Source organism: Aliiglaciecola sp. 2_MG-2023 (assembly GCF_030548145.1).
Lineage (GTDB): Bacteria > Pseudomonadota > Gammaproteobacteria > Enterobacterales > Alteromonadaceae > Aliiglaciecola > Aliiglaciecola lipolytica_A.
In genome coordinates this window covers 1-57,671 of the sequence record NZ_JAUORY010000021.1, presented here as the reverse complement: position 1 = coordinate 57,671, position 57,671 = coordinate 1, and the positions used below count along the sequence as shown (strand labels likewise).

Below are 57,671 nucleotides of genomic sequence, written 5' to 3'. Positions count from 1 at the left end.
AGTTTAATCGCTAAAGATTATGACCTTACCTATTCGCTGCTAGCTAAAGCAATGGAAATCAACAGTGAAGATCCAGAAACGTTAAACACGCTTGCGGTTTTATACAAAAACCTGGGTGACTTAGCGAGGGCTGAGAAAATTTATCATTACGCTTTAAATAACACCTCGGGCTCAGTCAATATTTTAAGCAACTATGCAATGCTACTAACAGAGCAAAACCGACAAGATGAACTATCACGTTTGCAGGAAAAGCTATCGTCCATTGAGGATGATAATCCCTATCGTTGGTACGATATCGCTAATCGACATTTTGATAGAGATGAGCTTATCTATGCTTTGCGATATTTTAAAAGGTCGGTTAAAGCCGCTCCATACTTGCATGAAGGTTATTTCGGTTTAGCAAAAACCTACTATCAAATGGGCAAAATAGAATCAGCCAAGCAGAATATGGATACAGCGGTGGAATTAACCTTTACCCCTCAAGATAAAGTCTTGTATCAGGCAAAATTGAAGGTATTAGCCATAGAAAAAAACTAGTTTCTAAAACCCGTTAATTTAACTGTTTTTTTAACAACTGGCCGTTACGTTCAATTACATCAATCAGCGGAATGAAACCCGCCGGTGTAGATAGGTTTGCAAAACCGTTTGCCATCTCCACCAAAACGTCTCCAAATTTAGATTGTCTGCTAGGCTCTGGCGCGTAATCCACAGATAAATTATCGACATTTACCCATGCGGTTGGTCCACCAGATGCAGCAAAAGCGATATCTAATTCTGAGTGTTTAACCCGTGTTGCTAACTGATATAAATGAATATTCTGGATGACTGTAGAAATGAGTACTCTTTCGTTTTCCACATTAGCCAGCAAGTCCATTAGTTTATCTTGTGCGTGAAAAACATAGATCATGATTGCCTCGATATCGGTTTGTTATCCCATTACAATCACATTTTTATCATTATCGACACCATTGGCAATGATAATTTCAAAACTAGACTTGCATTTTTGACAACCCATGGTTTGCGGTTTGTTCATGATTTTGGTTTGATGATTATCGAGGCTATTTGCGGATAAGCAAATAGGGCACAAACATTCCAATAAAGCTTCTGTTTTAAGCATGACATTTCCTTTTGTCTTGTTGGTTTTAAATTTGAATCAGAACAGAGAACCAACTGCGTGCATATTTTGACGGTATTAATTTTTGATGCAAGTGTTTTTGTTGGAATTATGTTCAACTCGGGGCAAGATAACACTCATCAGTCCAGTGAAAATCCCTTTTTACCCTCTTTTTGAAGGGTTTTCGAGGACTAGTAGCCCCATGAAATGTGATAACTTAAAATTTAATACCATTTTCAGCGAGCAAATTTAGTATGCCAATTATGGATACATTCATCGCTTTTTCCATTGCCTCCATAATAATGAGTGTGTCACCATGCCCGCCAAAGCTGTATATATTGGCCAGAACCATGGCTGATGGACATAAATCTGGTATTGCGGCTGCCTCTGGAATGGCAATAAATTCATATGTAGTAGTTCATTCCTCTAACTTAAGGGACCAAGCTAGAGGAATGCTGAAGGTTGCGCTTAGTGGAGCTTAAGTTTAGGGCCCACAATATTGCTCACTTTGCGACTTAGTAAAACCAAAATCGCCTTTAACCAGCCGTGCACCGCAAATTGATGCATGTTGTACAGTGAAATATAAACCAGTCTTGCCAATCGTCCTTCAATAAACATACTACTACTTACTAGGCTGCCCATCAGACTACCCACGGTACTGTATTTGCTGAGGTGGACTAATGAACCATAATCCACATATTTGTAGTCTTTCATCACATTGCCGCGGACTATGCCAATGATATTAGCTGCGACTGTATTGGCCATTTGATGGGCTGATTGTGCTCTAGGTGGTACCCATTTACCGTTGTCCTGCATAAAGCCACAGCAGTCGCCTAAAACAAAAATGGTTTCACAGGTCGTGCTTTGCAAATGTTTATTAACTAAGATTTGCTGCGCTCTGTTGGTCTCAAATACACCTAATTGTTGAATGAAATCGGGGGCTTTTACACCTGCCGCCCAAACCAGCAGATCAGCTTCAATAGGCTTGTCGTCTGAGGTGATGAATGCGCCTTTCCTAGCACTTGAAATTCGTGTATTTTCCAACACATCGACACCCAGCTTTGTTAGTGCGATACGAGCAGAGGTGGCAATACGTTCTGGTAGAGCAGGCAAGATACTTTCACCGGCTTCAATAATACTTATTTTTAATCGTGAAGCTGACATTTCAGGCATACCATAATTTTTAGCTAAATTTGCCACATGATGTAATTCGGCAGCTAATTCAGTACCTGTTGCACCGCCTCCAACAATGGCAATACTCAACTTTGCTGAATCAGACTTTTCTTGATTAATTCGCAAAAGCTGATTTAACAGTGCTTTATGGAAACGTTCCGCTTGAGATAGAGAATCTAAGAAGAAACTGTGCTCGGCAACACCTGGGGTACCAAAATCATTACTAACGCTACCAACGGCTAGCACTAAATAGTCGTAGTTGATGGTTCGTTCTTTTAGCAATAAATCACCAGCATCGTCATACAAGGGGTCAAGATAAATAGTTTTATTCTCAGCATCCACGTTACTCATTGTGCCTAACTGAAAATGATACCCAAATCGAGCTGCATGCATTCGGTAATCCACACCATCTGAGTTTTTATCAATCACTCCAGCGGCCACCTCATGCAACAAGGGTTTCCATAGGTGTGTTTGGTTTCGATCAACCAAGGTGATGTGGGCTAATCCTTTCTTGCCTAACTTTTTACTTAACTTACTGACAAGTTCGAGTCCGCCGGCGCCTCCGCCAACAATGACAATTCTTAACATATTGATTCCTAAATAGTATTTTGAAATTGGTGGCAAACAAAAAAGACGGTATTGAAGTCAGAAGAAGAGCGCCAAAGCGTGACATGAATGAGCTGATTACCGGAAAAATGCCTTACCTGAATCATGCCAAATAAAGCGTAAAAAGTCTATGTATTATCCTTCAGATCAGATGATCTCTGGCGGTCTAAGAGCACGGGGCCAGGACCTTCAATGGCGAGGTTATCTTGGGGGTTATATATAGGGCAAGATTTCATCGATAAGCAGCCGCAGCCGATACAGCCGTCTAACGAATCTTTTAGTTTTATCATGCTTTGAATGCGCGCTTCTAACTGTTGTTGCCAATTCCGAGATAGCTTGGCCCAATCTTGTTTTGTCGGCGTTCTTGACTGAGGTAAGGTTGCAAAAGTGAGTTTAATGTCTTGTAGACTGATGCCTATTTTTTGGGCGGCTTTTATCACCGAGACTCGTCTTAAAACATCCGCTTTATAACGTCGTTGATTTCCTGAATTACGCCAACTTTGAATGAGACCCTTTTGTTCGTAGAAATGCAGCGTTGATACTTTTACACCGCAGCGTTTGGCCACAAACCCAACGCTTAACTCTCTTTCGGCCATGATGATTCCTTTTGTCGTTTTTTAAAGAATATGAAAAAAAGTCCTTTACCTCAAGTTAACTTGAGGATTTATTCTGTGCTCATAGACAACAAAACATATAACTTTGGAGAGCATCATGCAGACACCTCAAGAAAATCAATTACCAACAAAACAACAGCAAACTCGAAAACTATTACAGTTCAAACCTTGTATAGCCAAAACATCAACTATTCGTTTAGACAATTTTTTAAGTTTGTTTAATAACACAATGAAATTAAAGTGAGGTATGCAAATGATCCATTTAGAACATATCAATATTGTCGTCAAAGACATGCAAGAAACATTAAATTTTTATCAAGCCGCGTTTCCACACTGGTCTATTCGCCACCAAGGCAATGCTAATTGGTATGGAACCCAAAGAAATTGGCTACATTTGGGCGATGAATATAACTATCTTACGTTCAACGACAATGGAAGCGGTGAAAATAGGGACTTAAAAGGTAGTCAATTAGGGCTGGCCCATATGGCGTTTGAGGTAAGGGATATTTCGGCACTTTTAACTCGAATGCAAAGTGCTGGTTTCGAACCCCACAACCTAGGCGCTAAAAATCAATTTAGAAAAAACATGTATTTTATTGATCCGAGCGGCTTTGAAATAGAATTTGTCGAATATCTATCAGACATACCCAGTCAAAGGAATAACGCCGACGATTAACTAAGTGGAAAAGTTCGCTGGCATAGGTTGATGGATGTGACACGGGGGCTAACCCCCTTATCACTTTAATCTTGGTACACTTCTAATGGTAAGTTGTCAGGATCGGCGAAAAAGGTAAACTCCCGGTTTGTATATTCATCTATTCGAATCGGCTCGGGAATAATACCTTTGGTCCGCAAATAATCGCAAAAATCACTTACCGAATCGACTTTAAAAGCCAAATGTCTGAGTCCCTGAGCTTCCGGTCTAGAGGGCCGTTGAGGGGCTCCGGGAAATGAAAACAGTTCGATTTGGCTGCCATCAGGAAGTGCTAAGTCGAGTTTGTATGAGTCTCGCTGAGCACGGTAATTTTCTGCAACTATTTGAAATCCTAAAATGTCAGTATAAAAGGCTTTAGAATGCGCATAGTTGCTACAAATAATTGCCACATGATGAAAGCCTTTTAATTTAGTCATACTCGTCTCTGAATAAGTTAATTGATGTGGTTGATAGTACGTTCAACATCTGTATTTTTTTCAAGGGAAAAAGTATGTACTACGCTTTTTCCTTGCCAATCGCTAATCGAAACTCGAATATCCTTGGCTGCCAGCCGGATAAATTTTTGCTTATCAATAATGGCTGAATATGGCGGGGTGTTATCTTTGGCGACTAATTCATATTCGCCTTGTTGATTGCTAATTTCAGTGGTTACTTCAAACAGTGGTAATGGGCTTGAAACTTGTTCAGCAAGTCGGTAATCAAAACGTATTACACGCCCTTGAGATTCCGTTCCTAAAAATTCCAGTTCTACTAACTCGGTATTCTCAATGGCTGAATTTGCTTTTAAAACTGTATAGCTAAGAGCTGGCAAGGTAATTAGTATGTCATTGCTATCCATACTAAATTTTCTGCTACCATCTATCCATTGATAGCCGTCACTGCTGGCTTTTAACCTAATAGTTTGCGGCTGATTAGTTGGATTGAAGGCCAGTAAATATTCTGTAGAGTCTTGTTTATCCACTCTGGATATTGCAAAAGCATATTCACTACCTTCGCTGGCGCGGTTAAAGGCGAATCCACGACGCAAAGTAGGGTGATCCATACGCAGTTGTGCTAGTTTTTGCAAAGCGCGATATATTGGGTGGTTTTGATCAAAGTTCTCCGTTGCCGTTGTTGCTTCTGTGCCAAGTAAATCCAATTCATTATAGGCAGCTACTTTTGAAGCAAACATATCTTCTCGTGCGCCAACATCGCCCCCAGTGCCAACAAAGCCTTGTTCATCACCATAATAGACCACCGGAATGCCACGAGATAAGTACATGAAAGCATGAGAGAGTATATCTCGCTTGAGCTTTTCTTCTGCACTGGCATTAGGCAAACTTTGATTGATAAAAAATCCGGCCCTTCCCATATCGTGATTTCCTAAAAAATTCATTAATAAATCAGATTGACTGTCATTGTCGTTGTAAAAGTCATCATTTTCAAAAAGCTGATAGATTTCTTGAGCCGGCTTATTTCGATAAAATACATTGGCGGTCGCGTCCTGAAATCCAAAGTCGAGGACCGAAGGCATTTTACCCAAAGTTGTATAGCTACTTAGTTCTATAGGATCCGCACTGTATACTTCACCAAAAATATGAAAGTTAGGTATGCCTTGTTGTTTTGCATGGTTTAAAATTGCCGGACTAAACGAAGACCAAAACACCATATCCACGTGTTTTACGGTGTCGATTCGAAAACCATCAGGTTTGAATTCGCTAATAATGTTTTTATAAATTTCGATCATACCGGCAATCACTTGTGGATCTTTTGTATTTAAGTCGTCAAGCCCTGCAAAGTCACCGTTAATTGCGCTCTCGCCTTGCCATATACTATCACCCTGATTGTTATAGTATTTAGGGTCATTCAGCCACGCGGGAACTTTCACATTTTCGTTGCCTGCAGGCACAAATGCTGTGTACTTGTCGCCACTTTCTAATTGCGTTTTGGATTTATAAGGGCAGGTCCTTTCGTCTATAAAACTGCCGTCTGAGTTATGACACTCTTGATAACTGATAACATCCGCAGTGTGATTAGTAATGATGTCGAAAAATATTTTGATACCCTTATCATGAGCAGCGCTTATTAAATCCTTAAGGTCTTGGTTGCTGCCAAAATGCGGGTCGATTTGGGTAAAGTCGAGAATCCAGTAACCGTGATGAGCATAACCATCGGATTGAATTGCTTTGTTGCGTAAAATCGGTGTCATCCAGATTGCACTGATCCCGAGTTCCTTCAGGTAATCTAATTTTTGCTCTAATCCTTTGATATCACCGCCATGAAATCCTTTAATGTCATCAATACTATATCCACCTTGGGAGATTGGAATGGATTTTGAACCCATATCGTTATCGGGATTGCCATTGTAAAAACGGTCAGGCATAACGAAGTAAAAAATATCGTCGCGCACATCTCGATTTAAATAGTCGTCGTAAATATCAGGGAAAGATAAAGTTATTGGATCTGATATGACTTTTTGCGTACCTGATGAGGGCAGCTCTTGCTTGGAACAAGCAAATAAAAGAGAGCAACTGAATATCAGAGTAAGTAGGGTATTTAGGTATTTCATAATGGGCTCTCTTTAAGGTTAAGGTAATTCACAACCACGGGCTGTTACAAACAGTGAATACCAATGTTCCCTTGTTAGTTCAAATTGTGACGCTTGGCTACAGGCTTGAATTCTCAGTGGATTGGTTGTGCCAATAATGGGTTGGATTTTCGCTGGGTGGCGCATTAAAAAAGCCAACAAAATCGCCTCTGCAGAGGTTTGGTAATCTGCTGCTAGTTTACTGACTAAATCTGCGGTCTGCTGAATATGATGTGGTTGATTTGTTAAACTCTTGCCAGACAAGGTGCCTTGGCAAAGGCTTCCCCAGGCTTGTACTTGAACATTGTTGAGTTGGCAATATTCCATAGTACCGCTAGGAAAGGATAGGTCTTTTGCCTGAGGATGGTTAGCCAGCACAACATCCTCTAAGAAATCTAAATGGGTTAGATTCAATTCAATTTGGTTGGCAACCAAAGGCATGTCTAACGCCGATTGCAATAGTTTCATTTGATGGGAATTTTGATTGGATACACCAAATTGTTTTACTTTGCCACTGGCTTTGAGTATCGAAAATGCCTCGGCGACTTCATCGGCTTGCATCAATGGATCTGGGCGGTGCAGCAGGAAAATATCAATATATTCAGTATTGAGTCGGTTGAGGATCCCGTCTACAGATTTTAAAATGTAGTGTTTTGAAAAGTCGAATCGTTTTGGGCCTTTTTCATCTTCAAAAACAATTCCACATTTAGATTGCAGTAGGATATTTTCGCGTAATTCAGGGCGTGCTTTTAATACTTCACCAAAAACCTGTTCTGCTTTTCCCATGGTGTAAATATCAGCATGATCAAAACTGTTAATTCCACAATCTAATGCCGCGTCAACCGCAGTATGTGCCTGTGTAACATGTTTAGATTCAAATGGAGCTGTGCCCCAAGATCCACCTAATCCCATACAGCCTAGGGATATCTGACTCATGCTTGGAAAATACGAATTCAACGGTATTTGTTTCATGCCAACGTCTTTTAAAATGAAATAATTCAGTCATTCTAATCAGTTTACAAAAAGATTACATTGAATACGTATGCGTTAGGTCAATTCACACTCGTCGGTGAATTGACCACTCATTTTATAAGCGCTGCAATGAAATTCAGCTATTTATCAGCGTGAACCTAAGTAAGCTGAAAATGGCTATTCTAATGGTATTCCAAATCTCTTACTTTTCCCCAGAACACACGGTATGAGAACAAGGTGTAAGCAAAAATACAGGGAATAACAATAAGTGCGCCATACAAAATAACCCGTAGAGACTCAGGTGCACTTGCTGCTTGCCAGATATTCAATTCGCCTGGCACCACAAAAGGATAAAAACTAAATGCTAAGCCGACAAAACTGAAGGTGAAAATGGCTGTACAGAGTACAAAGGGTAACCAGCAACCAGCGTCATCTTCTAACGGTAATCTTTGCAGCGTGAAATACCCAATCACAAAAAAGGCAAAACATAATATTGGTACCAACGCGATAAAATAGGCTAGCGGAGGTTGCGTCCAGCGTTCGAACACAAAGGGATTAATTAACGGGTTGATAATACACACAGCAAGGATCCCCACTAAACATACTTTCCCAGCATTCTTTGCCCATTTTACCGATCTAATTTGTAACTCGTCTTCCGTTTTCATGATTAGCCAGCACGCGCCAATGAGCGCATACGCCATTGCTACACCTGCGGCACTGAGTAAACTGAAGCCAACGGCTTCTATACTGGTTTCAAATCCCATCACAAACATGCCCAACATATAACCTTGAGAAGCGGCCGCAATGAAAGATCCTAATTTAAATAGCTTGTCCCAACGGTCTTTTTTATGAGCGATTACCTTGGCTCTAAAATCAAAGGACACTCCACGAATAATTAACCCAATCAATAACATGGCGGTAGGCAAATAAAGTGCTTTCAAAATAATACTGTGGGCACTAGGAAAAGCGACTAACATCAACCCGACTGCTAACACTAACCAAGTTTCATTCGCATCCCAAAATGGGCCAATTGAGGCGATCATTTTGTCTCTTTGTTGTTGATTGTCCATAGGTAAAAGCAAACCAACGCCGAGATCGTAACCGTCGAGAATCGCATAAACTAGTACTGAGAACGCCATTAAACCGGCAAAAATAATAGGTAAATCGTGGTCTAAGAACATTAGTTGGCCTCCGCAGTCGCTGTGGTGCGAGCTGGTGTGTACTCAGCCGCATCGTATTCTTCAATTTCTACTGACTTTCTTGCCATGTAAAACAAAGTTTTTATGTATGCAAACAGTAAGAAAGCATACAGCGTCAAATACATCGCCAAGCTGACCCCAACGTTTTCTGGCGCAATATCAGTTACCGCATCCGCCGTGGTTAATATGCCGCTTACTAAATAAGGTTGGCGACCTATTTCGGTAACGTACCATCCCGCTAAAGTTGCAACCCAACCTGAAAATGTCATCCCAATGAAGAATTTCAGCATCCATGGTGAAAGTGACTTTTTCCGCCATAAGTAGAAGCTCGCTAACCAACTACTGAATAGCATGAGCATTCCTAGTCCAACCATGATTCTAAAGCCATAGAACACCGGCTTAACGGGGGGATGTTTGCCTTCAAATTCGTTTAGACCTCTAATTTGTCCGTCTGGATCATGGGTTAAGATAACGCTGGCCATCTTTGGAATGGCGATTTCTAAATGGTTAGTGCGCTGCTCTTCATCAGGGACAGCAAATAACAGTAGTGGTGCGCCATTTGTTGTTTCCCAAACGCCTTCCATTGCTGCAACTTTTTGAGGCTGATGCTCAAACGTATTAAGCCCATGCATGTCACCCATAATCACTTGTAATGGTGTGAGTATTGCGGCTAGGAAGATAGCCGTTTTTAAAGCTAAATTAGGGGCTTTTTTGTTATCGCCTCGAAGGATTCGGTAGGCTGAAATTCCGGCAATTAAAAAACAAATGGTTAACCCTGATGCTAACAGCATGTGCCCTAATCGATATGGAAATGATGGATTAAAAATAATCTCAAACCAGTCAACCGCATAAGCTACGCCATCGCGCATCTCAAAACCTGTTGGGGTATGCATCCACGAATTAAGGGCTAAAATCCAAAACGCTGAAAGTGAGGTTCCTATTGCAACTATAAAGGTAGATAAAGTATGGAGCCAAGGCGGCACGCGGTTAATACCAAATAACATCACGCCTAAGAAGGTTGCCTCTAAGAAAAACGCAGTCATTATTTCGTAGGCCAAGAGTGGCCCCGCAATATTACCTACCGTAGCCATGAAACCTGGCCAGTTGGTGCCAAATTGAAATGACATTGTAATGCCACTCACCACACCCATTGCAAACGTGAGGGCGAATACCTTTACCCAAAAACGGTAGATTCGCATCCACACTGGATGTTTACTAATGTGAAAACGAACGCGGAAATAGAAAAGCATCCAGCACATAGCAATGCTTATGGCTGGAAATAAAATATGAAAACTAATGTTAGCTGCAAATTGAATGCGAGAAAGTAGCATTACATCTGCCATTGAAACCCCCTAGCGGCGCTGATTTTAGCCGTTGTTTATTTAAATTTAAAACTCGATGAATTTAACCCTGCGTACGACGATAATCTGCTTTTTGCATGTTTGATTTAACTGCTTTTTAGGAACTTATCCTTCATATCTAAGACCTTTCCGACGCCTGAACCTAACTTCATTAAGGTTGCCATTTTTTCAGGACTCAGACGTTGCAGTTCTTCACTCCACTGTGTGACGTTTTCTAATAAGTCATGGATCTCTTGTAACTGTCGTTGCGCATATTCTTCTTGTTGATTTGCCGGTGTAACCAAAAGAGTATCTCGAAGCACGCTCATAGTGGGTTCAATTTCCCGTTTTCGACGCTCTTCAAATACTTTATTGGCCATATCCCAAATGCTGCCTAAAGATTTAAAATAGTCTTTTCTATCTCCGGGAACATGATGCATTTGCACTAGTCGCCACGACTGTAATTCTTTCAATCCCATACTGACGTTACCGCGAGAAACATTCAGGGCCTCTGCAATATCATTTGCGCTTAAAGGCTCTTCACTTATTACTAAAAGCGCATACATTTGACCAACAGTTCGATTAAAACCCCATCGACTACCCATTTCACCGAAATGCATAACGAAGGTTTCTATCATGGGTGTCATTTTCATAATCAAGACTCTTTTCTGAAGTTTCAGTAATTTCTGAAAATTATAAACACTAATTGATGCAGATCAAATATTATTTTATTTATTTGTGTTTGCTATTGGCGGAATGGTTAAGAGTTTCGGTGAGGATTTTTGTATGAAATATGCTTTTTGTATTGAGCGAAGAATAATATTTAAACCAAATTAGCAGCGTTTATTGCGATTAGATCCCTACTTAATCGCCAATAAAGGGGGTCTTTTTGGATGTTTTTTTCAACACATTTTAGCCGTTAGAAAGCGAACTGGCGATGGAGGCAGCTAATTGATATTCATAAAAATTTTATACTTTTTCATTTTTTGTTAATCCACTTCTTAAACAAAATAATTTTCTAAATAAAATATTTTTTTGAAATTTTAACGAAAGGCTAATGGTCTTTAACTTACATAATGGACTACATTGTTCAAAAAGTAGCCCGTTTTTCACAACTAAATATTTTGAGGATACGATTTATGAAACATAACAATTCGATTAAAACTGCTTTACTTATTGGTGCCACTCTTGCCGCTTCTCAAGTCGCCGTTGCTAAACCAAATGATCAATTATCATTAGCAGATGCGACACCTGAAAAAGTGAAAGTCGCTTTCCAAGAATGGAAAGATGGCAATAGACTACGTGGACGTAAAGACAAGTGTTATGGGATTGCTTTAGCCGGTGAGAACGATTGTAAAGCTGGCGCTGGCACAAGTTGTGAAGGGACTTCTACCGTTGATTTCCAAAAAAATGCATGGACTTATGCACCTAAAGGTTCATGTGAATACATAATCACACCAAATGGTGCTGGTTCTAAAGACCCAATTGCTTAAGCGTTTCATTTCCGAATGATAAAGCTAACTGAATTGCCCGCAGATGCGGGCATTTGTTTAAAACCAGAACATTTTGACGCTATACCAAGTAAGGTTGATGGTCATTTATGGTTCGAAGTTCATGCAGAAAACTACCTGATGCAGGGTGGTCCTAGACTTGCAAAATTACAGGAAGTTGCACAGCGATTTCCGTTAAGCATTCATGGTGTTGGGGCTTCGCTTGGTGGACCAAACCCACTTAATCCCGAGCATCTCAAGCGATTGGTTCGTTTAGTCAATTCGGTTCCTACCGCAGCTTTTTCTGAACATATAGCTTGGTCAGGTGCTGACGGAAATTATATGGGCAATTTAATGCCTACACCAATTACCACTCAATCCCTTCTTCGTACTGCCGAGAATATTGACCAGTTACAAAATGCAATTCAACGGCCCATACTGATAGAGAATCCTGCTAATTATCTCAACTTTAAATCTGACATGTCCGAAGCGGAATTTATGATGTCTTTGGTGAATAAGACTGGCTGCGGTATTTTGCTGGATGTTAACAATTTATTTATAAGCGCGAACAACACTGGGATTGACCCACAGCAATACATTGGCAATCTTGAAGCTACAGCTATCGGTGAGATTCATGTGGCTGGTCATTCGGTTGACCCTATCGAGAAAGATTTGTTAATTGACTCTCATGATAGTGATGTGTCGAATGCGGTTTGGGCACTTTTAAATGATGCTTTAAGTCACATTGGTCCTTGTCCTGTGCTGATAGAGCGAGATGCAAATTTACCGCCGTTTGCTGAACTGCTGGCAGAACGCAATATTGCACGAGAGCTAATCCAAAGTAGTAAAGTTGTTAGCTATGAGTGATTTTCATTTCGCCTTAATGGGCTATGTACAAACTGGAGACATACAAGATGTCACCGAACATCTTGATGATGGACAAAATAAACTTCGCTTGGCGGTATATCGGAACACCTTTATTAGTAGTTGTATTGATGCGTTGCAACGCAAGTACCCAAGTGCTGAGAAGTTATTAGGTGAGGACTTCTTTAAAACCTTAACTCGACAATTCTGTTTAACTAACCCGCCCACATCACCTGTTTTGGCAGAATATGGTGAAATTTTTCCTGAGTATTTAAACGATTTTTTGCAACATAATCATCCTGAACTTAGGTATTTATGGGATATATGTAAATTGGATCGAGCTTGGCATCATGCCTATTTTGCCGATGATAAACCTTCTCTTGGTCAAGATGAAATTGAATCCCTAATTGAAGATATCGAATCGAAATCACTGTCTTTGCACCCCAGCGTGCAGTTAATCAAAAATGATTGGTCGGTATCGTCTTTATGGGCACAGTTAAGAGTCAGTAACCTAAGCGAACAAGTCGCCATCGAGAATACAACTGAAAACCTTCTATTGTGGCGAGACAATAGCAGCATTTTGCATCGAGTCATTTCTGAATCAGAGAGCCTATTTATTTCTAGTATTTACGCAGGCCGAACTTTAGGTCAAGCCGCGGATGTGGCGATGCAAAATGGTGAAATAGACATAAGTGAAATATTTAGTCAGTTACTACTTAATAAATTACTAACATAAGAGAAAAAAAATATGAAAGCCCTAATGAACCTATATGCTGACATCACGGCCAAAGTCAGCTTGTATTTGACCGACATAACATTACTTCTTGCTAGGCTATTAGCAGCAAGTGTGTTTTTTCAATCAGGATTAACAAAGTGGAATGGGTTTCTTAGTTTTAATCCGGATAAATATGATTTATTTTTATATGAATTTTTCTGTCCAGATCCAGTTCGTGAGGGGGCGTTACTGCTGTGTGATCCTAATACGTTAGATTACGTCGAAGGGTCTACTATTGTGTCCTTTATTGAAACACTTGCTGTTTCTGCTGGGGTGGCTGAAATCGTGCTTCCGGTGATGCTCGCTTTTGGCTTTCTGACTCGTGTTGGAGCTGCTGGCTTAATTGGTATGACGTTATTTATTCAATTAGCTGTATTCCCTTCGTGGGATCACTGGTGGAATCCTGCAGTTTGGTGGTTTATTGTATTGTTGGCCGTACTTAGTATGGGGCCAGGGAGGATATCTCTCGATAAATTATTGGGCTTAGAAAAAAGCCGAGCATAATGTATCCCTTGTTAAGTTAGTTAGCCAGAGTTTGGGTTGACTAAAGTATCCTTAAATATAGGCGCCTACATCAAAAGTAGTGCGTCTATGCCATTTATTCCACTGCTTCCGATATAACTCGATATTTAGCACTCATCTTCAATTTATATTTTCCTACGCAGTACATGAGATAAATATTCCTGCTCTGTCCTTAGTCGCTTCGAGCAAGCTTTATTTGCCGCCTTTAGTGCAGCGCAAAGCGCCATCTATTAATAATCAATTAAACTAACTCATGAATTACAGTCATGTATTAATGAAATAATATCATTTTTATTCATGAGTTGAACCGCGTATAAAACCCACTCTGCTTCGACTTTAGATTTTTACTTTACACATATTGCCGTTGATTCTTGATAGTCCGTTAGGCCCAAACCCTGAGGCTGTGAAAGCGATGGCCGACAAGGAAGGCCGCAAAATAAAGTTGCAAAGTCTAAAACAAGCTAACAATAAATTTAGGTTTTATCTCAGATAAATTGGATACAAATCACGATGACTAAAGATTTTATATTTACTATTAACAAGGTTGCTTTTGATGAAAATTATCATCCCTCAGACAACACTCGTATCACGACCAATTTTGCTAATTTAGCAAGAGGACAGAGCCGTCAAAAGAACTTACGCAACGCTTTAAATATGATTGACAATAGTTTTAATGGCATGGCCTGTTGGGATAATCCCAATGGAGATCGTTATTCGGTAGAACTTGATATCATCACCGTTGATATTGACATTGAAGGCAGTGGTCGTAGCTTCCCATCGATTGAAATTTTAAAAACCAATATTGTTGACCACAACACCAACAAACGCATAGAAGGCATTGTCGGCAATAACTTTTCCTCTTATCTGCGAGATTATGATTTCAGCGTATTGTTGTTAGAGCATAACAAGAATCAACCGAAATTTAGCATTCCCGATAATTTTGGCGACCTCCACGGGAAACTGTTTAAATCTTTTATTAATTCAGATGCCTATAAACAGCACTTCAAAAAACTCCCAGTTATCTGTCTCAGTGTTTCGGATAACAAAACCTATCACCGGACTGAAAATCAACATCCGATATTAGGTGTTGAATACCAGCCAAATGATTCATCGTTGACGGAACTATATTTCAAAAAAATGGGATTACAGGTTCGTTATTTTATGCCGCCCAATAGTGTCGCGCCTTTGGCTTTTTATTGTTGCGGTGATTTGCTTAATGATTACACAGCGCTTGAGTTGATAAGTACCATCAGCACCATGGAAACATTTCAAAAGATCTATCGACCTGAAATCTATAACGCCAATGCAGTTGCGGGAAAATGCTATCAACCAAATTTGCAAAATCAGGATCATTCACTGACTCAAATCGTGTATGACCGCGAAGAACGCAGCCAGTTGGCTAATGAGCAAGGAAGATTTGCTGAGGAGCATTTCATTAAACCCTACCAAAGAGTCCTTGAGCAGTGGTCTGCTAATTACGCTTAACATTTAACTCCAATATAAGACTTTATTTATTATGAAAACACTATTACCTACATCAACTGCCGGCAGTTTACCTAAACCCTCTTGGCTTGCGCAGCCTGAGACACTTTGGTCACCTTGGAAATTACAAGATGAAGCGCTAATTGAGGGGAAACGAGACGCTTTACGCTTGTCATTACAAGATCAACAGCAAGCAGGAATTGATATTGTCAGTGACGGTGAGCAAACCCGTCAGCATTTTGTGACAACTTTCATTGAACACCTTGATGGTGTCGATTTTGAAAAACGTAAAACCGTTAAAATTCGTGATCGTTATGATGCCAGTGTACCCACTGTCGTTGGTGCTGTTGCTCGTCAAAAGCCAGTTTTTGTTGAAGACGCCAAATTTTTACGTCAGCAAACCAATCAACCGATTAAATGGGCCCTACCAGGTCCTATGACGATGATAGATACCCTGTATGATAACCATTACAAAAGCCGTGAGAAATTAGCTTGGGAATTCGCCAAAATTCTCAATCAAGAAGCCAAAGAATTAGAAGCAGCTGGTGTTGATATTATTCAATTTGACGAGCCTGCATTTAATGTGTTTTTTGATGAGGTAAACGATTGGGGAATTGCTGCTTTGGAAAGGGCAATCGAAGGGCTTAAATGTCAAACTGCTGTACATATTTGTTATGGTTATGGCATAAAAGCTAATACAGATTGGAAAAAGACGTTGGGCTCTGAGTGGCGACAATATGAAAAAGCCTTTCCCAAATTGCAAACATCTAATATCGATATTGTTTCACTGGAATGTCAAAACTCTCGTGTTCCTATGGATCTGATTGAACTTCTTAGAGGTAAAAACGTGATGGTAGGGGCGATTGATGTCGCAACCAATAAAATAGAGACAGCAGAGGAAGTGGCTAGTACCTTAAGAAAAGCCTTAGAGTTTGTCGATGCTGACAAGCTCTATCCTTCAACCAACTGTGGCATGGCTCCTTTATCACAACAAGTGGCACGAGCTAAACTTGCTGCTTTGAGTGCAGGGGCAGAAATACTGCGAACAGAACTCTCTAGTTAAGAGAGTTCGACTTAACAATATTTACCTATAAGTTCGCAACCTAATTTTAATTGAGTGTTAAAAGCAAAAAGGCAGTGAACCTAAAATATATGAATATCATTAAGTATTTAGTTTGTTTGCAAGTTTTCTTGGCAACAGAGGTTTTAAGTGGGGAGACATCGTTATTTTTAGATAATGGTGAATATCAAATCCCCGCTATTTACTCCGCTCCAACTGGTATGGACAAATATCCCGCGATAATTTTACTCCACGGTACTGCATCGAATAAAAATGAAGTAGGTGATTTATATGCGATATTAGCCAAAAGGCTAAGAGACAATAATATCGCATCGATTAGAATTGATTTTGCGGGTACTGGCGATAGTGAAGTGGACTATAGTCAATACACATTAGCCAGTGCAGTGCGTGATGCAGATATGGCAAGGGGGTTTTTAATCGAACAGCCGAAAATTCTAGCCGATTCTCTGGCGGTACTGGGATTTAGTCAAGGCGGGTTGATTGCGCAATTGTTAGTGATAGAGCATCCCGAACTCGCTGCACTGGTAACTTGGTCATCGGTTGCGGGCGATGGTGGTGAACCGTTTTCAAGCCAGTTTGAGCAGTATTATGCTGAAGCTAAAAATAACGGCGTGGCTGAATTAACATTCGAGTGGCGCGCACCGTTAAATTTAAGTTTGCAATGGTTTGAGCAGGTTAAAAAACAGAAGTCATTAACTGAGCTGGCGAATTATCCTGGTGCAGTTTTAGCCATTGCTGGTGGTGCAGATACTATTGTTGACCCTATATCTTCGCTTAGATTGATACAGGCAGCAGGCTCTGAGGATGCTCAAGCGGTAGTATTGAAAGGGGCGGATCATGTATTTAATGTTCTCGACCCAACGGCAACAGAAGACGAGGTTTTACTGAAAATTACTTTGCAATGGTTACTGGAAAAGTTACATTAAATTCACACTTAACCTTTGATTAGGTGCATTTTAACTAAAATAGACTGAGTGAATTTAACCGTTGGAAAATATAAGTATACGAAAAGCGATAATAGGCGACCTTGAAAAGTTAATAGAATTAGAGCAAAAGTTGATTGCGGCCGAACGTCCCTTTAACTCGATTTTAAAAGCAAAAGATGCAACTTATTACGATATTGAAAATTTAATAACCAGTCCATCGTCATATTTGGCGGTAGCTGAATTCGAGGGCGAGATAATAGCCACGGGTTATGCGCAAATTCGAGAGTCGAAACGAGCCCATAAACACGATCATCATGTTTATTTAGGCTTTATGTTTGTAGCTCAAGAGTATCGTGGTCAGGGGATTAATAAACGAATTATGCAAACATTAATTGCTTGGGGCAGGGAACAAAATTTGGATGATTTTTATCTGGATGTTTACGCCACTAATGAATCAGCGATCAAAGCTTATCGAAAAGCGGGGTTTGCTGAATCCACTTTTGAAATGAAACTAAACTTTTAGATAAACGCTACCTTTTGAATTAAATTTTTAATCAATGTAAGTGATACAAATAAGCTATTTGTGCGTTAAAACTACTAGGTTTAGACATTTTTAGTTAATTAGGTTTGGTATTTATGAAATTTAAGCTCGGTTTTCTTTTAATCATAAGTTTGTTCGTTGCTTCATGCACATCGATTCCTCAGGGAATAGAACCGGTCAAGAATTTTGAGTTGAATAAATATTTAGGGACTTGGTACGAAATCGCTCGTTTTGACCACAGTTTTGAAGAAGGTTTAGAAGCTGTCTCTGCGCAATATTCCCTACTCGAAGATGGTGGTGTCAGTGTTACCAATCGGGGATTTAACCCTGAAGAAGGTGAATGGGAAGAAGCCAAAGGCAAGGCTTATTTTGTTGATGATGAATCAGTAGGACATTTAAAAGTATCTTTTTTCGGTCCTTTTTACTCTAGCTATGTCATATTTTTCCTCGATAGTCGTGATTACCAATATGCCTTGGTAAGCGGACCGAACCGAGAGTATTTATGGATATTGAGTAGAGACAAAAATTTACCAAAATCGGTTGTAGACATGTTAATTACTGAAGCCAGTGCAGCTGGCTATGATACTTCCAAATTAATCTTCGTAGACCATGAACAGTGACTAATAAAAGACATCATTCAAAAAAATTGAAATTATTATTTATGAATGAAGGTCTTAGCTAAAAACAAATCTCTGAATGAGAAGAAAGCGGAAGGAATAACATGCTCGAAAGTCAGCTTGAAGTAGTGCGCCAAGCCAAGCAATTTTTAACTTACACTGATATGACTGAATATCAGCAGATCTTAAAACCTCATCTCTCAGGCAGTGCAGGTATGCACATGCGGCATATTCTCGATCATTATTTGGCGCTAAAAAACGGACTCGCCATAAAATCAATTGATTATGATAAACGAAATAGACATTCGGAATCAGAAAGGTGCCCCAAAGCCGCACTAAAAGAGTGGCAGGAAATCGAATCTTGGTTAGATTCTGTTTGCCAAAAAGATCTTGATGTTAACTTATTAGTTAGCTGTGAAGTCAGTGCAAACAAGGTTGAACAGGTTCAAGTTCAATCCACTTTAGCGCGCGAGTTGGTATTCATCTCAAGTCATGCCATTCATCATTTTTCATTACTTAGTGTGATCCAGTCACTTAGAGGGCAAAGTACCCCAGAAAACTTTGGTGTTGCCCCTGCAACAGTTTCTTTTCAGCGGGAACAGACGCGAAAAACCGCAGTTTCCAATGCTTAATTAAATCTAAAATCCTAGCCTAATGTGTAAAAACCATAGAAATTTTATGGTTTTTATGGATAATATCGCCGCTTAAATTCCATTCCACAAAGGTTTTAACATGTCTATAGAACAAACTCTTCTATCTCGCAGCAATCAAACGTGCGAATTGTGCGGCGCAACTGACTCACTTGTCGTATATGAAGTCCCGCCAGAAGAGGCGCATGCAGATAAATGTATTTTAGTTTGCGGCACATGCCAGTCTCAAATTTCGGGCGAGGCTGAACTGGACATGACTCACTGGCGTTGTCTAAACGACAGCATGTGGAGCCAAGTCCCTGCGGTGCAAATAGTTGCCTGGCGAATGCTTAAAAAGTTATCTTTTGAAGGTTGGGCGCAGGATTTGTTAGACATGTTATATCTGGACGAAGATATGCTTAAGTGGGCAGAGTCTGGTCTTGTTGAGCACAGTGACGAGCCAACATTAGATTGTAACGGTACAGTTCTGCAGGCGGGTGATACCGTTACCCTTGTGAAAGATTTAAATGTGAAAGGCGCTAACTTTACCGCTAAACGAGGTACTGCAGTGCGTGGAATTGGCCTTAGTAGCAATCCAGAACACATCGAAGGCAAAGTCAATGGTCAGCGAATTGTGATCATCAGTGCATATACCAAAAAATCATAATAATAGTTTGGGCTTCAGCCCGAATAGGCGCTAGCAGTTCGCTCGTTAGCAGCAGCGATTGGTAAATATCCATGGGCTAAAGCCTCATGCTACGGGTGTATTGTAGTTTGGGCTTCAGCCCGAATAGGCGCTAGCCGTTCGCTCGTTAGCAGCAGCGATTGCTAAATATCCATGGGCTAAAGCCTCATGCTACGGGTGTATTGTAGTTTGGGCTTCAGCCCGAATAGCCGTTCGCTCGTTAGCAGCAGCGATTGCTAAATATCCATGGCTAAAGCCCATGCTACGGGTGTATTGTAGTTTGGGCTTCAGCCCGAATAAGTCGATTAACTAACCTTTAAAGGACGCATATTGTTTCCAAGCGTCTCCTAAATACAGCTTCAATAATTTTTCAGGGGCTTTAGGAAGTTCAACACTTAGCAGCAATCCTGGCGTGTCATTGAAGTTTCCGTCAATTCCCAGACAGTGAAATTTAGCACCGAGTTTCAGATAATGTTTAGCCAAAACAGGGATATCTTTGCCGTCACTTTCTATTGCTGCCAGTAAGGTAGTTAAATGTGTCGATAAATCATATTGTTTTGCAAAATCTGAGATTTCCGGATGCAGCGCAAAGTCGAATTCTTTATTAGGGGTTACTGATTCAGTTGGCGACACAAGGGCTTGCTGTATTAATGCAACTGAGCGCGGGTTATATAGCTTACTCAACGAAACCGTGCCGTATAAAGTGCGATAGTGGGGGAATTTACAGACGAATGCGCCAATCCCTCGCCATAATAAAAATAATCCTTGGAAGCTTTTTTGATATTCGGGTACTAAAAACGACCGACCTAGCTCAAGGCAGGGCTGCTGTTGGTTCACAAATCCTGGGGAAAAATTAAACATACGTGCCAAATACAGTTGCGTTATATCACCTTGTTCCAGCAACTTGTCGGTTTGCCCCATTCTATAAGCGCCAATAATATTTTGCTTTTCGTTGTTGACCACAAATAGTTGAGTGTAAGTGGCATCAAAGGCGTCGGTATCTATTGGCTCACCGCTGCCTTCATTATGTTGGCGAAATACTAATTCCCGTAAACGCGCAATTTCGAACACAGTTTTGGGGAGTTGATGCTGGAAGCCGTAATAAACTGAAAACTGTTTATGCACCAATAAACATTGCTCTTGAGGAAGCAATGCCAATTCATTTGCAATTTCTTGCCAAGGGGTTTGGTCTGCTATAGGTGCTTGTTGAACAGATTGATTATCGGGCCAATCCATTCTCCAAAGGGGATCCTGAGAATAACTCTGAATTCTACATAATGCAGCGTGTTGCTTACTATCTTTCACTTTATAAGTGTTAGGTTTGACCAATGAACCGCAAGTAATCTTAATTTGACTGTTATTTTTGTTGAGTAACTCTCTTGCCAACATGAGCAGCCTAAAACGAAAATAAACTCGCCCTAGTCGATAGAATAACGGACTATTTTGACCGCTTACAAAGATTGGCAAAAAGTGCGCTTGGGAAGAGTCGATAAGTTTCCCAACTATGCGGTTCCAATGATGTTCACTTATGCGTTTTTTATCTCCCTGATAGTATGCGACTCGACCCGCGGGGAAAACTAACAAAGCACCGCCTTGTTTAACATGTTTCAAGCTGGCGCGGATAGAGGGCGTATTTTTAGGATCACGCTCAGATAACGGATTAGTAAAGATAAAATAGTCTTTGAGCTCAGGGAAAAGCTTTAAACCTTGGTTGGCCAAAACTTGCAGATCTGGGCGTATTTGGCCAATGAGTAAACACAATATCACCCCTTCTATGCCCCCAAAAGGATGATTACTAGCAATAACTAAGGGACCAGTCTTTGGAATGTTTTTTTGTACAGAATCGCCGCCAAGTACTTCAATATTAAGTACCTGTAACAATTTCTCGGCAAATTGTTCTTTTTTTAGCCCTTGCATTTGATGTTGCTTATAAAGGGCGTCCATTTTCTTGACGCCGACTAAGCGATCTAACATTTTAAGTGCAAGGGTAACTGGAGCGCTTTTTGGCCCCACAAGATTAATAAGACTGATAGATGTCGACACCTGATGCTGCATATTTTCAGTTATTCTCAACAACGACAATTAATCTTTACCTTATAACAGATGCTATTTATGCAATGCAAAAGATTATTTTTGCATTTTTTCGGGCATAATAGGGGGAGAGATTTAGCTTACACTTATACTATAGGCCAATGATGAAAAAAATAACGATAACCGCCCCAGACGATTGGCATTTACATTTCCGTGATCATGATATGTTGGGAGAGACGGTTCCAGCGACCGCTAGGTGCTTTCAAAGAGCAATCGCAATGCCGAATTTAGTACCCCCCATTACCACTGCTAAAATGGCAATGGATTATAAATCACGGATTTTGGCCGCTCGACCAGCGAATAGCAACTTTCAACCTTTAATGGTTTTGTTTCTAACCAATGAAACCACAAAACAAGACATCATTGATGCAAAAAAAGCCGGCGTTGTGGCAGCTAAATTGTATCCAGCAGGCGCGACGACTAATTCTGATGCGGCGGTTGCTGGAATAGAAGCCCTGTATCCAATCTTCGAAGAAATGGCACAGCAGCAGATGCTATTGTTAATTCACGGAGAAGTAACTCAAGCCCATGTGGATATTTTCGACCGTGAAAAAGAATTCATTGATCAGCACCTCGCTAAAATTGTTGAGAATTTTCCTCACCTCAAAATTGTATTCGAACATATCACTACCTCTGAAGCTGCCGATTTTGTGTTACAAAGCTCAGACAATGTTGCGGCAACGATTACTCCCCAACACTTACTGTTGAATCGTAATGATTTGTTGGTTGGTGGCGTGCGGCCACATAACTTTTGTTTGCCTGTACTTAAGCGTAATACCCACCAACAAGCACTAAGAAAAGTGGTTGCCAGCGGTTCTAAAAAATTCTTTCTAGGCACAGATTCTGCTCCCCATGAAAAACACAGAAAAGAATCTGCATGTGGATGTGCAGGTTGTTATAGTGCTTGGAGTGCCCTTGAATTGTATGCGCAAATATTTGATGAGTTAGGCGCCATCGACAAGCTTGAAGGTTTCAGTAGCCACTATGGGGCTGATTTTTATGGTCTGCCCCGTAACACTCAATCTATTACGTTAGTCAAAGATAAGTGGCAAATACCGGAACAAATCATCCTTCCTAATGGGAATCCAATAGTGCCCTTTTTTGCAGGACAAACGGTTGATTGGAAAATAGAAAGCGTTTAGTAATGATAATTAAGCCGTTATTCACTTTGCTAAACAAACTACCGCGAGCAGTTGATTTTCTTTTGCTCGCAGTAAATTTACGTTCAGTAACAAAGTGTCATTTGTTGATACTCTCTATCGGGCTATACAATGGCGTGTTGGTTGCTCAAGATTCTAAAGATTTTTGGGTCTTAGCATATCCTGAAGCGCCTTTTATTGAACAGACAGAAAAAGGAAAGCTAAAGGGCTTCTTGGTCGATGAGGTCAATGGCATTTTGGCTACAGCGGGGATTCGGCAGCAAATATTACTTGCCCCATGGAAACGTCTTGAACTCGAAGCAAAGGCGAAGCCCAATGTGCTTGCCTTCGCATTAACTCGGACTCCCGAGAGAGAACAGAATTATCATTGGATTACGCCATTAACAGCGAACGTATACTCTGTTTTTAGCCCTCAAAAAATAGTCAGACCGTTAAATAACATCGAGCAGTTATCTACATTTGACTCTATTGCGGTATTGGAGAATGATGTTCGCCACAAATTGCTGCAAGCGCAAAATGCTAAGAATATTCAGGTCTATTCAAGTTGGTCTGATGCAATCGATAGTGTCGTAAGCGGAGAGTCCAGTGCAATATTTTTCTCGGATTCAGGAGTTCAGTATTTTTGTCGTGTTCAAGGAAAAGATTGTAATCAGTTCGAACGCGTGTTTTTGTACGAAAAAACAATAACCTATCTTACTTTGTCAAAAGTAGGGTCAAATCCGGAGTTGGTAAATAGATTAAAAAGTGCGGCAGAACAATATAAAGATTCTGACGCATTTAAAACAATTTCAAAAGATTGGCTAAAGCAATACGAAACGTTGCCTATTCCTATGCATATGGAAGATGGTGTACTTAATTTGTGGAATAAATAATCGGACCATATTATGAGCAAACTTGTAAGTTATCAAAATCAAGAAGCCTATGCCCTTATCACTATTGATAATGGAAAAGCCAATGCGCTTTCTCATGAAGTGATAGACCAAATTAATTTGTGTTTAGACAAAGCAGAAAAAAACCAGAAAGTTGTAGTTTTAGCTGGTAAAGCAGGCATGTTCAGCGCGGGTTACGATTTAAGTGTGATGAAACACAGTAACGAGTCAGCCTTAGAACTTGTGGAAAAAGGATCAACGTTATCAAAACGTTTATTAACTTTTCCTACGCCTGTGATTGCAGCCTGCTCAGGTCATGCTGTGGCTAAAGGGGCGTTCCTTTTATTATCAGCTGATTACCGAATTGGGTTAGATGGGGAATTCAAAATAGGTCTAAATGAAGTAGCTATCGGAATGACGATGCACCAAGTTGGAATTGAACTCGCCCGCAATAGGTTAACTCCTCGCTATTTTAATCGTTCGGTTATCAATGCAGAAATATTTAGCCCAGGACAAGCACTAGAAGCCGGGTTTCTCGATTTAGTTGTAAAACCCAAAAAATTCGAAAAAACCGTGAATAAAGTAGCCTACGCAATGGCTTCTTTAGATATAAAATCTCACCGAGCGACTAAACTAAAAGCTAGGGCTGAACATATAGCAAACTTAGAAAAAGCGATTGAATTAGATCGCACAAGCTCGCTGTAATTATTAATTAAACTTATTTTAAAGAGAGCACTTTAGTGACCCAATTTTCTTCTTTGCCATTAAAACCTGAACTTGTTAGTAATTTGGAAACCCTCGGATTTGAGGGGATGACCGAAATTCAACAACAAAGTCTACCGAAAATTCTGGCAGGCAAGGATGTCGTAGCGAAAGCAAAAACCGGCAGTGGTAAGACCGTTGCTTTTGCTCTGGGTTTGTTAAATAGACTAGATGTGGATCGATTTAGAATTCAAGCTTTGGTCATGTGTCCAACTCGTGAATTGGCTGAGCAAGTTGCCGAAGAAATTCGTCGTGTAGGACGGATGATTGATAACATGAAAGTGCTTACCCTTTGTGGCGGTACGCCCATGGGCCCACAGATTGGATCACTTTCACATGGTGCTCATATTATTGTCGGTACTCCTGGCCGTATTATGGATCACTTATCTAAACGCCGACTCAGTCTCAAAGAAGTCAATACGCTAGTGTTAGACGAAGCCGATCGTATGTTGGATATGGGCTTCGAGGAGGAAATGGAAACCGTCATTCGAGCTGTGCCCACAGACCGACAAACCTTATTGTTTTCGGCTACTTATCCTGACCAAATTAAACAAATTAGTCTTAAGATACAGCGCAATCCAATTGAGATTACGGTGGAATCAACCCATGACACAAGCAAAATAAAACAATTGTTTTTCGAAGTTGAAGAATCTCATAGAATCAAGGCTACTGCGGCACTGTTAAGTGAGTTTCAACCCGAGTCAGCGATAATATTTTGTAATACTAAAATTGCCTGTAACGAACTACTAGAAGCTCTCACTGAAATGGGGTTTTCTGTCGATGCGTTACACGGTGATTTAGAACAAAAAGATCGCAATCAAGTTCTAATCCGGTTTGCCAATAAAAGCGTATCGGTGCTTATTGCCACAGACGTTGCATCAAGAGGTCTTGACGTGAAAGGTGTGGGCGCGGTTATTAACTATCAAATCACACCTGATCCAGAAGTCCACATTCACCGAATCGGTCGCACGGGACGAGCTGACGCCGAAGGTTTAGCATTAACTCTTTGTGCCCCTAAAGAAATGGCGCGGGCAAATGCCATCGAAGATTATCAGCAAAGAAAAGTCGAATGGAAAGGGATTCAAGCTATTCGTTTTCATGCGAATCGAATTATTCAGCCTGAGTACCAAACAATATGTATTGATGGCGGTAAAAAAGCTAAATTACGTCCTGGAGATATATTAGGCGCATTAACCCAAGACGCGGATGTTCCTGGCGAAGATATTGGTAAAATAAAAGTGACAGCTACCCACAGCTATGTCGCAGTTAAAATTCGCAGTGTTAAACGCAGTTTGAAGCAATTTAACGAAGGTAAAATGAAAGGTCGTAAATTTAAGGCCAGAAAGTTGCTTTAATTTTTTCCAAAAAAAAGAGTGCGAAAGCACTCTTTTTAGTTAGTTCTGCAATATCCTTTTACCAAATCTTCACTCGATCTTTCGGTGCTAGAAATAATGCGTCACCTTTTTTGACATCAAATGCGGAATAAAATTCTGGCACGTTCGGTACCACACCATTCACTCTATATTCTGAGGGTGAATGTGGGTCAGTATTGACCTGGTTACGTAATGTTTCATCCCGTTGCACCGCTGCCCATACCTGAGCATAACCTAAGAAAACACGTTGTTGTCCAGTATAACCATCGAGAAATGGTGCTTCTTTGTCGGCTAGAGATAATTCATAGGCTTTGAGGGCAATACTGAGTCCCCCTAAATCACCGATATTCTCGCCAAGGGTAAATTCACCATTAACATGTAGGTTTTTTAATGGGGTAAATTTATTATACTGTTGGACAAGTTGTTTGGTACGTTTTTTAAACTCTTTTTTATCTGCATCTGACCACCAATTACGCAGTACACCATCGCCATCAAAGGTACTGCCAGCATCGTCAAAGCCATGGCCTATTTCATGCCCAATAACCGCGCCAATACCGCCGTAGTTAACTGCATCGTCAGCCTCCATATTAAAAAATGGTGGCTGCAAAATTCCAGCTGGAAATACAATTTCATTAGCCGGAGGGTTGTAATAGGCATTCACGGTTTGTGGGGTCATGTCCCATTCGTGTTTCTGTACCGGACCTGGCTGTTTATCGAGTATCTGCTGCCATTGCAGATCATCTGAGCGTTTGATATTGCCAACTAAGTCAGATTTCGAAATAGACAGTTTTGAATAGTCTTTCCATTCATCAGGATAGCCAATTTTTGCAGTGAATTTGGATAGTTTGTCGAGCGCTTCCGCTTTGGTGGCATCCGACATCCAGTCCAGTTGTTTGATACTGACTTCGTAGGCTGTTAATAGATTATTGACTAAGTCTAACATGCGTTCTTTGGCGGCCGGTGGGAAGTGTTCTTTGACATATACCTCGCCTATCACTTCACCTAAGTGAGTATTTACGAAATCAACGCCTCTGCGCCATCTTGGTCGTTGCTCTGTCACCCCATATAAGACTTTGCTGAAAAACTCAAAATTTGCTTTATCTAATTCAGTGGTTAAATAGCTTGATTGCTGATTGATAACCATCCATTTCAGATAAATTTTCCAAGTTGTGATTGGCGTTTTAGCAATGATGTTGTCTAACTCACGCATGTAATCGGGTTGCGTGACTACTAAGCCATCCAAGTCAGTTAATTCTAGTTCTTGCAACATTGCTGCCCAATCGAATTGAGGCATTAATTCAGATAACTTGGTTACTGGAATTTTGTTGTATAGTGCAACCATATCTCGGGTTTTTTCTTTTTTCATATGCTTAGAAGCTAGTTTAGTTTCTAAGTCCAAAATAATTTTTGCGTTTTTTTCGGGATTCTCCAATCCTACTAATCCGAGCATTTTGGCAATGTGTTTCTGATATTTCCCTTTTATTTCCTGATAGGAACCTTTATCACTCGTATAATATTCTCTATCTGGTAATCCTAAACCTGCCTGCCATGAGTAAATCATGTAAGTATTAGGGTTTTTTAGATCAATATATTGGCCAATAGCGAAAGGTGTACCAAAACTGTGTTTGTTGGCATAAGCAAAATAGCGCGCTAATTGTTGTTGATCCTGAATTTCATCAATTTCCGCTAATTCAGTTAATAGTGGTGCCAAGCCTAATTTGTCGCGGTTTTCCATGTCGGTGTAAGATGTGTACAAGTCACCCACTTGTTGCTCATTGCTACCTTTTTCAAAATCGCCTTCTGAGGATTTTTTAATGATAGCCATAACTTTTTCTTGAGCTTCATCAGCGAGTAACTGAAATGAATTTAAACCGGCTTTATCTGATGGAATTTTAACCTTGTCTAACCATTTACCGTTAGCAAATCTGAAAAAATCGTCGCCCGGTTTAATGTCCGTATTAATATTATCCAATTTAAGCCCTGAGTGGCGAGTCACGGTTGTGACATCCGGTAATGCTGTTGCCGGAGTTTCAGTAACGGGCGATTCAGTTTTAGGATTGGTAGTAGGTGATTCTACGTTGGGAACTTCCACTTTAGGAGATTCAATTTGAGGAATCACCAGTTCAGGAGATTCAGTTTCTGGCTGCTCAATGGTGGTGTCTTCTATTTTCGGGGCTTCTTGCTTTTCTTCTTCAACAGGCGCTGGATCAGAGCATCCCCATACAAAAACAATAACTACGAGCATTAAAATATAAATTTTCATTAAATTCCCTTACATTTAACTAAATTGCTTAAGACTAAGTTCTTAGCTTCCAATCAATGACTTATTTACTAAATTTATAAATGAATCGATCTGTTTTTCCTCGAATCAACGGGGAAAAAACCGAGCTTTGGTGATTATCTTCTGGATTTCTCAGATAAAACGCCTCTTCGACAAGTGTAAAACCGGCTTGCGCAAATTGATGTTTAACAATGTTCGGGTCAATACGATGAAGGGTATTTGCTGCATCATAACCTGAACCAGCCTGAGCGATGTGGTCTATTACCACGATAATGCCATCATCTTTGAGCACGCGATGCAGTTTTTCTAGCACTTTGACATGATCAACGACACCTTCGCGCAATTCAATTAATTTACCCCCTCGCACGGTATTAGTAAAAAATAAATCATGATATCCCAAGGCAGTAAACACTATGTCTACCGACTTATCAGCAACCTCTATGTCAGCAATGGCAACATTGTCGAGTCTAACCACATTGCTAAGACGATTGTCTTTCGTTCTTTGAATGATATCTTTTTCACCAAAATTCCAATAAACACTGTCGTTTTGCAAATAAACTAGGCCATCTTCACCTACAGCTCTGGAAAGGAGTTCAGAATACCAACCTCCACCGGCCAGCAAATCTAACACCGTATCTCCAGCAGATATGCCTGTGAAAGATAATACTTGTTGGGGAAGTCTAGCTTTATCTCGTTTAGCGTCTTCTACTGGTCTTTCCACAGATGAAAGGATATCGTTGATTTGCTGTTTAGTTAACTGAACCGCGGTTGCATTCACCGAGAATATAATAAAGAAGATAGCGGATATTAATTTGATGCTATTTGAACAACGGGGTAATACAGGTTTCATGCTTAAATGTCCCAACTGAATATTTCTTAATGATCAATGGGGTAAAGAATAACGCCAACCACCAACAAAAATCACTAAAAACTGTAACAGAACAATTCAAATTTCTAATTCGTTGATATTTCGGGTAACTTACGTCTTCGTACATGTCTCCGTATAAAGGAATACCTATGAATGCTACTATTATTGCTCTGCTCGGATACATCAGTTGGACGGTGTTTTTACTGATTTTATTAGCCAGCTATCGAACCTTTTTGGTGAGTCAGAAACAGCGATTACCCAATCAGTTCAAGGCCGACGGTTCAGATTCCCCTGATTTTGGGCAACGACTTACTCGGGCTCACCTTAATTGTGCAGAAAGTTTTGTGTTTATTGGTGGCACTATGCTGACAGCTCTGGCAACAAACGCCTCAGCGATTACTGATACGTTGGCGTATTACTTGCTGGCAGCAAGATTAGGACAATCTATTGTTCATCTTGTTTCGACCTCAGTACTTGCCGTTCAGATTCGATTTGTGTTTTTTCTAATTCAGGTTGGAATTTGCGGTTATTGGTTATTCAAGTTAATAACAAATTTTGCATTTTAAGATTTTAAAGATAAGGTGATTATTTATGCTAGATATGAATTTATTCAAACAAATCTCCCCATGTGAATATGCTGACGCATTACCTCGTGAGCAATTTATTGATTATAAAATATCAAGTTTATGGCCACAGCCCCCACGTATTGCCGGACCTGCTTTTACAGTGTTTTGCGAAGATGGTGATCATTTAATGTTACATGCGGCTATCTATGAAGCTTCACCAGGGGATATCATTGTTGTAAAGTCTGATCCGCAGTTTGCTGCAGCGGGTGGAAACGTTTGTGCAATCGCTAAACAGCGAGGAATTGCTGGGTTTGTTATTGATGGCGTCATTCGTGATTTGGCAGAAACCCGTGACATTCAATTCCCTGTTTTTGCCCGTGGTGTGATTCCTTTTCCTGCCGCCAAAAAAGCCTACTCACCCCTAAATCAAACTATCAAATGTGGTGGTGTTACGGTCAATCCAGGGGATATCGTTATTGCTGATGAAGAAGGGATAGCTGTTGTACCTAAAGACCAAGCTCAGTCAGCATATGAAATTGCCAAAGCTCGCACCGACAAAGATGCGCAAACGTCATTGCAGCAATGGCAAGATAACCATAAACGTAATATTGATAATATTATTTCGAAGCTCAAATAAACTTTAATTGGATAGTGCATGTTTTCATTTTTTGAACGGTTGACAAAACCGTTCCCTGTTGAGCACCCAACAAAACCTCCTCAGACCCTAGTTGCTTTTTGTCGTCATTACACTAAAGGTATGTGGCCTGTAATCTTTACGGTATCGATTTTAGCTGCGTCTGTTGCGGCTTTAGAGGTTTCCTTGTTTAGTTATGTCGGTCAACTTGTTGATTGGCTGTCTGAGCGTGATCCGGAAACCTTTATACAGCAGGAGAGTGGCAGCCTAATCTGGATGGGCACAGTCATTCTAGTGATATTACCTTGTTTAGTGATATTACAGTCTTTGTTGACCCATCAAACGTTATTGGGTAATTACCCGATGAAGATACGTTGGCAAGCACATCGATATTTACTTGGTCAAAGTATCGGTTTTTTCCAAAATGAATTTGCTGGACGTGTCGCTACTAAAGTGATGCAAACCGCACTGGCTGTGCGTGAAGCAGTGATGAAATCACTCGATATTTTCGTGTATGTGAGTGTTTACTTTATCAGTATTTTAGTACTGGTTTTTTCGATTGATTGGCGTTTGAGTGTGCCATTGTTAATTTGGTTACTGACTTATTTTATTATTCTGCGGACGTTTATTCCGCGGCTTAAAAAAGTCTCGCAAAAACAAGCTGATGCGCGCTCAATCATGACCGGCCGAATCGTTGATAGTTATACTAATATTATGACGGTTAAGCTGTTTTCCCACAGTCAACGTGAATCAGACTATGCAAAAGAAGGTATGAGTGGATTTTTGCATACGGTTTATCCGCAGATGCGTTTAGTCACGACACTTTATGGGTTTGTTTGGTTTTCTAATGCTCTATTGGTTTTTAGTGTCAGCGCACTATCTATCTACTTGTGGTTGAATCATCTAGTAACCCCAGGTGACTTAGCGGTCGCAATTAGCTTGTGTTTACGCCTCAACGGCATGGCGCAATGGATTATGTGGGAAGTATCTTCACTATTTGAAAATATTGGTACTGTACAAGATGGGATCAATACCCTTGCCAATGATGTTGTTGTGCAAGACGTACCTGATGCCCCTAATTTACAGGTCCGCGGCGGAGCGATTGAGTTTAACAATGTTGATTTCGGTTATGCAGGTCCTGAAGGAAAGCCCATAGATGTATTCAAACAATTGAATCTTTCAATCAAACCAGGTGAAAAAGTTGGATTAGTGGGACGCTCTGGGGCGGGTAAGTCTACTTTAGTCAATTTATTGCTGAGATTTTATGATGTGCAAAGTGGCAATATTCTCATTGACGGGCAAGAGATAAAACACGTTAAGCAGGAAAGCCTGCGAGCCAATATTAGTATGGTGACGCAAGATACGTCTTTATTGCACCGATCTGTGCGCGAAAACATTATTTATGGTCGCGCCTCTGCCACAGAAGAGCAAATGATAACTGCGGCAAAACAAGCTGAAGCGGACGAGTTTATTCAGCAGCTTTCTGACTTGAATGGCAATATCGGGTACGACGCACAGGTAGGTGAGCGAGGCGTTAAATTATCTGGTGGTCAACGACAAAGAATTGCAATTGCCAGAGTGATGTTAAAAGACGCTCCGATTTTAATTTTAGATGAAGCAACTTCTGCATTGGATTCAGAAGTCGAAGCGGCTATTCAACAATGCTTAAACAAAGTAATGGTGAATAAGACTGTGCTAGCCATTGCCCATAGATTATCCACCATCGCCCAAATGGACCGTTTGTTAGTTTTAGAGCAAGGAAAAATCGTGGAATCAGGTAGCCACAGTGAACTGTTGGCAAAAAATGGTATTTACGCAAAATTATGGTCTCATCAAACGGGAGGATTTATTGGGGTTGATTAATTCGCACTCCCTGATGAGCTAAATCAAAGACTCCTGATGTTTTGCATTGGGAGTTTTTATATTTCATTTCGGTTTTTTCAAACAATCCTTCACTCAAAAGCAAAGCGCAAAATCTGTATTTTCCTAGCTTATTGTTTTCTTTACCTTTTAATTTGACGGGTAAAAAAACCACCTAAAAAGGGTAAAAAAAGGTTGCATTTAGTTGACCGTATGGTTAGTTTTTAACCTGAGATTATTAAGTGAGCAGCTAAATCTGCCTTTTCAAGTCACTTTATAGCGTCTCACTTTAATAAGAAATATAGGATTTCGAGCCCATGAAAAACCTACGACTCAAAGCAATCTACAAGCGAATTTTGAACTTTTCGGCATTCAAGACTTAGCGACTCTTATCTAATTTAACTTCTGAATATAATCCTAAACCCAGTCTGAGCAGACCTGGGCGGAATTCTTATGTCTTTAAAAAGGAGGAAGGTCTATGTAACCAATTAAAATTTAAGTAAATATTTAAACAAATTTAAAAATAATAAAAATTAAAATAACGACAGAAATAGGAAAATCGGGAATGAATAATAAAAAGTTTCTCATCAGCGCCTTAGGTGTAGCTGTGATGAGTATTACCCAAACAATGGCTGCACAGCCATCTCCAAATTTGCAGTTTGCTGAATGGTTGGCGTCACAAAACCCAGAACTGAATAATCAGCTAACGGATCGATTAATTGTAAAATTTAAAAATCAGACTACTTTGCATGAAATAGAAACGGCCAGTACTGATTTAAGTTCAGAGTCGGAGATAAATAATGGATTGTCAATTGCTCCTGGTCAAATCTCTGCGGGTAGCAATCTATTAACTAAGCTAGCCACTAAAACTGGTCAGCAAATGCGTTTCGTAAAAACCAATAAACAGGGAAGGGCAATCTTAAAGTTAGACAAGCGAATGTCGAAAGCAGCCATGCAATCCATTATTTTACAAATGCAGCAAGACCCTTTGGTTGAATCTGTTGAAGCTGATCCAATTCGCTATTTAATGGCGCAATCACAGCCTTGGGGAATTGCTAATGTTCAAGCTGATCAGTTGTCTGATGTCAGTGCTGGTGGCAAAACGGTATGTATAATTGACTCTGGCTATGACATTAACAACCCTGATCTTAGTGCTAATTCGGTTTCTGGGAGCAATAATTCAGGTACCGGAAATTGGTACGTGCCAGGAGGATCTCATGGTACTCATGTAGCAGGCACTATTGCTGGAATTAATAATGCTGAAGGGATTGTCGGCGTGCTTCCTAACCAAAACATTAATCTGCATATCATCAAAGTATTTAATGAATCAGGCTGGGGTTACTCTAGTGATTTAGTCGATGCGGTTGAAACCTGTGAGGCAAATGGTGCGGATGTAGTCAATATGTCATTGGGTGGTGCCGGTTCTTCTACAAGCGAAAGCAATCGTCTTACCGCCGTCGCCAATAATGGTGTTTTGTTAGTCGCCGCAGCAGGAAATGCTGGGGACTCAAGTCACTCTTATCCGGCGTCTTATAGTTCGGTTATCTCTGTTGCCGCAGTGGATGAAACAGGTTTAAGAGCTGAATTTTCTCAATATACCAACCAAGTTGAACTATCTGCACCAGGGGAAGCGATTCTTTCTACTGTGGGTATTAATGATGGGCGGCAGGGTTATTTAACGTTCAATGGAACGACACTAGGAGATGACCGAGTTTTACCGCCGTCACGCTATATTGTTAGTGGCGGAAGTTACGCAATCAATAATATTAACGGTTCAGTTTCTGGAGTGATAGGAGCCTGTAGTACCAGCAGTAGCGGTAGTTTCAGTTGCTCAAATATGAGCAACAAAATTTGTGTTGTAGAGCGTGCAGACAATCAAGCGGGCAGTACTTATCCTGAAATTAACGCGGCATTAGCTTGCGATAATGCGGGAGCGGCGGGGATTGTGATTTATAGCAATGCCGAGCGTCCTGGATTGCAAAATCCATTTTTGGTAGATGACAGTAGTCAAATTACAGTGCCAACAGTGTCGGTCAATCGAACTCTTGGTCAGCAATTAATTGCAGCGGCAGGCACATCGGCTACGTTACAGGTGTTAGGTAATACGGATTACGCCTACTACAACGGAACTTCTATGGCGAGTCCACATGTTGCTGGGGTAGCAGCTTTGGTCTGGGCTAATAACCCCAGTTGTAGTGCTTCCCAAGTACGCAGCGCGTTAGGCGCGACGGCTTTTGATTTGGAGTCGACCGGACGGGATAACCAAACGGGCTATGGTTTAGTGCAAGCGAAAGCAGCGTCAGACTATTTAGCTGCAAATTGCAGTGGCAATGGTGGTGGAGATCCAGGAGGGAATGTACTAATTAACGGAACTGCGGTGACCGGGTTATCTGGCGCGTCTAATTCTGAACTACTTTACAGCATTGATATCCCTGAAGGAGCAAGCGATTTGGTTTTCTCTATGAGTGGTGGCTCTGGAGATGCTGATTTGTATGTTAAATATGCAACTGAACCATCCACAAATAGTTATGATTGCAGACCCTACCTAGGTGGTAATAATGAATCTTGCAGTGTAGATCCGGTTCAAGCTGGTACCTATTACGTTAAAATAATTGGTTACAGTGCCTATTCTGGTGTGTCCATACAAGCTGATTATACTGAATCAGCAGGTGGTGGAGGAAATGATGGCTCGTTAACTGTAATTGAAGATATTTCCGCATCACGTCGTAATTGGGTGTATTACACAGTAGAAGTTCCAGCGGGTTCATCAGTGTTGGATGTGAGTACCAATGGCGGCAGCGGTGATGCCGATCTCTATGTTCGATATGGTAGTAACCCAACTACCGGTAGTTATGATTGTCGACCATACCAGAATGGCAATACTGAAAGCTGTTCGTTTAATTCACCGCAAACAGGTACTTGGTATGTGGGTATTCGCGCTTACAGCACATTTTCGAATTTAACATTGACGATGGAAGTTCAACCTTAAATATCCATTAAAAATCAAATAGGCCGTCTAGCAAGGCGGCTTATTTAACCTCAAACTAAAATAACTTTTAGTAGCCCTTGGGTATGGATTAAGTGAAGCCAAAGAATAGCGACGATTAATAGTTGCTAGCTCCACTGCTATTTTCCGCTTGTCGGAATTCATTTTTACTTGAATAGCGCGGCTCAATGAGTATAATACGCGTCCCTCCTTGTGTGACTCCAAATTTTCCAATAAAAAAATTGGTTCAAATCACAAAGATGGTGTAACTGAAATTTGTTAGGGGTGTAGTTCCAATTGGTAGAACAGCGGTCTCCAAAACCGATGGTTGGGGGTTCGAATCCCTCCACCCCTGCCAATTTTGTCAAATCACATAAATTTGAATTTAAACATACTGGTTTAGTTGATACATAATTGACCAGTATTTATTACGGAAGTAAGAATATGAGCGAAAAAGCAGAATCACCATCCAATTCATTGGATATGCTCAAATGGTTGGTAGTCGTCTTGATTTTGGGCGGAGTGATAGCCGCAAATACCTATTATCAGGAAATTTCTGTGCTTTATCGTGCACTCGGTGCTGTTGCATTGGTGGTGATTGCTGGCTTTATTGCCAGCAGCACGGTTAAAGGTAGTTCATTCTTAACTTTTGCAAAAGAATCTCGAGTCGAAGTGCGCAAAGTTGTTTGGCCCACAAGACAAGAAGCAACTACCACTACTTTGATAGTTTTGGCTGCTACCGCTTTTATGTCTATCGTTCTTTATCTTTTAGACATGGGTATTGTGGAAGTCGTGTCTTTTGTTACCGGTTTAGGAGTGTAAGTCATGTCTGATAAAAAATGGTATGTAGTACAAGCATTTTCTGGTTATGAAGGACGTGTTCAAAAGACGTTAGTTGAACATATCAAAATGAACGGTATGGAAGATTATTTCGGTGAAATATTAGTACCTACCGAAGAAGTTGTTGAAATGCGAGCTGGCCAAAAACGCAAAAGTGAACGCAAATTTTTCCCAGGCTATGTACTGGTAGAAATGGAAATGAACGAAGACTCATGGCACTTGGTTAAAAGTGTTCCAAGAGTGTTAGGTTTCATTGGTGGTACTTCAGATCGTCCAATGCCTATTTCTAAGAAAGAAGCAGATGCTATTCTTAATCGTTTGGAAGAATCAGTAGACAAGCCAAAACCAAAAACATTATTCGAACCAGGCGAAGTGGTTCGTGTTACCGATGGTCCTTTCGCAGATTTCAACGGCGTTGTCGAAGAAGTCGATTACGAAAAGAGCCGCTTGAAAGTATCAGTACTTATTTTCGGTCGTTCAACTCCGGTAGAACTAGAGTTCGGCCAAGTCGAAAAAGGGTGAAGCAAGACCGAAACGAAGTTTCGCAGCTTGCTGAACGACCGACATGGATGTCGGGCTGGAACCCAGCCACAGGATGTGCACGAAGAGACGACTATAGGTCGTCTTTTTTAGTTTAATATTCCCAGAATTTTTAGCTTCGACGAAGCTTTGGCCGACTGAACGACCGACATGGGTAAAGCTGGTTTTATTAGGAGCGAAGCTCCGTCCAGCTGCACGACCGCTCAAGGACGTGCGGGCTGGACGTAATACCAAGGACGGGTCAGTATGGTTTTAGTATATTAGCCCCAGAATTCTGCACTCAAGATACCAGGCTGGAATCCAGCGCCAAGGATGGCGCCGAAGAAATTAAAACAAAGATGTCTAAATAGGCATCTTTTTTTTTGCCTCGAGAAAAGCACAAAAGCCTATGTAGCATGGTCTTTAGGCCATGGTATTTAATGTGCTATTCGCGGGGCTAAAGCACCCGCCTACAGGGATGGGGTGGTTTTGTGGCTCTGCGGGGCTAAAGCACCCGCCTACAGGGATGGTATGGTTTTGTGGCTCTGCGGGGCTAAAGCACCCGCCTACAGGGATGGGATGGTTTTGTGGCTTAAGGAATACGCCTAAATGCCTTGTAGCACGGGCTTCGGCCCGTGGAGCTATTGTGTTCTTGGGCGCGGCTAAAGTCTGGCCAACAGATCTTATCGACAGGAATTGATTATTAATAGGTAAAAAAAACCCCACAAAATTAAGTTTGTGGGGTGAAACTTTAATTGAGTTTCAAAGAGGTTATTCGTTTGTAATTGATTGCCCGTGTTTAAGACCCGCTTTTGTAGTCGGTCTGAGTTCTTGAATCGGCATACTGGTCAATCTTTCTGGCGGTAGTTCAGGTACCGTTTTGTTATATCGACTCTGTTTATCCAAATTGCTTAGACTCAACCTCAAGCTTTTGGTTACAGGCTGTTCAATCACCTCACAAGGACAAATGAAGACGCCATATTTACGTGACATAATCCCGAGCTTTAAACTACTCGAGTAATGAATGATTGGCGCACCCAGAATCAATCCAAGTAACACTGGCGCTAACCACCAAAACAATAGTGGGGTCAGATACCAAGTCAATGCACCCCAAAGAATTGCTAGCGTTGTAGCAGCCCAGGTACGTTTTATTGCTTCGGACCAAGGTACAGTTCTGCCTTCTCGACTTTGCGCATTCCAACTTACGTTTTTCCCTGCCAGCGCATTCAACACAAAGTAAGCGTGATATGCCATCATCAAAGGCGCGATTACAATTGCGACTACTATCTCTATCAATGTACTAATCACTAACGTTAGTGCACCACCAAACTCATACCGACGGTATACAAGAGCATGGATTAGGCTCAAGAATTTAGGTCCTAAAAGTAGTAATGCGGTTGCGAAAAGTAATGCAAATATGGAATCTGATTTATCTACTGGCCACGCTGGAAATAATTGATGAGGTGCGGTGAAAAACACATCATCAGAAGCGGCTCTAACGGTGGCGTCTATGGTGCTAAGCAACAGCAAAACAAACCATACTAAAGAAGAAACGTAAGCGAATGCACCTAATACAAAATGTAATTTACTGATATTTTGCAAGCCTTCCGTTCGGAGTAATCCCAAATGTTGCAGGTTGCCTTGAACCCAACGTCGATCGCGGGTTGCATAGTCAATAATATTACTCGGTACCTCTTCATAACTACCTTCTAGGTCAGCTAATAGATAGACATGCCAACCAGCTCGCCTTAGTAGCGCAGCTTCAACAAAATCATGGCTTAAGATTTCCCCACCAAAGGGGACGTCACCCGGAAGATGCGGTAAACCACAGGACGCCATAAAAGCATCAATCCGAATAATTGCATTGTGTCCCCAATAATTGGCAGTGTCTGTTTGCCAAAATGCCTGGCCTGCAGCTAAAGTAGGGCAATACAAACTAGAAGCGAATTGTAAAAAACGTCCGAAAAGTGTGTTTTGTCTAATCGGAATTGGAACCGTTTGAATAAGCCCTGCTTTAGGATTGCTCTGCAGGGTTTTCACCAACGTAAGCATGCTCTCAGCAGTCATTAGGCTGTCTGCATCTAACACAATCATGGATTGATAGTTGGCTCCCCAACGTTCGCAAAAATCTGCAACATTCCCTACTTTACGATTTACATTCTTTTCCCGACGGCGATAGAACATGTGTGAGGCAACCTCATTACCCATTCTTGCGGTCAATTTATTCCATGCCACTAGTTCGGCTTCAATCAGCGGTTTCTGTTGGGTGTCACTTAACATGTAAAAATCAAAATATTGTAAACTTCCCGATTTTTCGATTTCCTTAATACATGCTTCAAAGCCAGACATTATGCGGTTGGTATCTTCATTATAGACCGGCATTATAATCGCCTGACGCTGGTTTGGGTCCAGACTGCCTGCCTGATTTTTGCGCAGCGCTTGTTTGAGGGTTACAGGATCTCTTCGCAACATAAGCAGGGTAAAACCTATAATCGCGCTCCAAAATGCCGCTGAAATCCAAACAAAGGTTAGGGTAAATAGGAACAGCAAAACTATTTCTATAGCCGTAAATCCATCTACTGAAAATATATCAGTCATCGCCCATCCGCCTACGATGGCGGTGGCAAGTACCAAAAACGCATAGCTATATTTACGTGCTGTTTTTGCGGATGCTTTAATAAAGTGTTCATTCGTAGAAGTAGACATGTGAACTCCCTCTTGATGATTATTCGATTTCATTTCGACTCCAAACATAGTTCCACACTTCACTAATAGGCTTGCCTCTCAGAGACAGTGATAATCTCATGTCCACGGCTCTATCTTGGTCAGCAGTCAGTGTAAACGACACTCTCCAGCTTTTTTTGTCAGGTAGTTGACTGACAATCAATTCGTCATATTTGCCGCCACTTACTTGTAAATCAGCTTGGATAGGAACGTTTTGAGTTAAGTTTGTTAATTGATTCGCAGAAAAGTCTACGATAATTTTACGTACACTTTTATCCGCAGGATTGTTCTCACCTGGTAAAGCTGCCCAGCTATTCATCGCGCGAACAACGGTGGCTAGGTTACTTTGTTTCAAATCTCCAGAAACCGTGCTCAAGGTGTAATTAAATTCTCGTGTTTGGCCTTTCTTAAAAGGCTCATCTGGTACCCAGTAACTTACGATGTTGTCATTGGTTTCTGAATTAGTTGGTATTTCCACAAGCTCTAAGCGACCTGCTCCCCAATTATTTTCTGGTTTTACCCAGATGCCTGGACGATTGTGATAGTTCGCTTCGATATCTGAATAATGTGCAAAATCAATATCCCGTTGTAATAAACCAAAGCCTTTAGGTTGGGTGTCTTGCATTGAGGTTACTTGTAAGGTTTTTGGGTTGTTAAGCTGGCGCCATATTTGTTCGCCTTGAGAGTTGATCATTAACAAACCGTCGGAGTCGTGAACTTCTGGTCTGAAATCGTCAAAATACCTAGTGGTCGTTTCACTAGACAACAACATGCTTGTTAACGGAGCAACACCAAGCTTTTCAACGTCAGTACGAGCATATATTTGGCTGTTAACTTTTACTTCAGTGTTAAGTCCTGCGGTAAGTTCGAAACGATAAGCGCCTGTTACCGATTTACTCTCTAATAAAGCATAAATAATTAAATTTTCGGCTTCTTCTTTAGGCTCAATTACCCAAAAACGAGTAAATTCAGGAAATTCTTCACCAGAGGAATGAGCTGTATTGATAGCTAATCCTCGTGCTGATATTCCATATACCTGCCCTGGACCGACAATCCTAAAGTACGATGCCCCTAAGAAAACCGCTAATTCATCTTTATATTGTGGAGTGTTTAAGGGGTAATGAACCCGAAACCCAGCAAAACCAGCATCAGGAGGCGCGATACCTTGCAGTGGCAAAGCTTCATTTTCATAAATGAACTTATCTCCCTTAAAGGTAACAGTGTTGCTTCCAGCATTACTATCTACTAAGCGCAGCATCACTGGACTTTTGTAAAGGAAACCTGGGTGGAATAGTTGCAATTCGAAATTTGACTTGTCTTTCCAGATTGCCTTTTGAGGGTTGAAGCGTATATTTCGATACTCACTATAAGTCATATCTGCCAATTCTTTAGGCAGTTCAGTAGAGCGTTTTTGATATTCTTCTACGGATAGTTTTTTAGCCTGACCTTTGACCATTTCAAATGTAATTTTGTCTACATCAGGCTTAGTGATAACACCTTCAGGTTTTTCTGCGCTCACCTGCTGTTGAGCTGTCGCTAGTTGGGAGGGGAGGAGTAAACTACTAGGGAGCATTAAACCAACGCAAAACCACAAAGATACCTTTGTGGATGTATGCTTATTACTTCTTCTTTTGGTCTTATTCGCAACCAGCTTTAACATTTTTATCCTTCCTATGATTATTTTTTCGCCGTTTAGAATCAAGCTGTACACTGTTAAGTGTCTTTAACTGATTTGCACAAACGGCCCGGGGAATAATGAAACTTGATACTCAATAATTAAGTAACAAGCAGAAAGTAGGCCAGAAAAATGGTGATACCCATTTTTAAAATCGGATTCTGGATTTTATGATCGTATGTTATTGTTTTTATAGTTATTTTTATTTTTTTCAGATTTCAAAGAGAGTTTAAAGAGGCGTTAAAAAGGAAGTTTTGGTAAGTAATGTATTCTATACCTTGGTTTAATGTCTGTTAAAACAGACACCTTGTGCAAAGAGCTCTGGTAATAATTGAAAAGGTCGGTAAGCAGCGATGTGTAGCCACTGTATCAAATCGGAAACACTGTGTTGTTTTTTTTCGTTAAGGTGAGAATTTCTAGGGCTTCCAGAGCAATTCAGCGATGATTTTTGTTCTACTTAAATAATTTAGGTTTAACAGCAGGCTGCGTATGTTTAGTAAAAATGATATTTGTCTATGTAAATTTTTCACGCTGTAAGTTAGCCATTTAAGCTCTTACATTATCATTTCCATAGCCAACCAATTAAGCGGTGTAGGCTTGTTTTGTTTTACTTAAAACGTTAAGTTTGGCATTCAATATATTATTTCATTTCATGAGCATTCTTAATAAAGGGAATTATTTTTATGCAGCTAAAAAAGTGCATTGTAAACATATGCATCATACTCTGTGTTAGCTTCGTACAAAGCGCCACCTTATTTGCTCAAGTAAGCAGCCAGCCAGAGCCACAACGAAGAGTTGAGCAGATCGAAGTTGTTGGCACTAAACCATTATATTTCTATCGCCAACAAATGGTTAAAACAGAACTTGAATTTTACGATTACTACAATGATCTAGTCGATAACCCTAAATTTAAAGTGAAATGTAAACGAGAGCGAAAACAAGGTGCGGGCCGGATTACTCAAAGAGCTTGTTACCCCCAATATTTTTTAGCCAAGAAAACACAGTTAACTGAAATCGCGATGCGCGCATCGGCGGCTTTACCTTCTGATGATGATGTTGCAATGCAGGTTCAACAAGAGAAACAAGCGTCACTAGCCTATGCTGAAAAATTGATTGAACGGGAACCAGCACTAAAAAAGCGGTTGATCGAGATGTATCAAGCCAAAAAGGTATTTTTTTCCAAACAGCAAAGCGTGAAAGATAAACAGTAAATTCTCGATTCATAAATTGTTAGTAGCGCCCATCTGCTAAAAATAATCCTGTCAGAATGACTTAAATAATTAAATATCCGTATATAAGTGTTGCGTAGCCCGAATATGTAATCTATAATTCGCGACCGTTAATTTTTATGGGAAGCCGATTGAGCAAACAATCTCTATGTTTTGCGAGGCGATAGACCCAAATTTGAGAGAGAGATAATGGCTAAAAAAATCACAGGCTTAATTAAGCTTCAGGTTGCAGCTGGTTCTGCTAACCCAAGTCCACCTGTTGGTCCTGCACTAGGTGCTAAAGGTGTTAACATCATGGAATTCTGTAAAGCGTTTAACGCAGCTACAGACAGCCTTGAAAAAGGTGCTCCAGTTCCAGTAGTTATCACTGTATATGAAGACCGTTCATTTACCTTTGAAACCAAAACTCCACCTGCGTCTTTCTTATTGAAGAAAGCAGCTGGTATTAAGAGTGGTTCTGGCCGTCCTAACACTGAAAAAGTGGGTAAGGTGACGCGCGCGCAATTGGAAGAAATTGCAAAAACTAAAGAACCTGACCTGACTGCAGCCGATCTTGATGCAGCTGTTCGTACCATCGCTGGCTCTGCTCGCAGCATGGGCTTGGTAGTAGAGGGATAAGACATGGCTAAATTAACTAAACGTATGCGCACTATTCGCGAGAAAGTTGACGCAACTAAAGAATACGAAATTAATGAAGCTGTTGCTTTGTTGAAAGAATTAGCTACTGCAAAGTTTGCTGAAAGTGTAGATGTTTCAGTTAACCTTGGTATTGATGCTCGTAAATCTGACCAAAACGTACGTGGAGCAACTGTGCTTCCAAACGGAACTGGTAAAGACGTTCGCGTAGCAGTATTTACTCAAGGCGCTAACGCAGAAGCAGCTAAAGAAGCTGGTGCTGACATCGTTGGTATGGAAGATCTTGCTGAGCTAGTCAAGAAAGGCGAAATGAACTTTGACGTAGTAGTTGCTTCTCCAGATGCAATGCGCGTTGTAGGTCAGTTGGGTCAAATCTTAGGTCCTCGTGGACTTATGCCTAACCCTAAAACTGGCACTGTGACTCCAGACGTAGCAACTGCTGTTAAAAATGCAAAAGCTGGTCAAGTTCGTTACAGAAACGACAAAAACGGAATTATCCATGCAAGCATTGGTAAAATCGCTTTTGAAGCAAACCAGATTCAAGAAAACCTTGATGCCTTGCTAGAAGCATTGAAGAAAGCTAAACCTTCTTCTGCTAAAGGTGCTTACTTCAAGAAAGTTAGCCTTAGTACCACAATGGGTGCTGGCGTAACACTTGATCCAGTAAGCCTAGGCTTGAAATAAATTACCAATTAGATAACTCAGTTATCTTAATTGGCTTATGAGCAATTGCTCATCTCTCTAAAGGTTATGGGTTGGAGCTGTTTTTAACTAAGTTAAAAATCATGCTCCCGTCCAAGACCGCAGGTGCGAAATAGTAGGTGAAGTAAGAGAGCACCTACATTAAATATTTCGCTTAATACGTAAAATGCCTGCGCAGACGGTGGTTTCGACTCAGACTCTCTGGGGAAACGAACACCGTAGAGCGGTAAATCAGCGAATATTGTTTGGCAGTATTCAACGGTTTATCAATCTGGAACTCTGAATGTGAAATCGTTATGAAATTGCATTCAGTTAACAAGAGGTGAACTCAGTGGCACTAGGTTTAGCAGCAAAAAAAGAGATCGTAGCAGAAGTAAGTGAAGTTGCATCTCGAGCTCTATCCGTTGCCGTCGCTGAATACCGTGGGATGGAAGTTTCAGAACTGACTGACCTGCGTGTTAAAGCTCGTGAGCAAGGCGTATACGTTAAAGTAGTACGTAATACACTTGCAAAACGTGGTTTAGCAGACAGTAAGTTTTCTGATATTGAAGAAGCTTTAACTGGTCCTCTAATTTACGGATTTTCAATAGACGCACCTGGCGGTGCAGCACGTCTATTCAAAGATTTTAGTAAAGGAAATGACAAGCTTAAAGTAACTGCACTTTCAATCGGCAGTGGTTTATTGGGTCCTGAAAAATTGGACGCAGTTGCTTCACTTCCGACTCGCGACGAAGCTCTAGCAAAATTACTTGCTACCTTCAAAGCACCAGCCGAGAAATTCGTTCGTACAATCAACGAAGTTCCAGGCAAGTTTGTGCGTGTATTGGCGGCGATCAAAGACGAAAAATAATTTTCGTGTTTGGCATTAAATTTTTTAACAACTAATAACCCCAGGAGTTTAGAGAAAATGGCTCTAACTAAAGATGATATATTAAACGCGATTGCTGAAATGCCAGTTATGGAATTGGTAGAGTTAATCGAAGCAGCTGAAGAAAAATTCAACGTTTCTGCTGCAGCGGCTGTTGCTGTTGCTGGTCCTGCTGTAGCTGCTGAAGCTGCTGCAGAGCAAACAGAATTTGACGTTGTAATGACTTCATTTGGCGCTAACAAAGTTGCTGTTATCAAAGCAGTACGTGGCGCAACTGGCCTAGGTCTTAAAGAAGCTAAAGATGTTGTTGAATCAGCACCTAAAGCTATCAAAGAAGGTTTGGCTAAAGAAGAAGCTGAAGCACTTAAAGCTGAACTTGAAGCAGCTGGCGCAGAAGTGGAACTTAAGTAATTTGTCTGTTGGCAGATTGCTTGCCTGAAAAGGCTCGGGCTGGTGATTATTTAATCACCAGCCTTTTTGCGCTGTAGGATAGGGCATTTATACCCTTTAGAACTATCCTTCGAATTGATGCGCAACCGTGATTAAAAGTGACATAAAACCAATAAGTTAAGTGTTAAAACTTTAGAAAAATTGGTGTATGCTTGAAGATCGCGCCCAAAGGGTGCTTGAAGTTTGTTTAGTAAAAGCGCTTTACTAGGCAAGTTGGGTCAAAAATCAGAATGCTGAGGAACCCATGGTTTACTCCAATAGCGAAAAGAAACGTATCCGTAAGGATTTTGGCAAACGCCCGCAGGTATTAGAGATACCTTACCTTCTTTCAATCCAGCTCGATTCTTTTAAGAAGTTTATCGACATCGATGTTGACGGCCATTATGGACTAGAAGCTGCATTTAGATCAGTTTTTCCCATAAAAAGTTATTCAGGTAATTCTGAATTACAATATGTGAGCTACCGTTTAGGTGAGCCTGTTTTTGACGTTAAAGAATGTCAAATCCGTGGTGTAACTTATTCTGCGCCACTTAGGGTTAAGCTTCGTCTTGTGTTGTTCGATAAAGAAGCCGCTCCTGGAACGGTTAAGGATATCAAAGAGCAAGAAGTTTACATGGGTGAAATACCACTCATGACCGAAAACGGTACTTTTGTGATCAATGGAACTGAGCGCGTTATCGTGTCTCAACTTCACCGTTCACCTGGTGTTTTCTTCGATCATGATAAAGGAAAAACACACTCATCAGGTAAAGTGCTTTATAACGCACGTGTTATTCCTTACCGTGGTTCTTGGTTAGACTTCGAATTTGACCCGAAAGATAATTTATATGTTCGTATCGATCGTCGCCGTAAATTACCTGCGACTATCATGTTACGTGCATTGGAAATGCCCACTGAAGAAATTCTTGATGAGTTCTTTGATAAAGATCTTATCAAAATAGTGGATGAAAAATTCATGATGGACATCGTTCCTGAGCGTCTACGTGGTGAAACTGCACAGTTTGACATCCTAGATGGCGAAGGAAATGTTCTAGTAGAAACCGGTCGTCGTATTTCTGCTCGTCATACTCGTGCTCTTGAAAAAGCAAAAGTGACAGAGCTTGAAGTTCCTGCTGAGTTCCTAGTTGGTCGTGTTATCGCTAAAGATCACATTAATGAAGAAACGGGTGAAGTAATTGTTAATGCTAATGACGAATTGACAGTGGAAACACTTGAAGCGTTACTAGAATCAAAAATTGACTCATTTGATACTCTTTATATTAATGAATTGGATCACGGTGCATACATTTCAGACACGCTACGTATTGATAGTTCTTCCAATCGCTTAGAGGCTTTGGTTGAGATTTATCGTATGATGCGTCCTGGTGAGCCACCAACTAAAGACGCTGCTGAAACCTTATTTGGTAACTTATTCTTCTCTGATGATCGTTATGATTTGTCAGCTGTAGGTAGAATGAAGTTTAACCGTCGTCTAGGTCGTGAAGAACTGATTGGCGAAGGTACGCTAGATAAAAAAGATATCATTGCAGTAATGAAGCAATTGATTACCATCCGTGATGGTAAAGATGAAGTGGATGATATCGATCACTTAGGTAACCGTCGTATCCGTTCTGTTGGTGAAATGGCAGAAAATCAATTCCGTGTTGGCTTAGTACGTGTTGAACGTGCAGTTAAAGAGCGCTTAAGTTTAGGCGACCTTGACGCGATAATGCCACAGGATTTGATTAACGCTAAGCCAATCTCAGCGGCAGTTAAAGAGTTCTTTGGCTCTAGCCAATTATCTCAGTTCATGGACCAAAACAACCCGCTTTCAGAAGTGACGCACAAACGTCGTATTTCTGCATTAGGCCCAGGTGGTTTAACTCGTGAACGCGCAGGTTTTGAAGTACGAGACGTACATCCGACTCACTATGGTCGTGTTTGTCCAATTGAAACTCCTGAAGGTCCAAACATCGGTTTGATTAACTCGCTTTCGAGTTTTGCTCGTACCAATGACTTTGGTTTCCTTGAAACTCCTTATCGTAAAATTGTTGACGGCGTTGTTACTGACGATATCGATTACCTTTCTGCTATCGAAGAAGGTCAATTCGCAATCGCACAGGCAAACGTTGTTTTAGACGATGATGGTAAACTGACTGAAGAACTTATCCCTTGCCGCTACCGTGGTGAGACTACTTTGATGCAAATTGAAGACATCAAGTATATGGATGTTTCTCCACAGCAAATCGTATCCGTTGCGGCATCAATCATCCCGTTCTTGGAACACGATGATGCTAACCGCGCATTGATGGGTGCAAACATGCAACGTCAAGCTGTACCAACTCTAAAAGCTGATAAGCCTTTAGTTGGAACAGGTATGGAAAAAACGGTTGCTGTAGATTCAGGTGTAACTATTATCGCTAAACGCGGTGGTACTGTTGATTATGTTGATGCGAGTCGCATAGTTATTAAGGTTAATGAAGAAGAAATGGCTGCTGGCGAAGCAGGTATTGATATCTACAACCTTACTAAATACACCCGTTCAAACCAGAATACATGTATTAACCAAAAACCAACTTGTAATGTAGGTGACCCTATTGTTACTGGTGACGTATTGGCCGATGGTCCTTCCACTGATTTAGGTGAGTTGGCATTGGGTCAAAATATGCGTATCGCATTTATGCCTTGGAATGGTTATAACTTTGAGGATTCAATCCTTATTTCTGAGCGTGTAGCCCAAGAAGATCGCTTCACAACTATCCATATTCAAGAACTAAGCTGTATTGCTCGTGATACTAAGCTTGGTCCTGAAGAGATAAGTGCTGATATACCAAACGTTGGTGAATCTGCTCTTGGAAAACTGGATGAGTCAGGTGTGGTCTATATCGGCGCCGAAGTAAAAGGTGGCGATATCTTAGTTGGTAAAGTAACCCCTAAAGGTGAAACCCAGCTTACGCCAGAAGAAAAACTTTTAAGAGCCATCTTCGGTGAAAAAGCGTCAGACGTTAAAGATACTTCTTTGCGTGTACCTAACTCTGTTCACGGTACAGTTATTGACGTTCAAGTTTTCACCCGTGATGGTGTTGAAAAAGATAAACGTGCTCTTGAGATTGAAGATATGCAATTACGTCAAGTCAAAAAAGACTTGGGTGATGAGTTCGGTATTTTAGCCGACGGTATCTTTGCGCGAGCGACTAACCTATTGCTTCGCAATGGTATTGATCAAGCTAAGCTTGACAGTATGCCTCGTGAAAAATGGTTCGACCTTACGCTACAAGATGAAGATGCACAGTTAGAACTTGATCAAATCGCTGAACAACACAGTGAAATCAAACTTGATTTCGATAACAAGTTTGAAATCAAACGTCGCAAAATCACTCAAGGTGATGACTTAGCGCCGGGTGTGTTGAAGATTGTTAAAGTTTACTTGGCGGTTAAACGTCATATCCAGCCTGGTGATAAAATGGCCGGTCGTCACGGTAACAAAGGTGTTATCTCGACTATCCAACCAGTGGAAGATATGCCTTACGATGCAAACGGAACTCCTGTAGACATCGTACTTAACCCACTTGGTGTACCTTCGCGGATGAACATCGGTCAGATTCTTGAAACTCACCTGGGCATGGCTGCTCACGGTTTGGGTGTGAAGATTGATCGCATGATCAAAGAGCAAGAAGAATTAACTAAGTTAAGAAGCTTCTTAACAGAAGTGTATAACTCAGGTAAATCCCATCAAGTTGTAGACATTGAAAGCTTTACAGATGATGAAGTTAGACGTCTTGCTGAAAACTTGCGTAAAGGTGTACCTATCGCAACGCCTGTATTTGATGGTGCAACGGAACGAGAAATTAAAGACTTGTTACTGTTGGCTGATATTCCAGAAAGCGGACAAATCACGCTGTTTGACGGTCGTACTGGCCGCGCATTTGAACGTCCTGTAACCGTAGGTTACATGTATATGCTGAAACTTAACCACTTGGTTGATGACAAAATGCATGCACGTTCAACTGGTTCTTACAGCTTGGTTACACAGCAACCATTGGGTGGTAAAGCTCAATTTGGTGGACAGCGTTTCGGAGAGATGGAAGTGTGGGCACTAGAAGCATACGGTGCCGCTTATACCTTGCAAGAAATGCTAACTGTGAAATCCGATGACGTTAATGGCCGTACCAAAATGTATAAAAACATTGTGGATGGCGATCATCGTATGGAACCTGGTATGCCGGAATCCTTCAACGTATTGTTGAAAGAAATCCGCTCATTGGGTATCAATATCGAGTTAGAAGAGCAGAACGACTAGTTTGCTCTGATTGAGCGAAAGAAAGGAGAGCCTGACTAGCCAAATAGGTTAGTCGGGTTTTGTAACACCACTCCGCTGGGAGAAAAAAGTGAAAGACTTATTAAAGTTTCTTAAGCAACAGAACAAAACCGAAGAGTTCGATAATATTCGAATCGGTCTTGCTTCTCCGGACATGGTCCGTTCGTGGTCTTTTGGTGAGGTTAAGAAACCTGAAACCATTAACTACCGTACGTTCAAACCAGAGCGCGATGGCCTTTTCTGTGCCCGTATTTTTGGTCCGGTAAAAGACTATGAGTGTTTGTGTGGTAAATACAAACGCCTTAAACACCGTGGTGTGATTTGTGAAAAATGTGGCGTTGAAGTTACATTAACTAAAGTACGTCGTGAGCGTATGGGTCATATCGAATTGGCTAGCCCGGTCGCGCATATTTGGTTCTTGAAATCATTGCCGTCTCGGATTGGTTTGATGTTAGATATGACATTGCGTGATATCGAACGTGTACTTTATTTCGAATCTTATGTTGTAACCGAACCCGGTATGACAACCCTAGAGCGTTCTCAACTTTTAACTGAAGAAGAATACTTAGATTCTTTGGAAGAACATGGTGATGAATTCGACGCTAAAATGGGTGCTGAGGCAGTATTCGAATTACTTAAAGTATTAGATGTTGATGCTGATGTAGTCGCAATGCGTGAAGAATTGCCTAGCATCAATTCTGAAACTAAGCGTAAGAAAATTACTAAACGTTTGAAATTGCTTGAATCATTCCAACAATCAGGTAACAAGCCTGAGTGGATGATCATGACTGTATTACCCGTTTTACCACCGGATTTACGTCCATTGGTACCACTAGATGGCGGTCGTTTTGCAACTTCAGATTTGAACGATTTATATCGTCGTGTAATCAACCGTAACAACCGTTTGAAACGTCTTCTTGACCTTGCTGCACCTGATATCATCGTGCGCAACGAAAAACGTATGTTGCAAGAAGCTGTTGATGCACTTCTTGATAACGGTCGTCGTGGTCGTGCTATTACTGGTTCTAACAAACGTCCTCTTAAATCTTTGGCTGATATGATCAAAGGTAAACAAGGTCGTTTCCGTCAGAACTTGCTAGGTAAGCGTGTTGATTACTCTGGTCGTTCAGTTATTACTGTTGGTCCTACTCTTCGTCTACATCAGTGTGGACTTCCAAAGAAAATGGCATTGGAATTGTTCAAGCCGTTCATCTACGGAAAATTAGAAGGACGTGGTCTAGCGACTACTATCAAAGCGGCTAAGAAATTAGTTGAGCGCGAAGCACCGGAAGTTTGGGACGTACTAGATGACGTTATCCGCGAACATCCAGTTCTGCTTAACCGTGCACCTACTCTTCACCGTTTGGGTATACAAGCGTTTGAACCAATTTTGATCGAAGGTAAAGCGATACAATTGCACCCACTAGTGTGTGCGGCGTACAACGCTGACTTCGATGGTGACCAAATGGCGGTACACGTACCGTTGACAATCGAAGCGCAGCTAGAAGCTCGTGCATTGATGATGTCTACTAACAACATTTTGTCACCTGCTAACGGTGAGCCAATCATCGTACCTTCACAGGACGTTGTATTAGGTTTGTACTACCTTACTCGTGACCGTGTAAACGGTTTGGGTGAAGGCATGGTATTTACCAGCCCACATGAAGCTGAAAAAGCTTACCGTACAGGTAATGCTGAACTTCATGCTCGCGTTAAAGTACGTATCACTGAATATGACGTAGATGCTGATGGTAACAAACAGGAAAAAGTAACATTAACTGATACTACAGTTGGTCGTGCTATTTTCTCTTTGATTTTGCCTAAAGGTTTGCCGTTTGAAATTATCAACCAAGCTATGGGTAAAAAGCAGATTTCACGTTTGTTGAACGCTTGTTACCGTGTACTAGGTTTGAAAGATACGGTTATCGCAGCTGACCAAATCATGTATACCGGTTTCCACTATGCGATGATCGCTGGTGCGTCAGTTGGTATTGATGACATGGTTATTCCTGATGCGAAGAAAGACATCATTGAAGCTGCTGAAGAAGAAGTATTCGAAATTCAGGAACAGTTCCAATCAGGTCTTGTTACCGCTGGTGAACGTTATAACAAAGTTATTGATATTTGGTCTCGTGCAAACGAAGACGTTGCTAAAGCAATGATGTCAAACTTGTCTAAAGAATCAGTTAAAAACCGTGACGGTGAAATGGAAGAGCAAGACTCTTTCAACTCAGTGTTCATGATGGCTGACTCTGGTGCTCGTGGTAGTGCTGCTCAGATTCGTCAGTTGGCGGGTATGCGTGGTCTGATGGCGAAACCAGATGGTTCAATCATTGAAACGCCTATCACAGCGAACTTCCGTGAAGGTCTAAACGTACTTCAGTACTTTATCTCTACTCACGGTGCTCGTAAAGGTTTGGCCGATACAGCATTGAAGACAGCTAACTCGGGTTACCTAACTCGTCGTTTGGTTGACGTTGCACAAGATTTGGTCATTAACACTGAAGACTGTGGCACTTTCGAAGGGGTTAAAATGACTCCTCTTATCGAAGGTGGTGACGTTGTAGAACCATTGCGTGAACGCGTATTGGGTCGTGTCGTAGCTGAAGACGTAATTAAGCCAGGTACTAACGAAATCTTAGTAGAACGTAATACGCTACTAGATGAAGGTTTGGTTGACATGTTAGAAGTTAACTCAGTAGACCAAATCTTGGTTCGCTCGGTTATCACTTGTGACAACGACTTCGGTGTTTGTGCAAGATGTTACGGACGTGACTTGGCTCGTGGACACATGGTTGGATTCGGTGAATCTGTTGGTGTTATCGCCGCACAGTCAATCGGTGAACCTGGTACACAGTTAACCATGCGTACGTTCCACATCGGTGGTGCGGCATCAAGAGCATCTGCTGAGAACAGTGTACAAGTTAAAACAACTGGTACATTGAAATTACACAATGCTAAGTATGTGCGTAATGCTGACGACAAAGTCGTTATCGTTTCACGTTCTACTGAATTGACCGTTATCGACGACCAAGGTCGTGAAAAAGAACGTTATAAAGTGCCTTACGGTGCAATCCTTTCTGTTGATGATAACGCAGCTATTAGTGCTGGCGATGTTATCGCGAACTGGGATCCGCATTCGCATCCAATTATTACAGAACGTAAGGCTAAAATTAGCTTTGCTGATGTTGATGATTCGAATACCGAAATGCAGCAAGATGAGTTAACCGGTCTAACCCGTATCGTAGTTAAAGATTTAACTAAAGCGAACGCTAAAGAACCTAAACTTATTCTAGAAAGTGATGAAGTTGGATTGCAGGAAATTCGTCTGCCTAGCTTTACTACAATCGAAGCCTCTGACGGTATGATGGCTCGTGAAGGTGACGTGCTAGCACGTATACCTCAAGAAAGTTCGAAAACTCGTGACATCACCGGTGGTCTACCGCGTGTTGCTGACTTGTTCGAAGCACGTAAGCCTAAAGAGCCTGCAATTCTTGCTGAAGTTTCCGGTACTATCGGCTTTGGTAAAGAAACAAAAGGTAAAAAGCGCTTAGTTATTACGCCTAAAGAAGGTGATCATTACGAAGAGATGATTCCTAAATGGCGTCAACTTAACGTGTTTGAAGGTGAATCTGTAGAAAAAGGTGAAGTAATCGCCGATGGTCCAGAGTCACCTCATGACATCTTGCGCCTTCGTGGTATCAGTGCAGTTGCTAACTACATTGTTAACGAAGTACAAGAAGTTTACCGCTTACAAGGGGTTAAAATTAACGATAAGCACATCGAAGTGGTCATCCGCCAGATGTTGCGTAAGTGTTTGATTACTCACCCAGGTGATACTCAATTCCTTGAAGGCGAGCAAGTTGAAGTTGCGAACGTTAGAGTTGCTAACCGTGAAATTGAAAAGCAGGGTAAAATTCCTGCTCAGTATGAAACACAGTTGCTTGGTATTACCAAAGCGTCACTGTCTACTGAATCATTCATTTCAGCGGCCTCGTTCCAAGAAACAACCCGTGTTCTTACCGAAGCAGCAGTGCAAGGTAAAGAAGATGAGTTACGTGGTTTGAAAGAAAACGTTATTGTTGGTCGTTTGATTCCAGCAGGAACCGGTTTCTCTTACCACCAAAACCGAGCGAAAATGAAACAAGCTGCTAAGATGGTTGAAGAAACATCAGTATCTGCCTCTGAAGCTGAACTTGCCCTAACTGAAGCGTTAAACGCTGAAGCTGGTGACAGTTCTAACAACGAGTAAGAAAATTTAGAAATATCTTTGGCTGACCCTAGTTAGTCAAAGACTTTTCTTGACAGTTTGTTTTATGATCTATAGAATTCCGCGACCCGAAATTTGCTAATGCAAGTTTTTGGTCGCGGATTTTTCGCTTTCAGCGCCCGGTAAAACGGGCAAACAGTAGTTTTTTATTAACCAGGAGCCCTAGTTAATGGCAACAGTTAACCAGTTAGTGCGCTCTCCTCGTAAGAAGCCCGTTGAAAAAAGCAACGTCGCTGCCTTACAGGCTTGCCCACAAAAACGTGGAGTATGTACACGCGTATATACCACCACGCCAAAGAAGCCGAACTCAGCTTTACGTAAAGTATGCCGTGTTCGTTTAACCAACGGTTTTGAAGTTTCTTCATATATCGGTGGTGAAGGTCACAACCTACAAGAGCATAGTGTTGTTCTTATTCGTGGTGGTCGTGTTAAAGATTTACCAGGTGTTCGTTACCACACTGTTCGCGGTACTTTAGACTGCGCAGGCGTTAACGACCGTAAACAAGCCCGTTCTAAATACGGCGCAAAAAGGCCTAAGTCTTAACGGTTCTCCGTTAGTAAGGCCAAACTATTAAATTTAGAGTTTTGGGTTATACCTGAATTCCCACGGAGAATATTAAGATGCCAAGAAGACGAGTCGTAGGTCAACGAAAAATCCTACCAGATCCTAAGTTCGGATCACAATTACTTGCCAAATTCATGAACGTTGTCATGTTGGACGGTAAAAAATCTACTGCTGAAAAAATTGTTTACGGTGCATTAGACATCGTTGCTGAAAAAACCAGTAAAGCTCACCTAGATGTATTCGAAGAAGCATTGGATAACATCCGCCCTACAGTCGAGGTTAAGTCTCGTCGTGTTGGTGGTTCTACGTACCAAGTACCTGTAGAAGTTCGTCCTGTTCGTCGTAATGCATTAGGTATGCGTTGGATGGTTGATGCCGCACGTAAGCGTGGTGAAAAATCTATGGCTCAGCGCCTAGCAGCTGAAATGTTAGATGCGTCTGAGAACAGAGGCTCTGCGGTTAAGAAACGTGAAGACGTTCACCGTATGGCTGAAGCGAACAAGGCGTTCGCACACTACCGTTGGTAGTCAAAGTTTCTTAGAGAGGATTAAATGGCTCGTAAACATCCAATTGAACGCTATCGCAATATCGGAATCGTTGCCCACGTTGACGCGGGTAAAACGACCACGACTGAGCGCGTTTTATTTTATACCGGCTTGTCTCACAAGATTGGTGAAGTCCATGATGGCGCTGCTACCATGGATTGGATGGAGCAAGAGCAGGAGCGGGGGATTACTATTACCTCCGCAGCCACTACTTGTTTCTGGTCTGGCATGCAACAACAGTATGACCAGCACAGAATCAACATTATTGACACCCCAGGGCACGTAGACTTCACTATAGAAGTTGAACGTTCTTTACGAGTGTTAGATGGTGCGGTAGTTGTGTTCTGTGGCTCATCGGGCGTTGAACCCCAATCTGAGACTGTATGGCGCCAAGCTGATAAATACCGTGTTCCGCGCATGGTATTTGTCAATAAAATGGACCGTACGGGTGCTGACTTCGATCGTGTAGTTAAGCAAATTCACAATCGTTTAGGTGCTACTTGTGTACCTATTCAATTGAACATTGGTGCTGAAGAGAACTTCAAAGGCGTCATTGACTTGATCAAGATGAAAGCCATTAATTGGAATGAAGCTGATCAAGGTATGACCTTTTTATATGAAGATGTACCTGCAGATTTACTGGACAGGGCGAATGAACTTCGCACCGAGATGGTTGAAGCTGCCGCGGAAGCCTCTGATGAATTGATGAATAAATATTTGGAAGGTGAAGAGCTTTCCGAGGAAGAAATTAAAACTGGACTACGTATACGTACACTCAAAAATGAAATTGTAGTGGCGACATGCGGTTCAGCATTTAAAAATAAAGGTGTACAGGCTGTTCTTGATTCCGTTATCGAGTTCTTGCCAGCACCGGTTGATGTACCTGCAATCACTGGCGTACTAAGTGATAAGAATGAAACAGAAGCTGAACGTCATGCTGACGATAGCGAACCGTTTGCTGCCTTAGCGTTTAAAATTGCCACTGACCCATTTGTAGGGACTTTAACCTTCTTCCGTTGTTATTCCGGCGTGGTAAATACAGGTGATGCTGTTTATAACGCTGTAAAAGGTAAACGTGAACGCTTTGGTCGAATCGTGCAAATGCATGCTAAAGACCGTGAAGAGTTAAAAGAAGTGCGCGCTGGTGATATCGCGGCAGCAATTGGAATGAAAGATGTGACAACTGGAGACACCTTGTGTGATCCAAACCACATCATTACCCTCGAACGTATGGAATTCCCTGAACCGGTTATTTCTATTGCGGTAGAGCCTCGTTCTCAAGCTGACCAAGATAAAATGGGCGTTGCTTTGGGTAAACTTGCTGCAGAAGATCCTTCTTTCCGCGTAAAAACCGACGAAGAGTCCGGACAAACAATTATCTCAGGAATGGGTGAGTTGCATTTGGATATCATTGTTGACCGCATGAAGCGTGAATTTAATGTCGAATGTAATGTGGGTAAACCCCAAGTTGCATATCGAGAGACGATTCGTAAAAGTGTCGAAGTGGAAGGAAAGTTTGTTCGTCAATCAGGTGGACGTGGTCAATATGGACATGTTTGGCTGAAAATTGAACCAAACGAAGAAGGTGCAGGCTACGAATTTGTGAATGAAATTGTGGGCGGAATCGTTCCCAAAGAATACATTCCTTCAGTAGATAAAGGTATCCAAGAACAGATGCAAAATGGTGTCCTAGCTGGTTACCCAGTGTTGGATGTCAAAGTCACTTTGTTTGATGGTTCATTCCATGATGTTGACTCTTCTGAAATGGCGTTTAAGATAGCCGGTTCAATGGGCTTTAGGGAAGGTGTAGAGATTGCCAATCCTGTACTGCTTGAGCCGACTATGAAAGTTGAAGTCACCACTCCAGAAGACTGGATGGGTGATGTCGTGGGTGACTTAAATCGTCGTCGCGGCGTAATTGATGGCATGGATGAAGGGGTGGCAGGTATAAAAATTGTACGTGCTAAGGTTCCTCTTTCGGAAATGTTTGGCTATGCTACTGCATTGCGAAGCGCAACGCAGGGGCGAGCTTCATACTCTATGGAATTCTTTAACTATGCTGAAGCACCAAATAATGTGACTAAAGCGATAGTTGAAGCAAGAAATTAATCTAAATGAAGGTTCGGTCCGGTCTGTTACAGGGTCGGACTTTTAAATTAGGAAACGAGAAAAATGGCTAAAGAAAAGTTTGAACGCACGAAACCCCATGTAAACGTCGGTACAATTGGCCACGTTGACCATGGTAAAACTACGCTTACAGCGGCAATCACTACAGTTCTTGCAAAGACCTACGGTGGTGCAGCATCAGCATTTGATCAAATCGATAACGCTCCAGAAGAGCGTGAGCGTGGTATCACAATCTCAACTTCACATGTTGAGTATGACACGCCTAAGCGTCACTATGCACACGTAGATTGCCCAGGACACGCGGATTATGTTAAGAACATGATCACTGGTGCTGCGCAAATGGACGGCGGAATCTTGGTTGTTGCGGCAACTGACGGTCCTATGCCTCAAACACGTGAGCACATCTTGTTGGGTCGCCAAGTTGGTATCCCTTACATGATCGTATTCATGAACAAATGTGACATGGTTGACGACGAAGAGTTGTTGGAACTAGTAGAAATGGAAGTACGTGAACTTCTAACAGAATACGAATTCCCAGGTGACGACTTACCAGTAATTCAAGGTTCAGCGCTTAAAGCGTTGGAAGGTGATGCAGCATGGGAAGCAAAAATCATAGAGCTTGCAGAAGCACTAGATAGCTATATCCCAGAGCCAGAGCGTGCAATTGATAAGCCGTTCATTTTGCCAATTGAAGATGTATTCTCAATCTCAGGTCGTGGAACAGTAGTAACCGGTCGTGTAGAGCAAGGTATCATCAAAGTAGGTGAAGAAGTTGAGATTGTTGGTATCAAAGATACAACGAAAACAACTTGTACTGGTGTAGAGATGTTCCGTAAGTTGCTTGACGAAGGTCGTGCAGGTGA

General features: G+C 41.3%; 49 protein-coding genes and 1 tRNA gene (1 of these 50 running past the window's edge). 35 read left to right on the top strand and 15 right to left on the bottom strand.

Features of this window, described 5'->3' with window-relative positions:
- On the top strand, window positions 1-537 hold the 3' end of the coding sequence (locus Q4567_RS17650; protein WP_303501297.1) for a tetratricopeptide repeat protein. 654 nt of this gene lie to the left of the window's left edge; only the last 537 of its 1,191 coding nucleotides appear in the window; the start codon falls outside the window, past its left edge; the stop codon is at window positions 535-537.
- 13 nt (window positions 538-550) lie between these two features.
- Here Q4567_RS17650 and Q4567_RS17645 read toward each other — a convergent pair whose 3' ends face one another.
- From Q4567_RS17645 to soxR, 4 genes are all read right to left on the bottom strand, one after another.
- A complete protein-coding gene (locus Q4567_RS17645) occupies window positions 551-907 on the bottom strand; it encodes a hypothetical protein (protein ID WP_216049786.1) in 357 nt (118 codons plus the stop codon).
- A gap of 21 nt (window positions 908-928) precedes the next feature.
- Window positions 929-1,117, bottom strand: a complete 189-nt coding sequence (locus Q4567_RS17640) for a hypothetical protein (RefSeq protein WP_216049787.1) — start codon at window positions 1,115-1,117, stop codon at window positions 929-931.
- 465 nt (window positions 1,118-1,582) lie between these two features.
- Complete coding sequence (locus Q4567_RS17635; RefSeq protein ID WP_303501295.1) at window positions 1,583-2,875, bottom strand: NAD(P)/FAD-dependent oxidoreductase; 1,293 nt, start codon at window positions 2,873-2,875, stop codon at window positions 1,583-1,585.
- Between the two features lie 146 nt (window positions 2,876-3,021).
- The gene (gene soxR, locus Q4567_RS17630; RefSeq protein WP_216049790.1) at window positions 3,022-3,489 is read right to left on the bottom strand and encodes a redox-sensitive transcriptional activator SoxR; all 468 of its coding nucleotides are present in this window, start codon (window positions 3,487-3,489) and stop codon (window positions 3,022-3,024) included.
- Window positions 3,490-3,760: 271 nt separating this feature from the next.
- Between soxR and Q4567_RS17625 the strand changes: the two genes are divergently transcribed.
- Window positions 3,761-4,183, top strand: a complete 423-nt coding sequence (locus Q4567_RS17625; RefSeq protein ID WP_303501293.1) for a VOC family protein — start codon at window positions 3,761-3,763, stop codon at window positions 4,181-4,183.
- A gap of 65 nt (window positions 4,184-4,248) precedes the next feature.
- On the opposite strand, the gene Q4567_RS17620 is transcribed toward Q4567_RS17625, so the two are convergent.
- From Q4567_RS17620 to Q4567_RS17595, 6 genes are all read right to left on the bottom strand, one after another.
- Complete coding sequence (locus Q4567_RS17620) at window positions 4,249-4,638, bottom strand: VOC family protein (protein ID WP_216049792.1); 390 nt, start codon at window positions 4,636-4,638, stop codon at window positions 4,249-4,251.
- Window positions 4,639-4,655: 17 nt separating this feature from the next.
- The gene (locus Q4567_RS17615) at window positions 4,656-6,770 is read right to left on the bottom strand and encodes an alpha-amylase family glycosyl hydrolase (protein WP_303501291.1); all 2,115 of its coding nucleotides are present in this window, start codon (window positions 6,768-6,770) and stop codon (window positions 4,656-4,658) included.
- Window positions 6,771-6,788: 18 nt separating this feature from the next.
- Window positions 6,789-7,760, bottom strand: a complete 972-nt coding sequence (locus Q4567_RS17610; RefSeq protein ID WP_216049794.1) for an aldo/keto reductase family oxidoreductase — start codon at window positions 7,758-7,760, stop codon at window positions 6,789-6,791.
- 182 nt (window positions 7,761-7,942) lie between these two features.
- Complete coding sequence (gene cydB, locus Q4567_RS17605) at window positions 7,943-8,941, bottom strand: cytochrome d ubiquinol oxidase subunit II (protein ID WP_216049795.1); 999 nt, start codon at window positions 8,939-8,941, stop codon at window positions 7,943-7,945.
- A complete protein-coding gene (locus tag Q4567_RS17600; RefSeq protein WP_216049796.1) occupies window positions 8,941-10,302 on the bottom strand; it encodes a cytochrome ubiquinol oxidase subunit I in 1,362 nt (453 codons plus the stop codon). Before Q4567_RS17600 ends, cydB begins: the two co-directional genes overlap by 1 nt.
- Window positions 10,303-10,406: 104 nt before the next feature.
- Window positions 10,407-10,952: a GbsR/MarR family transcriptional regulator gene (locus Q4567_RS17595; RefSeq protein ID WP_216049797.1), complete on the bottom strand. Its 546-nt coding sequence runs from the start codon at window positions 10,950-10,952 to the stop codon at window positions 10,407-10,409.
- Between the two features lie 486 nt (window positions 10,953-11,438).
- Between Q4567_RS17595 and Q4567_RS17590 the strand changes: the two genes are divergently transcribed.
- From Q4567_RS17590 to Q4567_RS17540, 11 genes are all read left to right on the top strand, one after another.
- The gene (locus Q4567_RS17590) at window positions 11,439-11,792 is read left to right on the top strand and encodes a DUF2282 domain-containing protein (RefSeq protein WP_216049798.1); all 354 of its coding nucleotides are present in this window, start codon (window positions 11,439-11,441) and stop codon (window positions 11,790-11,792) included.
- Between the two features lie 15 nt (window positions 11,793-11,807).
- Complete coding sequence (locus tag Q4567_RS17585; protein WP_303501287.1) at window positions 11,808-12,656, top strand: DUF692 domain-containing protein; 849 nt, start codon at window positions 11,808-11,810, stop codon at window positions 12,654-12,656.
- Window positions 12,649-13,389, top strand: a complete 741-nt coding sequence (locus Q4567_RS17580) for a DNA-binding domain-containing protein (protein ID WP_303501285.1) — start codon at window positions 12,649-12,651, stop codon at window positions 13,387-13,389. Before Q4567_RS17585 ends, Q4567_RS17580 begins: the two co-directional genes overlap by 8 nt.
- Window positions 13,390-13,401: 12 nt before the next feature.
- Window positions 13,402-13,932, top strand: coding sequence for a DoxX family protein (locus tag Q4567_RS17575; protein ID WP_216049801.1), 531 nt, complete (start codon window positions 13,402-13,404; stop codon window positions 13,930-13,932).
- A 528-nt stretch (window positions 13,933-14,460) separates the two neighbouring features.
- Window positions 14,461-15,435 (top strand): DUF1852 domain-containing protein, encoded by a 975-nt coding sequence (locus Q4567_RS17570; protein WP_216049802.1) that lies wholly within the window; start codon window positions 14,461-14,463, stop codon window positions 15,433-15,435.
- 31 nt (window positions 15,436-15,466) lie between these two features.
- Entirely contained in the window at window positions 15,467-16,495 is a 1,029-nt protein-coding gene (locus Q4567_RS17565; protein ID WP_216049803.1) for a methionine synthase, read from the top strand.
- 89 nt (window positions 16,496-16,584) lie between these two features.
- Entirely contained in the window at window positions 16,585-17,439 is an 855-nt protein-coding gene (locus Q4567_RS17560; RefSeq protein ID WP_216049804.1) for a S9 family peptidase, read from the top strand.
- Between the two features lie 61 nt (window positions 17,440-17,500).
- A complete protein-coding gene (locus Q4567_RS17555; RefSeq protein WP_252729356.1) occupies window positions 17,501-17,962 on the top strand; it encodes a GNAT family N-acetyltransferase in 462 nt (153 codons plus the stop codon).
- A gap of 113 nt (window positions 17,963-18,075) precedes the next feature.
- Complete coding sequence (locus Q4567_RS17550; protein WP_216049805.1) at window positions 18,076-18,600, top strand: lipocalin family protein; 525 nt, start codon at window positions 18,076-18,078, stop codon at window positions 18,598-18,600.
- Window positions 18,601-18,701: 101 nt separating this feature from the next.
- On the top strand, window positions 18,702-19,229 hold the full coding sequence (locus Q4567_RS17545) for a hypothetical protein (RefSeq protein ID WP_303501281.1): 528 nt from the start codon (window positions 18,702-18,704) through the stop codon (window positions 19,227-19,229).
- A gap of 100 nt (window positions 19,230-19,329) precedes the next feature.
- Window positions 19,330-19,893: an alkylphosphonate utilization protein gene (locus tag Q4567_RS17540; RefSeq protein WP_216049807.1), complete on the top strand. Its 564-nt coding sequence runs from the start codon at window positions 19,330-19,332 to the stop codon at window positions 19,891-19,893.
- A 327-nt stretch (window positions 19,894-20,220) separates the two neighbouring features.
- On the opposite strand, the gene Q4567_RS17535 is transcribed toward Q4567_RS17540, so the two are convergent.
- Window positions 20,221-21,954, bottom strand: a complete 1,734-nt coding sequence (locus tag Q4567_RS17535; RefSeq protein ID WP_303501318.1) for a lysophospholipid acyltransferase family protein — start codon at window positions 21,952-21,954, stop codon at window positions 20,221-20,223.
- Between the two features lie 152 nt (window positions 21,955-22,106).
- Between Q4567_RS17535 and pyrC the strand changes: the two genes are divergently transcribed.
- The 4 genes from pyrC to dbpA are packed head-to-tail and all read left to right on the top strand — an operon-like array spanning window position 22,107 to window position 26,148.
- Window positions 22,107-23,144 carry a dihydroorotase gene (pyrC, locus tag Q4567_RS17530; RefSeq protein WP_303501279.1) on the top strand — a complete coding sequence of 346 codons (1,038 nt, stop codon included), beginning with the start codon at window positions 22,107-22,109 and terminating at the stop codon, window positions 23,142-23,144.
- Entirely contained in the window at window positions 23,123-24,034 is a 912-nt protein-coding gene (locus Q4567_RS17525; RefSeq protein ID WP_303501276.1) for an ABC transporter substrate-binding protein, read from the top strand. Before pyrC ends, Q4567_RS17525 begins: the two co-directional genes overlap by 22 nt.
- Window positions 24,035-24,046: 12 nt before the next feature.
- Entirely contained in the window at window positions 24,047-24,736 is a 690-nt protein-coding gene (locus tag Q4567_RS17520) for a crotonase/enoyl-CoA hydratase family protein (RefSeq protein WP_216049810.1), read from the top strand.
- Between the two features lie 35 nt (window positions 24,737-24,771).
- Window positions 24,772-26,148: an ATP-dependent RNA helicase DbpA gene (gene dbpA / locus Q4567_RS17515; RefSeq protein ID WP_303501274.1), complete on the top strand. Its 1,377-nt coding sequence runs from the start codon at window positions 24,772-24,774 to the stop codon at window positions 26,146-26,148.
- 58 nt (window positions 26,149-26,206) lie between these two features.
- Here dbpA and Q4567_RS17510 read toward each other — a convergent pair whose 3' ends face one another.
- Together Q4567_RS17510 and Q4567_RS17505 are read right to left on the bottom strand one after the other, a co-directional pair.
- Window positions 26,207-28,429, bottom strand: coding sequence for a M13 family metallopeptidase (locus Q4567_RS17510; RefSeq protein ID WP_303501271.1), 2,223 nt, complete (start codon window positions 28,427-28,429; stop codon window positions 26,207-26,209).
- Between the two features lie 61 nt (window positions 28,430-28,490).
- Entirely contained in the window at window positions 28,491-29,297 is an 807-nt protein-coding gene (locus tag Q4567_RS17505) for a class I SAM-dependent methyltransferase (protein WP_216049812.1), read from the bottom strand.
- Between the two features lie 167 nt (window positions 29,298-29,464).
- Between Q4567_RS17505 and Q4567_RS17500 the strand changes: the two genes are divergently transcribed.
- From Q4567_RS17500 to nusG, 7 genes are all read left to right on the top strand, one after another.
- Window positions 29,465-29,881 carry an MAPEG family protein gene (locus Q4567_RS17500; RefSeq protein WP_216049813.1) on the top strand — a complete coding sequence of 139 codons (417 nt, stop codon included), beginning with the start codon at window positions 29,465-29,467 and terminating at the stop codon, window positions 29,879-29,881.
- Window positions 29,882-29,906: 25 nt separating this feature from the next.
- Entirely contained in the window at window positions 29,907-30,518 is a 612-nt protein-coding gene (locus Q4567_RS17495; RefSeq protein WP_216049814.1) for an RraA family protein, read from the top strand.
- A gap of 18 nt (window positions 30,519-30,536) precedes the next feature.
- Window positions 30,537-32,378, top strand: coding sequence for an ABC transporter ATP-binding protein (locus Q4567_RS17490; protein ID WP_216049815.1), 1,842 nt, complete (start codon window positions 30,537-30,539; stop codon window positions 32,376-32,378).
- 562 nt (window positions 32,379-32,940) lie between these two features.
- Window positions 32,941-35,364, top strand: a complete 2,424-nt coding sequence (locus tag Q4567_RS17485; RefSeq protein WP_303501264.1) for a S8 family serine peptidase — start codon at window positions 32,941-32,943, stop codon at window positions 35,362-35,364.
- Between the two features lie 278 nt (window positions 35,365-35,642).
- Window positions 35,643-35,719: transfer RNA gene (locus Q4567_RS17480), tRNA-Trp, on the top strand.
- 86 nt (window positions 35,720-35,805) lie between these two features.
- Window positions 35,806-36,183, top strand: coding sequence for a preprotein translocase subunit SecE (gene secE / locus Q4567_RS17475; protein ID WP_216049817.1), 378 nt, complete (start codon window positions 35,806-35,808; stop codon window positions 36,181-36,183).
- 3 nt (window positions 36,184-36,186) lie between these two features.
- Window positions 36,187-36,723 (top strand): transcription termination/antitermination protein NusG, encoded by a 537-nt coding sequence (gene nusG, locus Q4567_RS17470; RefSeq protein WP_216049818.1) that lies wholly within the window; start codon window positions 36,187-36,189, stop codon window positions 36,721-36,723.
- A 768-nt stretch (window positions 36,724-37,491) separates the two neighbouring features.
- On the opposite strand, the gene mdoH is transcribed toward nusG, so the two are convergent.
- Together mdoH and Q4567_RS17460 are read right to left on the bottom strand one after the other, a co-directional pair.
- On the bottom strand, window positions 37,492-39,426 hold the full coding sequence (mdoH, locus tag Q4567_RS17465; RefSeq protein ID WP_303501316.1) for a glucans biosynthesis glucosyltransferase MdoH: 1,935 nt from the start codon (window positions 39,424-39,426) through the stop codon (window positions 37,492-37,494).
- A 19-nt stretch (window positions 39,427-39,445) separates the two neighbouring features.
- A complete protein-coding gene (locus Q4567_RS17460; protein WP_303501261.1) occupies window positions 39,446-41,104 on the bottom strand; it encodes a glucan biosynthesis protein in 1,659 nt (552 codons plus the stop codon).
- Window positions 41,105-41,802: 698 nt separating this feature from the next.
- Here Q4567_RS17460 and Q4567_RS17455 point away from each other — a divergent pair.
- The 11 genes from Q4567_RS17455 to tuf form a co-directional block, all read left to right on the top strand.
- A complete protein-coding gene (locus Q4567_RS17455; RefSeq protein WP_216049822.1) occupies window positions 41,803-42,330 on the top strand; it encodes a hypothetical protein in 528 nt (175 codons plus the stop codon).
- A gap of 207 nt (window positions 42,331-42,537) precedes the next feature.
- Complete coding sequence (rplK, locus tag Q4567_RS17450) at window positions 42,538-42,966, top strand: 50S ribosomal protein L11 (RefSeq protein WP_008845951.1); 429 nt, start codon at window positions 42,538-42,540, stop codon at window positions 42,964-42,966.
- 3 nt (window positions 42,967-42,969) lie between these two features.
- Window positions 42,970-43,668 carry a 50S ribosomal protein L1 gene (gene rplA / locus Q4567_RS17445; RefSeq protein WP_216049823.1) on the top strand — a complete coding sequence of 233 codons (699 nt, stop codon included), beginning with the start codon at window positions 42,970-42,972 and terminating at the stop codon, window positions 43,666-43,668.
- A gap of 349 nt (window positions 43,669-44,017) precedes the next feature.
- A complete protein-coding gene (gene rplJ, locus Q4567_RS17440; RefSeq protein ID WP_216049824.1) occupies window positions 44,018-44,536 on the top strand; it encodes a 50S ribosomal protein L10 in 519 nt (172 codons plus the stop codon).
- Window positions 44,537-44,593: 57 nt separating this feature from the next.
- The gene (gene rplL, locus Q4567_RS17435) at window positions 44,594-44,965 is read left to right on the top strand and encodes a 50S ribosomal protein L7/L12 (protein WP_216049825.1); all 372 of its coding nucleotides are present in this window, start codon (window positions 44,594-44,596) and stop codon (window positions 44,963-44,965) included.
- Window positions 44,966-45,248: 283 nt separating this feature from the next.
- Window positions 45,249-49,283, top strand: coding sequence for a DNA-directed RNA polymerase subunit beta (rpoB, locus tag Q4567_RS17430; protein WP_216049826.1), 4,035 nt, complete (start codon window positions 45,249-45,251; stop codon window positions 49,281-49,283).
- Between the two features lie 88 nt (window positions 49,284-49,371).
- Window positions 49,372-53,553 carry a DNA-directed RNA polymerase subunit beta' gene (gene rpoC / locus Q4567_RS17425; RefSeq protein WP_216049827.1) on the top strand — a complete coding sequence of 1,394 codons (4,182 nt, stop codon included), beginning with the start codon at window positions 49,372-49,374 and terminating at the stop codon, window positions 53,551-53,553.
- Between the two features lie 187 nt (window positions 53,554-53,740).
- Window positions 53,741-54,115, top strand: a complete 375-nt coding sequence (rpsL, locus tag Q4567_RS17420; protein WP_216049828.1) for a 30S ribosomal protein S12 — start codon at window positions 53,741-53,743, stop codon at window positions 54,113-54,115.
- A gap of 77 nt (window positions 54,116-54,192) precedes the next feature.
- On the top strand, window positions 54,193-54,663 hold the full coding sequence (gene rpsG / locus Q4567_RS17415; RefSeq protein ID WP_216049829.1) for a 30S ribosomal protein S7: 471 nt from the start codon (window positions 54,193-54,195) through the stop codon (window positions 54,661-54,663).
- 24 nt (window positions 54,664-54,687) lie between these two features.
- The gene (gene fusA, locus Q4567_RS17410; protein WP_216049830.1) at window positions 54,688-56,790 is read left to right on the top strand and encodes an elongation factor G; all 2,103 of its coding nucleotides are present in this window, start codon (window positions 54,688-54,690) and stop codon (window positions 56,788-56,790) included.
- Window positions 56,791-56,853: 63 nt separating this feature from the next.
- Window positions 56,854-57,671: elongation factor Tu (tuf, locus tag Q4567_RS17405; RefSeq protein WP_303501254.1), on the top strand; the 818-nt coding region annotated here is incomplete at its 3' end.

What these genes read in the sequence shown, in the direction of transcription:
- Q4567_RS17500 (WP_216049813.1), top strand. Translation starts at nt 29,465, where the DNA reads ATGAATGCTACTATTATTGCTCTGCTCGGATACATCAGTTGGACGGTG.
- Q4567_RS17505 (WP_216049812.1), bottom strand. Translation starts at nt 29,297, where the DNA reads ATGAAACCTGTATTACCCCGTTGTTCAAATAGCATCAAATTAATATCC.
- Q4567_RS17610 (WP_216049794.1), bottom strand. Translation starts at nt 7,760, where the DNA reads ATGAAACAAATACCGTTGAATTCGTATTTTCCAAGCATGAGTCAGATA.
- rpsG (WP_216049829.1), top strand. Translation starts at nt 54,193, where the DNA reads ATGCCAAGAAGACGAGTCGTAGGTCAACGAAAAATCCTACCAGATCCT.
- secE (WP_216049817.1), top strand. Translation starts at nt 35,806, where the DNA reads ATGAGCGAAAAAGCAGAATCACCATCCAATTCATTGGATATGCTCAAA.
- Q4567_RS17455 (WP_216049822.1), top strand. Translation starts at nt 41,803, where the DNA reads ATGCAGCTAAAAAAGTGCATTGTAAACATATGCATCATACTCTGTGTT.
- Q4567_RS17570 (WP_216049802.1), top strand. Translation starts at nt 14,461, where the DNA reads ATGACTAAAGATTTTATATTTACTATTAACAAGGTTGCTTTTGATGAA.
- rpsL (WP_216049828.1), top strand. Translation starts at nt 53,741, where the DNA reads ATGGCAACAGTTAACCAGTTAGTGCGCTCTCCTCGTAAGAAGCCCGTT.
- nusG (WP_216049818.1), top strand. Translation starts at nt 36,187, where the DNA reads ATGTCTGATAAAAAATGGTATGTAGTACAAGCATTTTCTGGTTATGAA.
- Q4567_RS17565 (WP_216049803.1), top strand. Translation starts at nt 15,467, where the DNA reads ATGAAAACACTATTACCTACATCAACTGCCGGCAGTTTACCTAAACCC.
- Q4567_RS17595 (WP_216049797.1), bottom strand. Translation starts at nt 10,952, where the DNA reads ATGAAAATGACACCCATGATAGAAACCTTCGTTATGCATTTCGGTGAA.
- Q4567_RS17645 (WP_216049786.1), bottom strand. Translation starts at nt 907, where the DNA reads ATGATCTATGTTTTTCACGCACAAGATAAACTAATGGACTTGCTGGCT.
- rplK (WP_008845951.1), top strand. Translation starts at nt 42,538, where the DNA reads ATGGCTAAAAAAATCACAGGCTTAATTAAGCTTCAGGTTGCAGCTGGT.
- fusA (WP_216049830.1), top strand. Translation starts at nt 54,688, where the DNA reads ATGGCTCGTAAACATCCAATTGAACGCTATCGCAATATCGGAATCGTT.
- cydB (WP_216049795.1), bottom strand. Translation starts at nt 8,941, where the DNA reads ATGTTCTTAGACCACGATTTACCTATTATTTTTGCCGGTTTAATGGCG.
- mdoH (WP_303501316.1), bottom strand. Translation starts at nt 39,426, where the DNA reads ATGTCTACTTCTACGAATGAACACTTTATTAAAGCATCCGCAAAAACA.
- Q4567_RS17560 (WP_216049804.1), top strand. Translation starts at nt 16,585, where the DNA reads ATGAATATCATTAAGTATTTAGTTTGTTTGCAAGTTTTCTTGGCAACA.
- rplL (WP_216049825.1), top strand. Translation starts at nt 44,594, where the DNA reads ATGGCTCTAACTAAAGATGATATATTAAACGCGATTGCTGAAATGCCA.
- Q4567_RS17490 (WP_216049815.1), top strand. Translation starts at nt 30,537, where the DNA reads ATGTTTTCATTTTTTGAACGGTTGACAAAACCGTTCCCTGTTGAGCAC.
- Q4567_RS17545 (WP_303501281.1), top strand. Translation starts at nt 18,702, where the DNA reads ATGCTCGAAAGTCAGCTTGAAGTAGTGCGCCAAGCCAAGCAATTTTTA.
- Q4567_RS17620 (WP_216049792.1), bottom strand. Translation starts at nt 4,638, where the DNA reads ATGACTAAATTAAAAGGCTTTCATCATGTGGCAATTATTTGTAGCAAC.
- Q4567_RS17590 (WP_216049798.1), top strand. Translation starts at nt 11,439, where the DNA reads ATGAAACATAACAATTCGATTAAAACTGCTTTACTTATTGGTGCCACT.
- Q4567_RS17485 (WP_303501264.1), top strand. Translation starts at nt 32,941, where the DNA reads ATGAATAATAAAAAGTTTCTCATCAGCGCCTTAGGTGTAGCTGTGATG.
- Q4567_RS17625 (WP_303501293.1), top strand. Translation starts at nt 3,761, where the DNA reads ATGATCCATTTAGAACATATCAATATTGTCGTCAAAGACATGCAAGAA.
- Q4567_RS17550 (WP_216049805.1), top strand. Translation starts at nt 18,076, where the DNA reads ATGAAATTTAAGCTCGGTTTTCTTTTAATCATAAGTTTGTTCGTTGCT.
- pyrC (WP_303501279.1), top strand. Translation starts at nt 22,107, where the DNA reads ATGAAAAAAATAACGATAACCGCCCCAGACGATTGGCATTTACATTTC.
- Q4567_RS17600 (WP_216049796.1), bottom strand. Translation starts at nt 10,302, where the DNA reads ATGGCAGATGTAATGCTACTTTCTCGCATTCAATTTGCAGCTAACATT.
- Q4567_RS17575 (WP_216049801.1), top strand. Translation starts at nt 13,402, where the DNA reads ATGAAAGCCCTAATGAACCTATATGCTGACATCACGGCCAAAGTCAGC.
- rplA (WP_216049823.1), top strand. Translation starts at nt 42,970, where the DNA reads ATGGCTAAATTAACTAAACGTATGCGCACTATTCGCGAGAAAGTTGAC.
- Q4567_RS17640 (WP_216049787.1), bottom strand. Translation starts at nt 1,117, where the DNA reads ATGCTTAAAACAGAAGCTTTATTGGAATGTTTGTGCCCTATTTGCTTA.
- Q4567_RS17460 (WP_303501261.1), bottom strand. Translation starts at nt 41,104, where the DNA reads ATGTTAAAGCTGGTTGCGAATAAGACCAAAAGAAGAAGTAATAAGCAT.
- Q4567_RS17635 (WP_303501295.1), bottom strand. Translation starts at nt 2,875, where the DNA reads ATGTTAAGAATTGTCATTGTTGGCGGAGGCGCCGGCGGACTCGAACTT.
- Q4567_RS17495 (WP_216049814.1), top strand. Translation starts at nt 29,907, where the DNA reads ATGCTAGATATGAATTTATTCAAACAAATCTCCCCATGTGAATATGCT.
- Q4567_RS17615 (WP_303501291.1), bottom strand. Translation starts at nt 6,770, where the DNA reads ATGAAATACCTAAATACCCTACTTACTCTGATATTCAGTTGCTCTCTT.
- Q4567_RS17585 (WP_303501287.1), top strand. Translation starts at nt 11,808, where the DNA reads ATGATAAAGCTAACTGAATTGCCCGCAGATGCGGGCATTTGTTTAAAA.
- rpoB (WP_216049826.1), top strand. Translation starts at nt 45,249, where the DNA reads ATGGTTTACTCCAATAGCGAAAAGAAACGTATCCGTAAGGATTTTGGC.
- Q4567_RS17520 (WP_216049810.1), top strand. Translation starts at nt 24,047, where the DNA reads ATGAGCAAACTTGTAAGTTATCAAAATCAAGAAGCCTATGCCCTTATC.
- Q4567_RS17540 (WP_216049807.1), top strand. Translation starts at nt 19,330, where the DNA reads ATGTCTATAGAACAAACTCTTCTATCTCGCAGCAATCAAACGTGCGAA.
- Q4567_RS17510 (WP_303501271.1), bottom strand. Translation starts at nt 28,429, where the DNA reads ATGAAAATTTATATTTTAATGCTCGTAGTTATTGTTTTTGTATGGGGA.
- soxR (WP_216049790.1), bottom strand. Translation starts at nt 3,489, where the DNA reads ATGGCCGAAAGAGAGTTAAGCGTTGGGTTTGTGGCCAAACGCTGCGGT.
- Q4567_RS17580 (WP_303501285.1), top strand. Translation starts at nt 12,649, where the DNA reads ATGAGTGATTTTCATTTCGCCTTAATGGGCTATGTACAAACTGGAGAC.